At 68.1% G+C, this 57671-nt stretch carries 46 protein-coding genes and 1 tRNA gene (2 of these 47 cut by a window edge); 14 read left to right on the top strand and 33 right to left on the bottom strand.

Annotated elements, in window-relative coordinates:
• Positions 1-55, top strand: partial view of a polyprenyl synthetase family protein gene (locus H286_RS0106620; RefSeq protein WP_018186448.1) — the 3' portion only. 1043 nt of this gene lie to the left of the window's left edge; the window shows 55 of its 1098 coding nt (coding positions 1044-1098); its start codon lies beyond the left edge, outside the window; the stop codon is at positions 53-55.
• Positions 56-72: 17 nt separating this feature from the next.
• On the opposite strand, the gene H286_RS0106625 is transcribed toward H286_RS0106620, so the two are convergent.
• Positions 73-399, bottom strand: a complete 327-nt coding sequence (locus H286_RS0106625) for an Rv2175c family DNA-binding protein (RefSeq protein WP_020665428.1) — start codon at positions 397-399, stop codon at positions 73-75.
• Positions 400-610: 211 nt separating this feature from the next.
• On the opposite strand from H286_RS0106625, the gene H286_RS0106630 reads away from it, so the two are divergent.
• The gene (locus H286_RS0106630) at positions 611-1747 is read left to right on the top strand and encodes a LysM peptidoglycan-binding domain-containing protein (protein WP_020097547.1); all 1137 of its coding nucleotides are present in this window, start codon (positions 611-613) and stop codon (positions 1745-1747) included.
• Positions 1748-1818: 71 nt separating this feature from the next.
• Entirely contained in the window at positions 1819-3777 is a 1959-nt protein-coding gene (pknB, locus tag H286_RS0106635; RefSeq protein WP_020097548.1) for a Stk1 family PASTA domain-containing Ser/Thr kinase, read from the top strand.
• Positions 3778-3845: 68 nt separating this feature from the next.
• On the opposite strand, the gene H286_RS0106640 is transcribed toward pknB, so the two are convergent.
• The 3 genes from H286_RS0106640 to H286_RS0106650 form a co-directional block, all read right to left on the bottom strand.
• Positions 3846-5174, bottom strand: a complete 1329-nt coding sequence (locus H286_RS0106640) for a class II 3-deoxy-7-phosphoheptulonate synthase (RefSeq protein ID WP_018186444.1) — start codon at positions 5172-5174, stop codon at positions 3846-3848.
• A 62-nt stretch (positions 5175-5236) separates the two neighbouring features.
• Positions 5237-5923, bottom strand: a complete 687-nt coding sequence (locus H286_RS14480) for a lysophospholipid acyltransferase family protein (RefSeq protein ID WP_036324138.1) — start codon at positions 5921-5923, stop codon at positions 5237-5239.
• Between the two features lies 1 nt (position 5924).
• The gene (locus H286_RS0106650; protein ID WP_018186442.1) at positions 5925-6860 is read right to left on the bottom strand and encodes an ROK family glucokinase; all 936 of its coding nucleotides are present in this window, start codon (positions 6858-6860) and stop codon (positions 5925-5927) included.
• Positions 6861-7008: 148 nt separating this feature from the next.
• On the opposite strand from H286_RS0106650, the gene H286_RS0106655 reads away from it, so the two are divergent.
• On the top strand, positions 7009-8844 hold the full coding sequence (locus H286_RS0106655) for an AMP-dependent synthetase/ligase (RefSeq protein WP_018186441.1): 1836 nt from the start codon (positions 7009-7011) through the stop codon (positions 8842-8844).
• Positions 8845-8894: 50 nt separating this feature from the next.
• On the opposite strand, the gene H286_RS0106660 is transcribed toward H286_RS0106655, so the two are convergent.
• Genes H286_RS0106660 through H286_RS0106670 form a run of 3 tightly spaced genes read right to left on the bottom strand, consistent with a single transcriptional unit; the run spans position 8895 to position 14265 of the window.
• Positions 8895-9383 (bottom strand): peptide deformylase, encoded by a 489-nt coding sequence (locus H286_RS0106660; RefSeq protein WP_018186440.1) that lies wholly within the window; start codon positions 9381-9383, stop codon positions 8895-8897.
• Positions 9383-10816 carry a MinD/ParA family ATP-binding protein gene (locus H286_RS0106665; protein WP_371130030.1) on the bottom strand — a complete coding sequence of 478 codons (1434 nt, stop codon included), beginning with the start codon at positions 10814-10816 and terminating at the stop codon, positions 9383-9385. Before H286_RS0106665 ends, H286_RS0106660 begins: the two co-directional genes overlap by 1 nt.
• Before the next feature lie 41 nt (positions 10817-10857).
• The gene (locus tag H286_RS0106670) at positions 10858-14265 is read right to left on the bottom strand and encodes a pyruvate carboxylase (RefSeq protein ID WP_018186438.1); all 3408 of its coding nucleotides are present in this window, start codon (positions 14263-14265) and stop codon (positions 10858-10860) included.
• Between the two features lie 97 nt (positions 14266-14362).
• Between H286_RS0106670 and H286_RS0106675 the strand changes: the two genes are divergently transcribed.
• Complete coding sequence (locus H286_RS0106675) at positions 14363-15175, top strand: ParA family protein (RefSeq protein WP_018186437.1); 813 nt, start codon at positions 14363-14365, stop codon at positions 15173-15175.
• 55 nt (positions 15176-15230) lie between these two features.
• Here the strand turns inward: H286_RS0106675 and H286_RS0106680 are convergent, their stop codons facing one another.
• The 3 genes from H286_RS0106680 to H286_RS0106690 all read right to left on the bottom strand — a co-directional run bounded on the left by H286_RS0106680 (position 15231) and on the right by H286_RS0106690 (position 17042).
• Positions 15231-15776, bottom strand: coding sequence for a MerR family transcriptional regulator (locus H286_RS0106680; protein WP_018186436.1), 546 nt, complete (start codon positions 15774-15776; stop codon positions 15231-15233).
• 100 nt (positions 15777-15876) lie between these two features.
• On the bottom strand, positions 15877-16557 hold the full coding sequence (gene ftsR, locus H286_RS0106685) for a transcriptional regulator FtsR (RefSeq protein WP_028497418.1): 681 nt from the start codon (positions 16555-16557) through the stop codon (positions 15877-15879).
• On the bottom strand, positions 16554-17042 hold the full coding sequence (locus tag H286_RS0106690; RefSeq protein WP_018186434.1) for an FHA domain-containing protein: 489 nt from the start codon (positions 17040-17042) through the stop codon (positions 16554-16556). Before H286_RS0106690 ends, ftsR begins: the two co-directional genes overlap by 4 nt.
• 297 nt (positions 17043-17339) lie before the next feature.
• Here H286_RS0106690 and lpdA point away from each other — a divergent pair, with 297 nt between their 5' ends.
• On the top strand, positions 17340-18740 hold the full coding sequence (gene lpdA, locus H286_RS0106695; RefSeq protein ID WP_020097551.1) for a dihydrolipoyl dehydrogenase: 1401 nt from the start codon (positions 17340-17342) through the stop codon (positions 18738-18740).
• 114 nt (positions 18741-18854) lie between these two features.
• Here the strand turns inward: lpdA and H286_RS0106700 are convergent, their stop codons facing one another.
• From H286_RS0106700 to H286_RS0106735, 8 genes are all read right to left on the bottom strand, one after another.
• Positions 18855-19484, bottom strand: a complete 630-nt coding sequence (locus H286_RS0106700) for a CYTH domain-containing protein (protein ID WP_018186431.1) — start codon at positions 19482-19484, stop codon at positions 18855-18857.
• Positions 19474-19716: a hypothetical protein gene (locus H286_RS0106705; protein ID WP_018186430.1), complete on the bottom strand. Its 243-nt coding sequence runs from the start codon at positions 19714-19716 to the stop codon at positions 19474-19476. The genes H286_RS0106700 and H286_RS0106705 overlap by 11 nt, the downstream gene beginning before the upstream one ends.
• 88 nt (positions 19717-19804) lie before the next feature.
• Positions 19805-22288, bottom strand: a complete 2484-nt coding sequence (locus tag H286_RS0106710) for a glycogen/starch/alpha-glucan phosphorylase (RefSeq protein ID WP_196800623.1) — start codon at positions 22286-22288, stop codon at positions 19805-19807.
• 87 nt (positions 22289-22375) lie between these two features.
• Positions 22376-23389 carry a YihY/virulence factor BrkB family protein gene (locus tag H286_RS0106715; protein WP_018186428.1) on the bottom strand — a complete coding sequence of 338 codons (1014 nt, stop codon included), beginning with the start codon at positions 23387-23389 and terminating at the stop codon, positions 22376-22378.
• A gap of 77 nt (positions 23390-23466) precedes the next feature.
• On the bottom strand, positions 23467-23979 hold the full coding sequence (locus tag H286_RS0106720; protein WP_018186427.1) for a prepilin peptidase: 513 nt from the start codon (positions 23977-23979) through the stop codon (positions 23467-23469).
• 13 nt (positions 23980-23992) lie between these two features.
• Positions 23993-24289 (bottom strand): DUF1905 domain-containing protein, encoded by a 297-nt coding sequence (locus H286_RS0106725; RefSeq protein WP_018186426.1) that lies wholly within the window; start codon positions 24287-24289, stop codon positions 23993-23995.
• Between the two features lie 57 nt (positions 24290-24346).
• Complete coding sequence (locus H286_RS0106730; RefSeq protein WP_018186425.1) at positions 24347-25333, bottom strand: aldo/keto reductase; 987 nt, start codon at positions 25331-25333, stop codon at positions 24347-24349.
• 10 nt (positions 25334-25343) lie between these two features.
• Positions 25344-26306, bottom strand: a complete 963-nt coding sequence (locus tag H286_RS0106735; protein WP_018186424.1) for a LysR family transcriptional regulator — start codon at positions 26304-26306, stop codon at positions 25344-25346.
• Between the two features lie 80 nt (positions 26307-26386).
• Here H286_RS0106735 and H286_RS0106740 point away from each other — a divergent pair, with 80 nt between their 5' ends.
• Positions 26387-27427 carry an aminotransferase class V-fold PLP-dependent enzyme gene (locus H286_RS0106740; protein WP_020097553.1) on the top strand — a complete coding sequence of 347 codons (1041 nt, stop codon included), beginning with the start codon at positions 26387-26389 and terminating at the stop codon, positions 27425-27427.
• A 6-nt stretch (positions 27428-27433) separates the two neighbouring features.
• Here H286_RS0106740 and H286_RS0106745 read toward each other — a convergent pair whose 3' ends face one another.
• Entirely contained in the window at positions 27434-29101 is a 1668-nt protein-coding gene (locus H286_RS0106745; protein ID WP_020097554.1) for a cation:proton antiporter, read from the bottom strand.
• A gap of 78 nt (positions 29102-29179) precedes the next feature.
• On the opposite strand from H286_RS0106745, the gene H286_RS0106750 reads away from it, so the two are divergent.
• A complete protein-coding gene (locus H286_RS0106750) occupies positions 29180-30340 on the top strand; it encodes a hypothetical protein (protein WP_020097555.1) in 1161 nt (386 codons plus the stop codon).
• 6 nt (positions 30341-30346) lie between these two features.
• On the opposite strand, the gene H286_RS0106755 is transcribed toward H286_RS0106750, so the two are convergent.
• Positions 30347-30760 carry a hypothetical protein gene (locus H286_RS0106755; protein ID WP_020097556.1) on the bottom strand — a complete coding sequence of 138 codons (414 nt, stop codon included), beginning with the start codon at positions 30758-30760 and terminating at the stop codon, positions 30347-30349.
• A 118-nt stretch (positions 30761-30878) separates the two neighbouring features.
• Here H286_RS0106755 and H286_RS0106760 point away from each other — a divergent pair, with 118 nt between their 5' ends.
• Positions 30879-31901 (top strand): NADPH:quinone reductase, encoded by a 1023-nt coding sequence (locus H286_RS0106760; RefSeq protein WP_028497420.1) that lies wholly within the window; start codon positions 30879-30881, stop codon positions 31899-31901.
• Between the two features lie 79 nt (positions 31902-31980).
• Here the strand turns inward: H286_RS0106760 and H286_RS0106765 are convergent, their stop codons facing one another.
• The 8 genes from H286_RS0106765 to H286_RS0106805 form a co-directional block, all read right to left on the bottom strand.
• A complete protein-coding gene (locus H286_RS0106765; protein ID WP_028497421.1) occupies positions 31981-37221 on the bottom strand; it encodes a rhamnogalacturonan lyase family protein in 5241 nt (1746 codons plus the stop codon).
• A 384-nt stretch (positions 37222-37605) separates the two neighbouring features.
• A complete protein-coding gene (locus tag H286_RS0106770) occupies positions 37606-38769 on the bottom strand; it encodes an ice-binding family protein (protein WP_020097558.1) in 1164 nt (387 codons plus the stop codon).
• 293 nt (positions 38770-39062) lie between these two features.
• Positions 39063-40286 carry a sensor histidine kinase gene (locus H286_RS0106775; protein ID WP_020097559.1) on the bottom strand — a complete coding sequence of 408 codons (1224 nt, stop codon included), beginning with the start codon at positions 40284-40286 and terminating at the stop codon, positions 39063-39065.
• Positions 40287-40875: 589 nt separating this feature from the next.
• Entirely contained in the window at positions 40876-43086 is a 2211-nt protein-coding gene (locus tag H286_RS14790; protein WP_155900311.1) for a CHAT domain-containing protein, read from the bottom strand.
• Between the two features lie 164 nt (positions 43087-43250).
• Complete coding sequence (locus H286_RS0106790) at positions 43251-44261, bottom strand: PIN domain-containing protein (protein WP_020097562.1); 1011 nt, start codon at positions 44259-44261, stop codon at positions 43251-43253.
• A gap of 90 nt (positions 44262-44351) precedes the next feature.
• Positions 44352-45311 carry a hypothetical protein gene (locus H286_RS0106795; RefSeq protein WP_028497423.1) on the bottom strand — a complete coding sequence of 320 codons (960 nt, stop codon included), beginning with the start codon at positions 45309-45311 and terminating at the stop codon, positions 44352-44354.
• A complete protein-coding gene (locus H286_RS0106800) occupies positions 45295-46320 on the bottom strand; it encodes a ParB/RepB/Spo0J family partition protein (RefSeq protein ID WP_155900313.1) in 1026 nt (341 codons plus the stop codon). Before H286_RS0106800 ends, H286_RS0106795 begins: the two co-directional genes overlap by 17 nt.
• On the bottom strand, positions 46304-47230 hold the full coding sequence (locus H286_RS0106805; protein ID WP_196800624.1) for a DNA adenine methylase: 927 nt from the start codon (positions 47228-47230) through the stop codon (positions 46304-46306). The genes H286_RS0106800 and H286_RS0106805 overlap by 17 nt, the downstream gene beginning before the upstream one ends.
• Before the next feature lie 628 nt (positions 47231-47858).
• On the opposite strand from H286_RS0106805, the gene H286_RS0106810 reads away from it, so the two are divergent.
• Entirely contained in the window at positions 47859-49034 is a 1176-nt protein-coding gene (locus tag H286_RS0106810; protein WP_020097566.1) for a tyrosine-type recombinase/integrase, read from the top strand.
• Positions 49035-49165: 131 nt separating this feature from the next.
• Positions 49166-51208: an ATP-binding protein gene (locus H286_RS0106815; protein WP_028497426.1), complete on the top strand. Its 2043-nt coding sequence runs from the start codon at positions 49166-49168 to the stop codon at positions 51206-51208.
• Here H286_RS0106815 and H286_RS0106820 read toward each other — a convergent pair.
• Complete coding sequence (locus tag H286_RS0106820; RefSeq protein ID WP_196800625.1) at positions 51205-53790, bottom strand: helicase C-terminal domain-containing protein; 2586 nt, start codon at positions 53788-53790, stop codon at positions 51205-51207. The two genes, H286_RS0106815 and H286_RS0106820, sit on opposite strands and share 4 nt — an antisense overlap.
• 305 nt (positions 53791-54095) lie before the next feature.
• Positions 54096-54169, bottom strand: a tRNA-Pro gene (locus tag H286_RS0106825).
• Between the two features lie 184 nt (positions 54170-54353).
• Between H286_RS0106825 and H286_RS0106830 the strand changes: the two genes are divergently transcribed.
• Genes H286_RS0106830 through H286_RS0106840 form a run of 3 tightly spaced genes read left to right on the top strand, consistent with a single transcriptional unit; the run spans position 54354 to position 55829 of the window.
• Positions 54354-54932, top strand: coding sequence for a GNAT family N-acetyltransferase (locus H286_RS0106830; protein WP_020097569.1), 579 nt, complete (start codon positions 54354-54356; stop codon positions 54930-54932).
• Positions 54929-55432 (top strand): O-acetyl-ADP-ribose deacetylase, encoded by a 504-nt coding sequence (locus tag H286_RS0106835; RefSeq protein WP_020097570.1) that lies wholly within the window; start codon positions 54929-54931, stop codon positions 55430-55432. The genes H286_RS0106830 and H286_RS0106835 overlap by 4 nt, the downstream gene beginning before the upstream one ends.
• 40 nt (positions 55433-55472) lie before the next feature.
• Complete coding sequence (locus H286_RS0106840) at positions 55473-55829, top strand: RNA-binding S4 domain-containing protein (protein ID WP_020097571.1); 357 nt, start codon at positions 55473-55475, stop codon at positions 55827-55829.
• On the opposite strand, the gene H286_RS0106845 is transcribed toward H286_RS0106840, so the two are convergent.
• From H286_RS0106845 to der, 3 genes are all read right to left on the bottom strand, one after another.
• Positions 55815-56219 carry a ribosomal maturation YjgA family protein gene (locus H286_RS0106845; protein WP_020097572.1) on the bottom strand — a complete coding sequence of 135 codons (405 nt, stop codon included), beginning with the start codon at positions 56217-56219 and terminating at the stop codon, positions 55815-55817. The two genes, H286_RS0106840 and H286_RS0106845, sit on opposite strands and share 15 nt — an antisense overlap.
• On the bottom strand, positions 56216-57112 hold the full coding sequence (locus H286_RS0106850; RefSeq protein ID WP_020097573.1) for an NUDIX domain-containing protein: 897 nt from the start codon (positions 57110-57112) through the stop codon (positions 56216-56218). The genes H286_RS0106845 and H286_RS0106850 overlap by 4 nt, the downstream gene beginning before the upstream one ends.
• A 169-nt stretch (positions 57113-57281) precedes the next feature.
• Positions 57282-57671, bottom strand: the end of a protein-coding gene (gene der, locus H286_RS0106855; protein WP_018186410.1) for a ribosome biogenesis GTPase Der. The gene runs 1140 nt beyond the window's last position; 390 of the gene's 1530 nt are visible here — the last part of the coding sequence; its start codon lies off the right edge, out of view; the stop codon is at positions 57282-57284.

Here is a 57671-nt window from a genome sequence, read left to right on the forward strand (position 1 = left end):
CGCGGTCAGCGAACTGCGCGACCTCGCACGGGCGGCGACGGTGCGCGCGGCCTGAGCCGCGGCATCCGCTCGTCAGGCGAGCGACTGCGCGACGCGCCGGACCTCGCTCTTACGGCCCTGACGGAGTGCCTCGATCGGCGGGAAGCCGATGGACTCCTCGGGGGCGAGCAGCCAGTCGATCGCCTCGTCGTCCGAGAAACCGGCGTCCTGCAGCACGATGATCGTGCCGCGGAGCGACGAGAGGGGCGCGCCGTCGACGAGGAAGACGGACGGGACGCGCGGCGCCCCGAAGCGGCGGGACGCGACGAGCTGGTGCTCGTCGAGCATGCGACGGACGCGCCCGAGCGGCTCTCCCGTCAGCTCGACCAATTCGGGAAGGCTCAGCCAGTCAGTGGACACGGGCGACTCAGAACTCACCCCTCCACTATCGCATTCCCACCCCGTACTCGCTCATAACACCAGTCACATCCGTCTCATGGATTGACACCAGTCACATCGGCGTGTCACGGTTTCAGCGGGGGGATCCACCGATCTGGGACCGAACGAAGGAATGTCTGTGCGCCGGAACGACGTACTTCCCGCTGCTCTGATTCAGAGAAGCGCCCCGGCGGTGATCGGGTCCATCGCCCTCTCACTGTCTCTCCTCCCCCTCGATGCTGCGTCTGCCGACGAGCGGCGGGTCTCCGCTCCGGAACCGCTGACGGCTCGGGCCTACGCAAGCCCGACATCCGCGACCGCGAAGGTCGACGTCGTCGGGACCGCGGCAGCTGCGCGATCCGTCAAGACGCACGTCGTCGCGCGAGGCGACACCGTCAGCGCCATCGCCGCAGCGCACGGAGTCCGGACCGCCGACGTGCTCACGTGGAACGGGCTCAGCTGGCGTTCGGTGATCCATCCCGGCGACGTGCTGCGGCTCGGCCCCAAGGCCGCCCGGACGAATGCCGCGCCGCCAGCGAAGGCTCCTGCCGCGGCATCCACCTACACCGTGCGTCGCGGCGACACGCTCTGGTCCATCGCGGCTCGTCACGACGTCAGTGTGTCGACGCTGTCCCGCGCGAACGGTCTGGGGGGCTCGACGACCATCCACCCCGGGCAGAAGCTGATCGTCCGCGCCCTCGCCGCGCCGCGCGCCGCTGTGGTCGCTGCGCCGGCCGCCGGACCCGTGCACGAGGTGTCGGCCGGGGAGACGATGTGGGCGATCGCGACGCGGAGCGGTGTCAGCCTCGCGCGGCTCCTCGCGGCCAACGGCCTGGACGAGGGGTCCATCATCTACCCGGGGCAGAAGCTCCGCATCCCGACCGCGAAGCCGGCACCCGCGGCCGCCGGGAAGGCACGCGCCGCCCTCGACGGCGAGCAGATCGCGAACATCAAGACGATCATCTCCGTCGGGCGGGAACGCGGCGTCTCCCGGGACGGCATCGCGATCGCCCTCGCCACCGCGATGGTCGAGTCGTGGATCCGCAACCTCGACGGCGGAGACCGGGACTCGCTGGGACTGTTCCAGCAGCGTCCGAGCGCCGGCTGGGGAACGCAGACGCAGATCCGCGACCCCCGCCGATCCGCCGCCGCGTTCTTCGGCGGTCCGTCTGACCCGAACGGCGACCGCACGCGCGGCCTGCTGGACATCGACGGCTGGGAGGACATGGCGTTCGGGGACGCCGCGCAGGCGGTGCAGATCTCGGCCTACCCCGAGCGGTACGGTCCGTGGAAGGCCGAGGCGTACCGCTGGCTCGAACTGTATGGGTGAGTCCGGACCGGCACCCGAGCGAGGGTGCGCCGTTACCCGGGCTCGCAGGGTCGGCTCCGTAGACTTCTGACGTGAACGCCAACCCGCAGACCGACCCGCTGATCGGCCGCCTGGTCGACGGCCGGTACCGGGTCCGCGGGCGCATCGCGCGCGGCGGGATGGCGACGGTCTACGTCGCCACCGACCTGCGCCTCGAGCGGCGGGTCGCGCTCAAGGTCATGCACGGCCACCTGTCGGACGACACCGTCTTCCAGAACAGGTTCATCCAAGAGGCCCGATCGGCCGCACGACTCGCCGACCCGCACGTCGTCAACGTCTTCGACCAGGGCCAGGACGGCGAGATGGCCTATCTCGTCATGGAGTACCTGCCCGGGATCACTCTGCGAGAACTGCTGCGCGAGCAGAAGCGGCTGACGCTCCCCCAGACGATCACCATCATGGATGCGATCCTCTCGGGGCTCTCGGCCGCGCACCGCGCGGGCATCGTCCACCGCGATGTGAAGCCCGAGAACGTCCTGCTGGCCGAGGACGGTCGCATCAAGATCGGAGACTTCGGCCTGGCGCGCGCGACGAGCGCGAACACGGCGACCGGCCAGATGCTCCTCGGCACGATCGCCTACCTCGCGCCCGAGCTCGTCACGCGGGGGACGGCCGACGCCCGAAGCGACATCTACGCCCTCGGGATCATGCTCTACGAGATGCTCTCCGGCGAACAGCCCTACAAGGGCGAGCAGCCGATGCAGATCGCCTACCAGCACGCGACGCATTCGGTGCCACGCCCGAGCGTGAAGAACGCCGGTGTGCCGGAGCAGCTCGACGAACTCGTCCTCTGGGCGACCGAGCGCTCACCGGAGGATCGCCCCACGGACGCGCGGGAGATGCTCGAGCGTCTCCGTGAGATCGAGAAGGACCTCGGCGTGTTCCCGCAGGTCGTCCGCTCCACGCCCGCGGGAGCCACCGTCGTCGTCGATGATTCGCTCGACTCGGACGAGGTCACGCGTGTCATGCCGGGCACCTTCACGGCCCCCAGCGTCACCACCGAGATCGACAACGCGACCCGGCTCCGCCGTCGATCGCACCGCAACTCCGTCAAGGGGGGCTGGCTCCTCGCCGTGGTGCTGGTGCTCGCCGCCGCGGCAGGCGGACTGGGCTGGTGGTTCGGGTCGGGTCCGGGCTCGCTCGTCGCGGTCCCGGCCGTCGAGGGCATGAGCTTCGACAGCGCGCAGAGCCTGCTCGCCGACAGCGCCCTCGTCGCGCGTCGGAGCGACGTGCACAGCCTGGAGGTTCCCGCGGGCGAGGCGATCGGAACGAAGCCCGGCACCGGGACCTTCCTCGACCGCGACACCACGGTCACGGTGGAGATCTCCGCCGGGCCGGCGACGGCTGATCTCCCGAAGCTCCAGGATCGGACGAGCGCCGAGGTCGAGACGCTGCTGAAGGACAACAGCATCCAGGTCTCGACCACCAAGAAGTACTTCACGAGCTTCGCCGCCGACCGGATCGTGCGCGTGTACGTGACCCAAGCCGGATCGGCCGAGCCGGTGGAGTGCACCGACGGCTGCTCGGTTCCGCAGGGCTCGACCGCGGAGCTGCGCGTGTCGCTCGGCCCCCTCCCCGACGTCACCGGCAAGACCGGCGACGAGGCCACGGACATCCTCGAGAAAGCCGGCATGAGGGTCGAGGAGGACCGGGAGTACAGCAGCAGCGTCGCCGACGACCTCGTCATCCGGGTCGAGGACCGTCCCGGCGGGGGCTCGTGGCAGCAGGGCGAGACCCTGACCATCGTCGTCTCAAACGGTCCCCAGCCGGTCGAGGTGCCCAATGTGGTCGGCGAGACGGTGCGGACCGCCGTCGACCGCCTGCAGGCAGCCGGGTTCAAGGTCAACCCGAACATCGAGGATGCCGAGATCCCGCTGGGCGGTCGATACTGGGACGTCTACCGCGTGAGGTCCATGACGCCCGACGGCGGAAGCCTGCAGCGTCCGGGCACGACGATCAGTCTGACGCCGCAGTTCCAGCCGTTCGGCTGACGCCGGACCGTCGGCATCCGGAGACGACGAAGGCCCGACGGTGAGAACCGTCGGGCCTTCGTCGTGGATCAGCGGTTGCCGAGCTCCTCGGCGACGAGGAACGCCAGCTCGAGAGACTGCATGTGGTTCAGACGCGGGTCGCAGAGCGACTCGTACCGCGTCGCCAGCGTCGCCTCGTCGATCATCTCCGAGCCACCCAGGCACTCCGTCACGTCGTCGCCCGTGAGCTCGACGTGGATGCCGCCCGGGAAGGTGCCGACGGACCGGTGCGCCTCGAAGAAGCCGCGCACCTCGTCGACGACGTCGTCGAAGCGACGCGTCTTGTAGCCGGTCGGCGTCGTGATCCCGTTGCCGTGCATCGGGTCGGTGACCCAGAGCGGGGTGGCACCGGAATCCTTGACGGCCTGCAGGAGCGGGGGCAGGGCGTCGCGGATCTTGCCCGCTCCCATGCGCGTGATGAACGTGAGACGGCCGGGCTCGCGCTCAGGGTCCAGCTTGTCGATGAGCGCCAACGCGGTCTCGGGCGTCGTCGTCGGACCCAGCTTGACCCCGATGGGGTTGCGGATCTTCGAGAAGTAGTCGACGTGCGCGCCGTCGAGCTCGCGCGTGCGCTCCCCCACCCAGAGGAAGTGGGCGGACGTGTTGTACGGCGTGCCCGTCCGCGAGTCGATGCGGGTCATCGGGTGCTCGTAGTCCATGAGCAGGCCCTCGTGGCCCGTGTAGAACTCGACGCCGCGCAGCTCATCGAAGTTCGCTCCTGCGGCCTCCATGAACTTGATGGCGCGGTCGATCTCACCCGCGAGGCGCTCGTAGCGCTGGTTGGCCGGGTTCTTCGCGAAGCCCTGGTTCCAACTGTGCACCTCGCGAAGGTCGGCGAAGCCGCCCTGCGTGAAGGCCCGGATGAGGTTCAGGGTGGATGCCGCTGTGTGGTACCCCTTCAGCAGTCGCTGGGGGTCCGCCGTCCGCGACGCCTCGGTGAAGTCGTAGCCGTTGACGATGTCGCCGCGGTAGGCCGGGAGCGTGACGTCGCCGCGGGTCTCGGTGTCGCTCGACCGAGGCTTGGCGAACTGGCCGGCCATGCGACCCATCTTCACGACGGGCATCGATGCGCCATAGGTCAGCACGACCGCCATCTGCAGGACCGTCTTGATGCGGTCGCGGATCTGCTGAGCCGTCGCACCGGCGAACGTCTCGGCGCAGTCGCCGCCCTGAAGCAGGAACGCCTGACCGGATGCCGCCTTGGCCAGACGCGCGCGGAGGTTGTCGACCTCACCGGCGAAGACGAGCGGCGGGAGGGTCGCGATCTCGGCGGAGACGGCAGCGACCGCATCCGCGTCGGGCCACAGCGGCTGCTGCTTGATCGGGAGCGAGCGCCAGTGGTCGAGAGGAGTGGGCATCCGCACATTCTACCGACGAGGGAGGGGGCCGTCGGTCGTGTGACGCCGGCTCGATCGGCGCCTCAGGCTGCGGCGGGGCGGCGGTCCTTGACCGTGGACGCGTAGACGTCCTCGTACTCCTGCTCCCCCATCCGCTGGAGCGCGACCATGATCTCGTCGGTCACCGATCGCAGCACGAAGCGGTCGGACTCCATGCCGTAGAACCGGCTGAAGTCGAGCGGTTCGCCGATCACCATGCCGACGCGCCCGACACGCGGGATGGAACGTCCGATCGGCATGACGTCGTCGGTGCCGATCATGACCACGGGGATGACGGGGACGCGCGCCGTGAGCGCCATGCGCGCCAGACCGGTCCGGCCCCGGTACAGCTTGCCGTCGGGGCTCCGGGTCCCCTCGGGATAGATCCCCAGGATGTCGCCTCGTCCGAGCACCTGGAGTCCGGTGTTGAGGGATGCCTCCGAGGCCTTGCCGCCGGTGCGGTCGATCGGGATCTGGCCCGTCCCCTGCATGAAGACGCGGGTCGCCCACCCTTTGAGGCCCTTGCCCGTGAAGTAGTCGCTCTTGGCGAGGAAGGACATGGGCCGGTCGATCATCAGCGGCAGGAAGATCGAGTCGCTGACGGACAGGTGGTTGCTGGCGATGATCGCCGCGCCGGATGCCGGGATGTTGCTGCGTCCCACGATCCACGGACGGAAGATCGCCTTCACGATCGGCCCGATGATCAGGTATTTCAGGACCCAGTAGATCATGTCAGACCCGGCCGCCCGCGAGGTCGGCGACACCGATGAGACCGGCGTCGTTGCCCAGGGTGGCGATCGAGAACGAGGCGATGGGCCGCTCGCCGTAGCCGGGAAGCGCCGTCGCATACGCTTCGCGCACGGGATGCAGGAGACGTTCGCCGAGGTCGGCGACGCCGCCGCCGATGACGAAGAGCGCGGGGTCCAGAACCGCCTGGAACCCACCGCACGCCTCACCCAGTGCGGTCGCGACCCGGTGGACCGCCTCGAGCGCGCCCTCGTCACCCGCGGCGATGAGGGCCTCCATCGCCGCGGCGGGGACGATACCCTCGGCCGTCCGGGCGGCGGCGAGACCGGCTCCGAGTGCGCCGGATGCCGCGATGTCCGCGGCCTCCCGCTGCAGCGCCCGTCCCGAGGCGTACTGCTCGAGGCATCCGTTCTGACCGCATCCGCACGCGCGCCCGCCCCGTTCGAAGCGGATGTGGCCGAGCTCGGCCCCGATGCCGTTGCCGCCGACCAGGAGTTCGCCGTCGATGATCGCGGCTCCGCCGACACCCGTGCCGAGGGTGATCATCACCATGTCGCTGACGTCTCGCCCCGCACCGAAGCGGAACTCGCCCCACCCCGCGGCGTTCGCGTCGTTCTCGAGTGTGACGGGGCGGCCGATGCGCCGCTCGAGCTCGTCGCGGAGCGGTTCGTCCGCCCAATCGATGTTGGGAGCGTGCAGGATGACCGAGCGGCTGGCATCGATGAAGCCCGCGGCCGCCACACCGACGGCGTGGACGACGCGATCGGCGACCAGCTCGTCGACCATGGCCGCGACCGCGTCCGCAAGGGCATCGGGGTCCGTCGGCGTGGGCACGCGGCGCCGATCGACGATCGTCCCGTCCGGATCGACGACGCCGCCGGCGATCTTGGTCCCACCGATGTCGATGCCGACGTTGAGCACGCCACTCCCCTCCGCGCGTGCGCGGTCGCACGGCATCCGTGAGTCTAATGGGGCGGGCGAATCCGGACAGTCGCCACGGGACCGAGGATCACCATGCCCTAGACTCGGTCGCACCTGACGCCACCCGGTACCAAAGGAGTTGCCGCCCATGAGCGCCGTACAATTCGACGTCCCCGCCGTCGTCGCCGCGGATCCGACCGCGAACACCTCGGACATCCTCGTCGAGCGGGTGAAGGCGACTCCGTCGCTCGCCCTGTTCGCCGTCCCCGACGGAGGCGGCTGGCGCGACATCACCGCGGCGGAGTTCCACCGCGAAGTCCTGGCGCTGGCCAAGGGCCTCGCGGCCAGCGGCATCCAGCCCGGCGACAAGGTCGCCTTCCTGGCGCGAACGACCTACGACTGGACCCTCGTCGACTTCGCGCTCTTCTTCACCGGCGCCGTCATGGTGCCCGTGTACGAGACCAGCTCGCCGTCGCAGATCGAGTGGATCCTCAGCGACTCAGGCGCCGTCGCCATGATCGTCGAGAGCACCGTGCATGCGGAGCGCGTCGCCGAGATCCGTTCGGACGTCCCGCTCCTGCGGGAGGTGTGGACGATGCAGGCGGGTGACCTCGACGTGCTGCGCTCGCGCGGCACCGACGTCACCGACGACGAGATCGAACGCCGTCGCTCGCTCGCAGATGCGGACGACATCGCCACGCTCATCTACACGTCCGGCTCGACGGGCCGCCCCAAGGGGTGCGTCCTCACCCACAAGAACTTCGTCGAGCTGTCGCGGAACTCCGCCGTCGCGCTCAGCGAGGTCGTGCAGCAGCCGGGCGCCGCGACCCTCCTCTTCCTCCCCCTCGCGCACGTCTTCGCGCGTTTCATCTCGATCCTCAACATCCACGGCGGCGTGAAGACGGGGCACGAGCCCGACACGACGAAGCTCCTCGCGGGTCTGGGGTCGTTCAAGCCGACCTACCTGCTCGCCGTGCCGCGGGTGTTCGAGAAGGTCTACAACTCGGCCGAGCAGAAGGCGGAGGCAGGCGGGAAGGGCAAGATCTTCCGAGCGGCGGCCGCCGTCGCCGTCGAGCACTCGCGTCGACTGCAGGACGGGGAGAAGATCCCGCTCGCGATGAAGGTGAAATTCGCCCTCTTCGACCGTCTCGTGTACAGCAAGCTGCGCACCGCGATGGGGGGCCGGGTCGCCCACGCCGTCTCGGGGTCCGCCCCGCTCGGCTCGCGCCTCGGGCACTTCTTCCACAGCCTCGGCGTGCAGATCCTCGAGGGGTACGGCCTGACCGAGACCACGGCGCCCGCGACCGTGAACCTCGCGACGAAGTCCAAGATCGGCACGGTCGGACCCGCCCTCCCGGGCGTCGGCGTCCGCCTCGCCGACGACGGCGAGATTGAGGTGCGCGGCGTCAACGTCTTCAAGGAGTACTGGCGGAACCCCGAGGCCACCGCGGCCGCATTCGACGACGGGTGGTTCCGCACCGGCGACATCGGGTCCTTCGACTCGGAAGGCTATCTGACGATCACCGGTCGCAAGAAGGAGATCATCGTTACCGCCGGCGGCAAGAACGTCGCCCCCGCCGTCCTGGAAGACCCGATCCGCGCCAACCCGATCGTCGGTCAGGTCGTCGTCGTCGGCGACCAGAAGCCGTTCATCGGCGCCCTGGTCACCCTGGACCGCGAGATGCTTCCGACGTGGATGGGCAACAACGGGCTGGCGGCCGACATGCCGATGTCGCAGGTGATCACGCACCCGAAGGTCCTCGCCGAGGTCCAGACCGCCGTCGACCGCGCCAACTCGTCGGTTTCCCGAGCGGAGTCGATCCGCAAGTTCGTGATCCTCGACACCGAGTGGACCGAGGCATCCGGCCACCTCACGCCGAAGATGAGCATCAAGCGCAACGTCATCCTCTCGGACTTCGCCGCCGACATCGACGAGCTCTATCAGGCCAACGTGTCGACGACGAACATCTCGCTCGGCAACTGAGCACCACGACGAAAGGCCCCGGAGATCCGGGGCCTTTCGTCATCGGCGGGTCAGAACCAGTCCGACTCCCGCACCTCGCGCATCGCCTGCCGGCGGACATCCTTCGGCAGACGATCCAAGTAGAGGATGCCGTCGAGGTGATCGCATTCATGCTGCAGCGCCTGGGCGAGCAGGCCCTCGCCCTCGATGACGATCTCTGCGCCGTCGAGGCCGAGCCCCGTCACACGCGCCCACGGGTGCCGGAGGGCGTCGTGCCAGAGGCCCGGAACGGAGAGGCATCCCTCCCCCGTCGGCTCCGGATCACCGGACACCTCGAGCACGGGGTTGAGGACGTACCCGATCACTCCGTCGACGTTGTAGCTGAAGGCCCGGAGCGCGACTCCGATCTGCGGCGCCGCCACGCCGGCGCGGCCCGGCTCGGCGACCGAATCGACGAGATCGGTGACCAGACTCCGGACACCGTCGTCGATGTCGTCGATCGGTGCACATGTTCCTCGGAGCACGGGGTCGCCGAAGATGCGGATGGGACGGACGGCCATCAGCGGACCGTCCCCGCCGCACGGAGCCCTTCGACGACGACCGCAGCAAGCTCCCGCGCAGCGAGTCGCGTGGCGGGGTCGAGGTCGCGGAAGGTGATCGGTCCCCCCGTGGCGATGTGCGAGTCGTACGGGATCGTCACGACCGCGCGCACCCGCGACCGGAAGTGGGCTTCCAGCTCGCTGGGTCGGATGAGGCTCGCGCCGGGACGCGAGGTGTTCAGCACGACGACGGCATCGCGGGCGAGGTCGGCGTAGCCGTTGGACTCGAGCCACGACAGCGTCTCGGAGGCGAGCTTCGCCTCGTCGACGCTCCGCCCCGCGACGATGAGAAGCTGGTCCGCCAACTCGAGCGTGGCATCCATCACGGAGTGAACGATGCCGGTCCCGCTGTCGGTCAGGACGATGGAGTAGTAGTGAGCCGCGATGGCCGCCACATCGTGATAGTCCCGATCGCTGAACGCTTCGGAGAGGTGCGGGTCGGCGTCGGACGCGAGGATGTCGAGGCGGGTCTCGTCGCGGGCCACGAGGGCGGACAGGTCGTTGAAGCCGTGCACCTCGGCACGCGAGCGCACCAGGTCGCGCACCGTCTTGCCGCTGGAACGCTCGATCCGTTCGGCGAGCGTGCCGCGATCAGGGTTGGCGTCGATCGCGATCACCCGGTCCTCGCGGGCGTCTGCGAGGGCCATGCCGAGGAGGGTGGTGACGCTGGTCTTGCCCACACCGCCCTTCCGGGACAGGACGGGCACGAACTTCGCACCGCCGACGAGGGGAGCCGCGATACGACGGCCGAGTTCCTTCCGCGCGCGGACGCGAGGATTGTCCGCCAGGACGACCCGGCGGCCCGTGGCGGTGTAGACCAATCGCTGCCACAGGCCCTCGGGCTCGGACGGAGCGACGCGCGCGCGGTCGATGAGCCGGTCGGCGGTGAGGAGGTCCGGACTCTCGCGATCGGCACCGAGCTGGTCGAGGCGGCGCGACTGCAGCGGCTCCTCGTCGATGCGGGCACCGCGCACGCGTTCGAGGGCGTGCTTGTCCGTCGCGACTGCGTGGTGAGCCGCGCGGCGGGTGGTGCCCGTCTGCGTCGACACGGCGGTCGTCGTGGGGGGCACCACCTCGGCGTCGACCACGTCTTCGGTCACCTCGGCGGGCGATCCGTCGGCGGCGGGTTCTTCGACCGGGGCCGGCTCCTCGGGTGTCGTCTCCTGAGCCGTGAGGTCGCCCTGATCGGTGGACATCGTCGTGGTCGCGACATCCTCGTCGTCGACGTAGTCGTCGTCATCGTCGGAGAGCGGCGGCAGCGCGAGATCGATCTGCGCCGTCGCCCCCTCGACGATGCCGATGCCGGTGGTCTCGAGGTTGTCGGTGCGCTCGAGCACACCGTTGTCGACGTCGTCCGACGTTTCGTTGTCGTGCTCGCGCATCACGGGGGTCACTCCTGGTGGTTCTCGGGGCTCGAAAAGCCCGACGCACCAGGTTAGTCCGCGGGACGGACCACGAGCAAAAGGTCGCCGGCCTCGACCTGCGCCGTCGTCGCGATGACGATCCGCTCCACGACGCCGTCGACGGGGGCGGCGATCGCCGCCTCCATCTTCATGGCCTCGATGGATGCCACGGGCTCACCCGCCCGGACCTTCGTCCCCTCCTCGGCCTTGACGGTGACGACGCCCGAGAAGGGTGCTGCCACCTGGCCGGGCTTCGACGTGTCGGCCTTCTCGGCCTGCCGGGCCTCGACCGAGACGGCGCGATCGCGCACGGTGACCGGACGGAGCTGACCATTGAGGGTCGCCATCACCGTCCGCATCCCCTTGTCGTCGACCTCGCCGATCGCCTCGAGCCCCACGTAGAGCTGAACGCCGCGCTCGATCTCGACGACGTGCTCCTGGCCGGGCCGCATGCCGTAGAGGTAGTCGATCGTGTCGAGGACGCTGAGGTCGCCGAAGGTCTCCCGCACCTCGTGGTAGGCCTTCGTCGGCGCAGGGAACAACAGCCGGTTGAGCGTCTGACGTCGGGTCGCCGAGTCGGCGTTCAACGCCGCCGCGTTCTCTGCCGAGATCTCCGTCACGCCGACCCTCCTCGATCGACCGGCGAGAACCTTCGAACGGAACGGCTCCGGCCACCCGCCCGGCAGGTCACCGAGTTCGCCCGCCATGAACGCGACCACCGAATCGGGGACGTCGTATTTCTCGGGGTTCGCCTCGAAGTCCGCGGGGTCGGCCTTCACCGCCGTCAGGTGCAGCGCGAGGTCGCCCACGACCTTCGACGACGGCGTCACCTTGGGGATGCGGCCGAGCATGCGATCCGCCGCGGCGTACATGTCCTCGATCAGCTCGAAGTCCTCCGCCAGCCCCAGCGCGATGGCCTGCTGACGAAGGTTCGACAGCTGCCCGCCGGGGATCTCGTGGTGGTAGACGCGTCCGGTGGGGCCGGGCAGCCCGGACTCGAACGGTGCGTACAGATTGCGCACCGCCTCCCAGTACGGCTCCAGGTCCGCGACCGCCTGCAGGTCGAGGCCCGTGTCGCGCTCGGTGTCGGCCATCGCGGCGACGAGCGCCGAGAGGGAGGGCTGACTCGTCGTGCCCGACATCGGCGCGGCGGCGGCGTCGACGGCATCCGCCCCCGCCGCGCTGGCGGCCAGGAGCGTCGCCAGCTGTCCGCCGGCGGTGTCGTGCGTGTGGACATGGACCGGGAGGTCGAAGCGTTCGCGGAGCGCCGTCACGAGCTTCGTCGCGGCAGCGGGACGGAGGAGCCCCGCCATGTCCTTGATCGCGAGGATGTGGGCCCCGGCCTCGACCATCTGCTCGGCGAGACGGAGGTAGTAGTCGAGCGTGTAGAGGTCCTCCGCCGGGTCGAGCAGGTTTCCCGTGTAGCAGACGGCCGTCTCCGCGACCGCCGTCCCCGTCGCCAGCACGGCCTCGATCGCGGGGCGCATCTGACTGACGTCGTTCAGCGCGTCGAAGATGCGGAAGATGTCGACCCCGGATGCGGCGGCTTCGGCCACGAACGCGTCGGTCACGCTCGTCGGGTACGGCGTGTACCCCACCGTGTTGCGACCGCGTAGGAGCATCTGGATCGCGACGTTCGGGAGCGCGGTACGCAACGCGTCGAGCCGCTCCCACGGGTCCTCGCCGAGGAAGCGGAGTGCCACGTCGTACGTCGCGCCGCCCCATGCCTCCACCGACAGCAGTTGCGGCGTCAGCCGGGCGACGTGCGGCGCCACGCGGACGAGGTCCTTCGTCCGCACCCGGGTCGCCAGGAGCGACTGGTGTGCGTCGCGGAACGTCGTCTCTGTGACGGCGAGGCCGGGCTGCGCGCGGAGCGCCTCGGCGAACCGCTTCGGCCCCAGCTCGAGCAGACGCTGACGCGATCCCGGCGCCGGTTCCGCGTTCAGATCGACCGCGGGGAGCTTCGCGGCGGGATCGGTGTGGACCGGGCTGTCGCCGTTCGGCCGGTTCACCGTGACATCGGCCAGCCACGAGACGATCTTGGATCCCCGGTCCTTCGACTCGCGGCCGAGGACGAGCTCAGGACGCTCGTCGATGAAGGCCGTGCTGAGGTCGCCCGCGACGAAGGCGGGGTCGTCGAGGACACGCTGCAGGAAGGGGATGTTGGTCGAGACGCCGCGGATGCGGAACTCCGCCAGGGCGCGCCGGGACCGGATGACGGCCGCCTCGAAGTCGCGACCACGGCAGGTCAGCTTCGAGAGCATCGAATCGAAGTGCGGGCTGATCTGCGACCCGGCCGCGGTCGTACCTCCGTCGAGACGGATGCCGGCACCCCCCGGCGAGCGATAGGTCGTGATCTTGCCGGTGTCGGGGCGGAAGCCGTGCGCGGGATCCTCGGTCGTGATGCGGCACTGCAGCGCGGCTCCGCGCAGCTGGATCTGCTCCTGACGGAGACCCAGGTCGGCCAGCGTCTCCCCCGATGCGATGCGCATCTGAGATTGAACCAGATCGACATCCGTGACCTCCTCCGTCACGGTGTGCTCCACCTGGATGCGAGGGTTCATCTCGATGAAGACGACCTCGCCGGTGCGCGGGCCCGCCGTCTCGAGGAGGAACTCGACGGTGCCGGCGTTCTCATATGCGATCGATTCGGCGAAAGCGACGGCGTACGCGTGCAGGCTCCGGCGGATCTCGTCGTCGAGGTTGGGCGCCGGCGCGATCTCGACGACCTTCTGGTGGCGACGCTGCACCGAGCAGTCGCGCTCGAAGAGGTGGACGGTGGTGCCGGCCTTGTCGGCGAGGATCTGCACCTCGACGTGACGGGGTCGCTGGACGGCCTGCTCGAGGAAGACGCGGGCGTCGCCGAACGCGCTGCCCGCCTCACGCATCGCCTCGGACAGGGCGGGCGGGAGCGCATCCGGGTGCTCGACGCGACGCATCCCTCGCCCGCCGCCGCCGGCGACGGCCTTCACGAAGATGGGGAAGCCGATGTCGCCCGCCTGCGCGACCAGGTGATCGATGTCGTCGGATGCCTCGGTCGAGCGGAGGACGGGCACACCTGCCGCGATGGCGTGCTGCTTCGCCGTGACCTTGTTTCCGGCCATCTCGAGAACGGTCGAGGACGGGCCGATGAACGCGATGCCGTTGGCCGCGGCCTTCGCGGACAGCTCGGGATTCTCCGACAGGAACCCGTAACCGGGGTAGATCGCGTCCGCGCCGCTCTCGAGGGCGACGCGGATGATCTCGTCGACGTCGAGGTACGCGCGGACCGGATGCCCCACCTCGCCGATCTGGTAGGCCTCATCCGCTTTCAGCCGATGAAGCGAGTACCGATCCTCGTACGGGAAGACCGCCACCGTGCGGGCCCCCAGCTCATACGCCGCGCGGAATGCGCGGATCGCGATCTCTCCGCGGTTTGCGACCAGAATCTTCCGAAACATGCTCTTCCCCTCTACAGGGTGCGGGGCCGCTGCGTCGGGGCCGCCGAGGTACGGGCTGAGTACCCTCACAGCCTAGGGGACGGTAACGTGGTCGCTTGTGCACGTACTCTCCGTCAGCTCCCTCAAAGGTGGCGTCGGCAAGACGACCGTGACCCTGGGCCTCGCCTCCGCGGCGTTCGCGCGCGGGGTGCGGACCCTTGTCGTCGACCTGGACCCGCAGTCCGACGTGTCGACGGGGATGGACATCCAGGTGGCGGGGCGTCTCAACGTCGCCGACGTCCTCGCGAATCCCAAGGAGAAGGTCGTCCGACAGGCGATCACCTCGAGCGGCTGGGCGAAGGTCCACCCCGGGACGATCGACGTCATGATCGGCAGCCCCTCCGCCATCAACTTCGACGGACCGCACCCGAGCGTCCGCGACGTCTGGAAGCTCGAAGAAGCGCTCGCGACCATCGAGGCGGACTACGACCTGGTCCTCATCGACTGCGCGCCGTCGCTGAACGCCCTCACCCGCACGGCGTGGGCGGCATCCGATCGCGTCGTCGTCGTGACCGAACCGGGTCTCTTCTCGGTCGCCGCCGCCGACCGCGCGCTCCGCGCCATCGAGGAGATCCGTCGCGGCCTCTCGCCGCGCCTGCAGCCCCTCGGGATCGTCGTCAACCGTGTGCGCCCGCAGTCGATCGAGCACCAGTTCCGCATCAAGGAACTCCGCGACATGTTCGGTCCGCTCGTCCTCACCCCTCAGCTGCCCGAGCGCACCTCGCTGCAGCAGGCTCAGGGCGCGGCGAAGCCCCTGCACATCTGGCCGGGCGACTCCGCACAGGAGCTCGCCGCGGACTTCGACTCGCTGCTCGACCGGATCGTCCGCACCGGCAGGATCCCCGTCTCCGGAGCCGTCTCCCCCGCCTGACCTCCGGGCGCACGACAACGGGCGACGCGCGTCGTGCGCCGGCGTCGCCGAAGTGTCAGGCCGAGCGGGCTGAGCGACGAGCCGCGAGCTCGTCCATCTGCTCGGGCTGCTGAGCGTCGAAGTCGACCAGCGTGGTCTCGACCTCGCGGAGCACCTTTCCGACGGCGATGCCGAAGACGCCCTGGCCCCGACTGACCAGATCGATGACCTCGTCGTTCGAGGTGCACAGATACACAGAGGCTCCGTCGCTCATGAGCGTGGTCCCGGCGAGGTCGCGGATGCCGGCAGCGCGCAGCTGGTCGACGGCGATGCGGATCTGCTGCAGCGAGATACCGGTGTCGAGAAGACGCTTCACGAGCTTCAGGACGAGGATGTCGCGGAAGCCGTACAGTCGCTGCGATCCCGACCCGCTCGCCCCACGGACCGTGGGCTCCACCAGTTCGGTGCGCGCCCAGTAGTCCAGCTGGCGGTAGGTGATACCGGCTGCGCGAGCCGCTTGGGCACCGCGGTAACCGACTTCGTCGTCCATCTCGGGGAGGCCGTCGGTGAACAGGAGCTCTGTCGAGAACTTCTGCTCGCCCAGCGCGTCGTGCGCAGTCATCGAGGCCTCCTGCAGGTGATCGGTTCTTCAACGCTAGAGGAGGGAGGGGCCTCGGGCAATGACATCCGACTCCCGGGCCTCGGCGTGTCGCGGAAGGGACTCACGGCGTCAAGCGCTCGAGCGCGGCGCTGACGAACACCTGCCGGATCTCTTCGAGACGCCGTGCCAGCTCGGGCGCCACCTCACTGGCCTGCGCGCGGGAACCGGCATCCGTCCGGCGCAGCAGCGGGGCGATGGCGCTCTCGATCAACGAGACCTCGCGCTCGGCGCTCTGACGGATGGTGCGGATGTGGCGAGGCTGGATGCCGTGAGCGTTCAGCGCGACAAGCGACCGCAGGACTCCCAGTGCCCGCTCGTCGAAGGTGTCGGCTGGAGCGATGATCCCCGCGGAGACTGCTTCGTTGAGCAGTGTCGTGGAGGCGCCGGCCGTGCTGAGGAGCTCGTCGCGACGGTAGCGTCGCGACGTCTGAACGATGGAGGCGGGAGGAGCGGGAGCGACGTCGTCGCCGTGTTCTTCGAGGTACTCGCGGATGCGGGCGAGCGGGATGCCGAAGTCACGCTGCATCGTGAGAGCCGTCCGCAGCCGCTCGACGTCAGCCGGGGAGAACTTCCGGTACCCCGAGTCGGTGCGCACGGGAGTCACGATGCCCTGGACTTCGAGGAAGCGGAGCTTGCTCGCCGTGAGCGCGGGGAATTCGGGACTCAACCGAGCGAGGACCTGACCGATGCTCAAGGAGCCCGAGGACGCTGCTCGTCCCCGGGTCGCGGCGGCCGGGCTCACGCGCTGATCGCCCGCTCGGCAGGAGCCACGAAGAAGTTGAGACGGAACTTGCCCACACGGACCTCCGCGCCGTCCGTCAGGGTTGCGCGATCGACGCGCTCACCGTTGACGTAGGTGCCGTTCAGCGACCGCTGGTCGATGAGCTCGAACGTCGCACCCGTGCGGGTGATCTCGGCGTGACGACGCGACACCGTCACGTCGTCGAAGAAGATGTCGGCCTCGGGGTGACGACCCACGGTCGTGACGTCGGTGTCGAGCAGGTAGCGGGCACCCGCAGTCGGGCCCGAACGCACGATCAGGAGCGCGGCACGCGCCGGAAGGGCGTTGATCGCCTCGACCTCCGCCGCCGTCAACTCCGCGCCGAAGGGCACGAAGGAAAGGTCCGAGTCGTGCCCGAACGTCTGCGTCGAGTCCACGAGACGCGGGTGCGCCGAGGTCTCGGCACCACGATGGATGTCGCCGCCCGGTCGCTGATTGTCGTCCACGATGTCCTCCTTCTTCCACAGTAACCGATCGGTCACGCTCCCGGTTGCCGGGCACCCCGGATCGGGGCGCGCGGAGGGGCGTTGTCCTGGATGTCGTCGGGCACGACGAGCCGCTCCCCGCCTGGGTAGCCTGACGCACATCGTCCCCTTCTCACAAGGAGCAGATCGCGTACCTCCCCCGCCGTGCGACCCGATCATCTTCGCGGCAGTCGGAGTCGTCCTCGCCGTCGCGATCGTGCGCGGACGACGGGGCGCCGCGAAGGAGTGACGGCACCCGCAGCGGGCTAGGCTTGTCGCATGCCTCACTACGACGTCGTCATCCTCGGTGCCGGCCCCGGCGGCTATGTCGCGGCCGTCCGCTCAGCACAGCTCGGACTGTCCACCGCCATCATCGAAGAGAAGTACTGGGGCGGTGTCTGCCTCAACGTGGGCTGCATCCCTTCGAAGGCTCTTCTGAAGAACGCCGACCTCGCGCACACCTTCACCCACAAGGCCGACCTGTTCGGCATCAGCGGTGACGTGAGCTTCGACTTCGGCGTCGCGTGGGACCGCAGCCGCAAGGTCGCCGACACCCACGTCAAGGGCATCCACTTCCTGATGAAGAAGAACAAGGTGACCGAGTACGACGGTCGCGGCACGTTCCTCGACGCGAAGACCATCGAGGTCGCGAAGTCCGACGGCTCCACCGAGACCGTCACCGCCGACAACGTCATCATCTCGACCGGCTCGACCGTGCGCCTCCTACCCGGCGTCACCCTGAGTGAGAACGTCGTCACCTACGAGGAGCAGATCCTCACCCGTGAGCTGCCGAACTCGATCGTCATCGTGGGCGCCGGCGCCATCGGCATGGAGTTCGCGTTCTTCATGAGCAACTACGGCGTGAAGGTGACGATCATCGAGTTCCTCGATCGCGCGCTGCCCAATGAAGACGTCGAGATCTCGAAGGAGATCCAGCGCCAGTACAAGAAGTACGGCATCGACATCCTCACCTCGACCAAGGTCGAGTCCGTCGTCGACTCCGGAGACAAGGTCACCGTGTCGTACTCGGCGAACGCCGACGGCGCGAAGGGTCAGATCGAAGCCGACAAGGTGCTCATGTCCATCGGCTTCGCTCCGCGTGTCGAGGGCTTCGGTCTCGACAAGACCGGCGTGAAGCTCACCGAGCGCGGTGCGATCGAGATCGACGACTACATGCGCACGAACGTCGACGGCGTCTACGCCATCGGCGACGTCACCGCCAAGCTGCAGCTCGCGCACGTGGCCGAGGCGCAGGGCGTCGTCGCCGCCGAGACGATCGGCAAGGCCGAGACCCAGACGCTGGGCGACTACCGCAACATGCCCCGCGCCACCTTCTGCTCGCCGCAGGTCGCCTCGTTCGGGCTCACCGAGCAGCAGGCCCGCGACGCCGGCTACGACATCAAGGTCGCGAAATTCCCCTTCTCGGCCAACGGCAAGGCCAACGGCCTGGGAGAGCCGGTCGGCTTCGTGAAGCTGATCGCGGATGCCGAGCACCTCGAGCTGCTCGGCGGCCACCTCATCGGTCCGGACGTGTCCGAGCTCCTCCCCGAGCTCACGCTCGCCCAGAAGTGGGACCTCACCGCCCTCGAGGCCGCGCGCAACGTGCACACGCACCCGACCCTCTCGGAGGGCCTGCAGGAGGCGTTCCACGGCCTCGCGGGCCACATGATCAACCTCTGATCGCAGCGGGAAGACCTATCGGATCGATGGGGTCTTCAGTAACCTGACGATCACGACTGACGCCGCCCCGAACGAAGCCGGGGGCGGCGTCAGTGCGTTAACGGGTGCGGCGGCTCAGAGACCGAGTGCGCGTTCGAGCTTGGAGCCCGACGCCGACACGTCTCCGCCGGCGGCACGGACCAGCTCGTCGGCCGCATCGAAGAGCGCGTCGCGGGCGGCGGCATCCGCGGGCGCCGCAGGCCCGAGCTCGAGTTCCCACTCGCGCCAGGCCGTCTCGACGCCCCGGCGGACATCCGTCGCGGTGACGCGGTCGTCGACGAATTCGGCGAGGAGGCCTCCCCCGGCGTCGAGGAGGGCGTAAGCGGTGCGCGAGTTCCGGATGCGAGCGAGGGGCGCGAACGGGGGCGCTGCGATCTCGGCGAGGACGCTCTCGATCTCTGCCGGGACGACGATGTGCTCCGGGTCGCCGTCGTCGAGCGGCCAGCGCGACTCGGCCTTACCCTCGGGGGTCACGCGCTTGATGTGCCACCCCTCGTCGGGGCCGCCGCTCCGGCGACGCAGGGCGACGCGCGCGCGGCCGAGCGCTCCGTCCACCGTGTCGAGATAGTGCGCGTCGAGTTCGCGGGGCTCGGGCGCGCCGACGACGGCGACGCCGGGAAGCCGTGCCCAATCGGGCAGCGGCGTCCCGGCGTCGACGTCGTAGGTCCGCTCGATCTCGAGCGAGTGCTCCGGCTCAGTCGTCAAGGGTCGAACGGTCGTCGCGCTCGTCCGCGGACGGGTCGATGTCGTCTTGAGCGGCGATGAAATGGAAGTCGGCGGACGTGGGTCCGTCGTCTTCTCCCGTGTTCTCGTCGGCGCCCGAGCGCTCGTACGTGATCTGCGTCTCGCTGTAGGGCAGGATCAGCCGATCCGTGTCCTCTTCGAGCGGGATGACCTGTCCGTCGAGCGGACCGCCGTGAAGTCGTGCAATAGCCATGATGAACCTCCGCTACCGACTCTAATCGGGCGGATGCAGCTCGACCCGATGCCTTGTCAGCGGGCCGAGGCGGTGATATCCCGGCGACTCAGAGGATCGGCGGGGTGTGCCAGATGCGGTCGATGTAATCGCGCATCGACCGATCCGACGAGAAGAAGCCGCACCGTGCGACGTTGAGGATCGCGGCGCGGGTCCACGCATCCTGGTCGGCGTACAGGGCGTCGACGCGCTTCTGCGCGGCGATGTAGTCGGTGTAGTCCGCGAGCGCCATGAAGGGATCGTGGTGCGTCAGGTTAGACACGACCGGCTCGAACACCGAGGCGTCCCCGCCGGAGAACGCACCGGAGGAGATCAGCTCGAGAGCGCGCGACAGGTTCTCGTCGGCGCGGACGAAGTCGATGGGGTGGTAGCCCCGCGCCTGCAGGTCGGCGACCTCGGGCTCGGCCATGCCGAAGAGGAAGAAGTTGTCGTCGCCGACGAGCTCGCGGATCTCGACGTTCGCACCGTCGTCCGTGCCGATCGTGAGGGCACCGTTGAGGGCGAACTTCATGTTGCCGGTGCCGGAGGCCTCTTTGCCTGCGAGCGAGATCTGCTCGGACAGGTCGGCGGCCGGGACTATGCGCTCCGCGAGGGTCACGTTGTAGTTCGGCGGGAACAGCACCTTCAGTCGACCCTCGGCGCGCGGGTCGTCGTTGACGACGGATCCCACAGCGTTGATGAGGTGGATGATGCGCTTGGCCATCGCGTAGCCGGGCGCCGCCTTCGCGCCGAACACGAAGGTCCGCGGAGTCACCTGGTCGGGCGTCACGCGGCCCGAGACGATGGCGTCGTACTCCGTGATGATGTGGAGGAGCTTGAGCGTCTGACGCTTGTACTCGTGGAGCCTCTTCACCATCACGTCGAGCAGGTGGTCGTCGGCGACCGTGAGCCCGTCGCGCTCGGCGAGCGTGCGGGCGAGCACCCGCTTGTTCGCCGCCTTCACCGCGCGGAAGGCGGAACGGAACTCGGCATCGTCGGCGTACTCCTCGAGCTCGCGCAACCGATCCAGGTCGGTGAGCCACCCCGCGCCGATCGTGTCGGTGATCAGACGCGACAATCCCGGGTTGGCGAGCTTGACGAACCGACGCGGCGTCACCCCGTTCGTGACGTTCGTGAACTTGTCGGGGTAGAACTCGTCGAAGTCCGGCAGGACCTTCTCGCGGAGCAGCTGGGAGTGCAGCTCCGCGACGCCGTTGACCTTCGACCCGGCGACGGTGGCGAGGTAGGCCATCCGGATCGCCCCGTCGGGCGAGACGATCGACATGCGGCGGATCCGCTCCGAATCGTCACCGAACCGCTCGCGGACCGCCTCGAGGAACTCGTCGTTGATCCGGTAGATGATCTCCAGATGCCGCGGAAGCAGGCGACCGAGCAGGTCAGCCGGCCACACCTCGAGCGCCTCGGGCAGCAGGGTGTGGCACGTGTAGGCGAAGCACTGCTGGGTGATCTGCCACGCGGCATCCCACTCGAGCCCCTTCTCGTCGACGAGCACGCGCATGAGCTCGGGGACACCGATGACGGGATGCGTGTCGTTGAGCTGGAAGATGACCCGGTCGGGAAGATTCGCGAGGTCGAAATCCGTCGGCAGGATGAGATTGACGAAGTCGCTGATGGATGCCGCGACGAAGAAGTACTGCTGCTGCAGACGCAGTTCCTTGCCCTGCGGCGTGGAGTCCTCGGGGTAGAGCACCTTGGAGATGTTCTCGGCGTAGGTCTGCGCCCGCACCGCCTCCTGGTAGTCGCCGGCGTTGAAGACGCGGAGGTCGAAGCCCTGCGTCGCCTGCGCACTCCAGAGCCGGAGCGTGTTGACGCGGCCGTTGTGGTAGCCGGGGACCATGTAGTTGTAAGGCACGGCGAGGACGTTCCACGCGGGGACCCAGCGCGTCCGCGTCACTCCCCCGTCGTCGTAGGTCTCGGTGTGGCCGCCGAAGGAGACGGTCCGCGCCGCCTCGGGGTGCGGGAACTCCCAGGGCGAGCCGAGCGCGAGCCAGGAGTCGGCCTGCTCGACCTGCTGCCCGTCGACGAAGGTCTGCCGGAAGATGCCGTACTCGTATCGGATGCCGTACCCGACGCTCGGGACACCGAGGGTCGCCAGAGAGTCGATGAAGCACGCCGCGAGCCGTCCCAGTCCGCCGTTGCCGAGACCCGGCTCGACCTCCATCGCGCGGACGTCGTCGAGGTCGAGGCCGCACGCCACGAGCGCCTCGTCGGCGATGTCGGTGAGGCCAGTGGCGAGCAGGTTGTTGTCGAGCTGCCGACCGAGCAGGTACTCGGCCGAGAGGTACGCGACACCCTTCGACTGGATCGTGCGCTGACGCCGGACATCCTCGAGCCACCGTGCCATGAGGTAGTCGCGCACCGTCGCGGCGAGCGCGAAGTACCGATCGTTGGCCGTCGACGTCGACAGCGCGACGCCGCGCCCGTTGTTGAGGTTCCGGAGGAACTGGGTCACGAAGCCGTCGACGGTGGGCTCGGGTGCCTGCACGGGCGCAAGGGCGATCGGGTGAGTCGGTTGAAGGCGCGGGTTCTTCACGGTTCGACGGTACACACCCTCGCCCGGCAGCGCCGAGCGGATGCGTCAGAGTTCACACGGCGGTGATCAGGATGTGACGGATGCCGCTCAGTCGGCGCGTTCCTCGGCGAGCGCCGCGCGAGCGGCGTGGAGTTCGTCGGCCGCCGCCTTCACCTGGTCTTCCGCGGTCTGCACCCGTCGCTCGATCAGGGTCCTCGCGCCGTGGACGCGGCGGACGCGATCCTCGCTCTCGAGCGTGGCCGCCACGATGTAGGACGAGGCGATGAGGATCACCTGGCACGAGAGGTTGATCCACAGGAGCAGGGCGATCAGCGACGCGAACGATGCGAGCAGCGGGTTGGACCCGGCACCGCCGACGAAGAGGCTCGACAGCTGCTGCAGCACGGTGAGTCCGACGCCGCCGATGAGCGCCCCGGTCCACAGTGCCCGTGCCGGAGCGCGGACACCCGAGAGGGTGCGGAACAGCAGGGCGACGACGGCGGTGTCGAGGAGGAACGTGACGAGGATGCCGACCGTGGCGCTCACGCCGACCGTGAGCGGGTTCTCGGGCGAGACGCCGACGAAGCCGGCCACGAGGCCGACTCCCGCCGTGCCGAGCACCGTCGCCACCGCCGCAGCCGCCAGTCCGACGCCGATGACGATGGCGAGGAGCAGGTTCCGCGCGAGGACGATGATGAAGAGCGTGTCGTCGTGCACCTTGTCCGCGACGATCCGCAGGGCCGTGCGGAGCGATCCGATGGCCCCGATCGCGGCCATGATCAGACCGATGAGGGACAGCACGCCAGCGAGAGAGAAGGCGACCGGCTGGCTAAGGTTCTCGGTGTCGATGAGGCCGCCCTCGCCGACGAGTCCCGGGATCACGCGGTCGACCGCGTCGAGGAGTCCCTGCCACGCCTGCGGGTTGCCCGACAGCCAGAGCGCGGCGACCGAGAACCCCAGGAGGACTCCCGCGAACACGCTGAAGAGGGTGCGGTAGGTCACGCTGTCGGCGAGCATCGGCCCCCGCCGCTCGCTGTACCGCAGGTAGGCACGGACGATCCGCAGGGACAGTGCCCGCGCGATGAGGCGCGGGATCAGCGGGGTCTTCGTACTATCGGCCATCCCCTCACGCTACCGAGGCACCCGCGCTGGCCGACCTCCCCTTGCGTACGGGGCAAGGATCTGCCAGCGGCGACGCGTCACAGACCGAGGCGGTCGACGAGCGACGCGCCCCACACGATGCCCGCCCACGCGCCCAGCAGCATCCACGGGCCGAAGGCGACGGCGGTGCGTCGGCCGGCGCGGCGCGTCGCGAGCAGGAGCATGCCGTAGAGCCCGCCGAAGACGAAGCCCGCGACGGCGCCGACGGCGAGCGCGGACCAGCCCACCCATCCCAGCGCGATGCCGAGCACCCCGGCGAGCTTGACGTCCCCACCGCCCATGCCGCCGCCGGCCGCGCGCAGGAGGAGGTAGAACACGAACAGTGCCGCGCCGCCGATCGCCGCGCGCAGGAGTGACGCCCACGGCGCTCCGGCGAGGCACGCGAGGAGCATCAGGCCGCCGACGATGGGATAACCCGGGACAACCCACGCATTGGGGAGCCGGTGCGTCCTGACGTCGATGACGGTGAGTGCGACGGATGCCACGGCCACCCAGAGGTACGCGAGGGTGATCAGGGTGACAGCGAGTGGATCCGTGGTGCCTGCGAACACGGCGGACGCGCTCTCAGCCGTCGAGAACGTCGAGCCGGACGCGGACGGTGTCGCCGTCGGAGATCCCCTCGCGCTCACGCACCGACCGCTTGAGCGGAAGGACGTAGACCCCGCGGCCGGCGTCCGGGAAGATCGACGTCCGCCAGCTCGTCGCGCCGACCGTGGCCCTCACCGGCACGGAACCGAAACCGCGCCCGGGACGCGGGACCTCGCGGATGTCGGCGCTCACCTCTTCGGGCAACGGCACGAAGTACCAGTCGTCCCTCCGCGATTCCCAGCGGAACAGGACCCCAGCGACATCGACGATCATGCGCTCACGGTAGCGAGTGCAGCGGGGCGGCGGCGGGCGGCATCCCCACCCCCGGTGTCACCACTGCGGGTGGATGTCCGCCCGGAGACGGCGGTCGTAGACGTCGACGACCGCCGCGGCGAAGGTGTCGAGGACTGCGGGGTCGATGAGTCCCGCCGCGGCGTTGGATGTCGCCTGAGCGGTCGTCCGTGCTCCGGGGATCACGGAGGTGACACCGGTCTGCGATGAGATCCAGGCGAGGGATGCCGCGGGCAGCGAGACACCGTCGGGCAGGGCCGCGCCGAGTTCTTCGGCCGCGACGAGACCGGTCTCGTAATCGACCCCCGAGAACGTCTCGCCCCGGTCGAACGCCTCGCCGTTGCGGTTGTACGACCGGTGGTCGTCGCCGGCGAAGGACGTGGACGTCGTGTACCGGCCGCTGAGGAGGCCGGACGCGAGAGGGACCCGAGCGAACACGGCGACGCCCGCGGCGGCGGCGGCGGGCAGGACCTCGTCGAGCGGCTTGAGGCGGAACGGGTTGAAGATGATCTGCACGTTCGTCACGCCGGGTCGCGAGATGGCCGAGAGCGCCTGCGCGCAGGTCTCCACCGAGACGCCGTAGGCGGCGATCGCCCCGTCGGCGACGAGCGCATCGAGGGCGTCGTACGTCTCATCGGCGTCGATGACCGCAGACGGCGGACAGTGCAGCTGAACGAGATCGAGGGTGTCGACGCGGAGGTTCCGGCGCGACCGATCGGTCCAGGCGCGGAAGTTCTCGGCCGTGTAGTTGCCGGGCTCCTGCGGCAGTCGGCGCCCCATCTTGGTCGCGACCGTCACGCCGTGGCCGGGATGCTCCGCCAGGAAGCGCCCGATCATCGTCTCACTCCGCCCGTCGCCGTAGACGTCTGCGGTATCGAAGAGGGTGACCCCGGCCTCGACGGACGTCGCGAGCACGCCGAGGGCGTCGGCCTCGGACACATCGCCCCAGTCCGCCCCCAATTGCCAGGTACCGAGGCCGATGGCGGAGACGGAACGACCGGTGGCGGCGAGGGGACGCTGATGCATGGGGCTCACCCTACTTCGCCCGCGAGGCGGCGCGGGGAGCCGATGTCATCTCGGCGACAGCGGCTTCGAGGTGGCCGAGCACCGTGGCGACCGCGGGGACCCGTGCGGCGCCGCGCGCCGACACCGCGTGGAGCTCCCGCCGGTCGCCCGAGGCGAGAGGGCGCGTGCGGACGCCGGCCACGAGCGGGAAGGAGGCCACCGCCAACCGCGGAAGGGTCGCGACGCCGACCTGCTGCGCGACGAGCTGCTCGACGGCCGCGACGTTGTCCGTCTCGAACCGGATGCGGGGAAGGAACCCCGCCCGCGCGCACGAGTCGAGCAGATGGCTGCGGCAGCGCGGACAGCCGGCGATCCAGTCGTCGCCCGCGAGCGCTTCGAGCTCGACGACGTCGTCGGAGGCCTGCCGATGCCCTTCGGGGAGGATCAGCAGCAGGTCCTCTGCGCCGATGCGACGAGCGTCGAGCCCGCGGATGCTGTCGCCGTGGGCATCCGTACCGTCGCCGGGGTGGCTGAAGGTGAGGGCGATGTCCGCACGATCGGCGCGGACGGCGGCGACCGCTTCGGGGGGCTCGGCCTCGACGTAGGTCAGGGAGACACCGGGATCGGTCTCGGCGAGGCGCCGCATGAGGCGGGGAAGGACGGTCGGGGATGCGGAGGGGAAGCCGACCAGGCGCACCGTCCCGCTCCGTCCACCGCTGAGGTCGGCGAGCTCCCCCGCCACCGCGCCCAGGGCGGTGGTGATCGAGGCGGCGTGCCGGGCGAGGATGCGCCCGGCCTCGGTCAACCGCATCCGTCTGCCGACCCGCTCCACCACGGGCATGCCGAGGCGGGATTCGAGGCGGCGGATCTGCTGGCTGACGGCGGGTTGGCTGTAGCCGAGAGCGACGGCGGCCGCGGTCACCGACCCTGCGTCTCCGATGGCTTTCACGATCCGGAGTTCGGCGACGGAGAGGTCGGGAAGAGAGGTGGGCACGAAGACATATAACGCGACGTCATGTCCACGATGCAATACCTGCCGTGGTGCAATCCTCCGGTGGCCGGGACCATGGATGCATGGCCCTCTCCCCCGCTGCCGTCCGGGCGTCCTTCCCCGACGCCCGCGGCTACGTTGCGGCGTGCACCTCCGGCATCCCCTCCCTCGCGACGCGGGACGCCGTCCGCGCCGACCTCGACGTCCTGCCCGACCCGATCCGCTACGCCGCGGTCGCCGAACGGTGCCGTGCCGCCTTCGCTCGTCTGGTGGGCGTCGATCCCGGGGCCGTCGCACTCGGCGCGCAGACCTCGGCGATGGTCAGCCTCATCGCGGCAGCCCTGCCCGACGGAGCGGTCGTCGTCTGCCCCGACGGCGAGTTCTCCTCGCTCGTCCTGCCCTTCGTCCACGCCGGTCGCGGCATCACCGTGCGCACCGTCCCTCTGACGGCGCTCGCCGAGTCGCTCCGGGACGGCGACGCGCTGGTCGCTTTCTCGATCGTCCAGTCCGCGACGGGAGCCGTGGCCGACGCCGACGCCATCGTCGCAGCGGCTCGGGACCACGGTATCCGGACGCTCTGCGACGCGACGCAGGCCGTCGGATGGATGCCGGTGGCCGCCGGCTCGTTCGATGCTCTCGTCTGCCACGCCTACAAGTGGTTGTGCGCCCCTCGCGGCGTGGCCTTCCTCACGCTCGACGAGGACTTCGCCGCCTCGATCGCACCCCGCCAGGCGGGCTGGTACGCCGGATCGGACCCGTGGGCCTCGTGCTACGGCCCGGATGCGGCACTGGCGGCATCCGCTCGACGGTTCGACGTGTCACCGGCGTGGCAGGCGTTCGTCGGCGCGGAGCCCGCGCTCGCCCTGTTCGCCGACGCCGACGCCGACGCATTGCGCGATGAGGTGACGGGGCTGGCGGCCGCGCTCCGGGAGCGTCTCGACCTGCCGACCCCCGATCGCGCGACGCCCATCGTCACCTGGCCGGATGTGGACGGGGACGACGTCGACCGCCTGCGGGCGGCGGGGATCGTGGCATCCCGCCGCGCCGGCAACGCCCGGGTCGCCCTGCACATCTTCAACGACCTGCGGGATGTCGACGACATCGCCCGCGCGCTCGGCCGCTGACCCGGGTCACCCCCGATCGGAGCGGAGTTCGATCGCGATCTGCGACGCGTCGATGACGGCGAGCTCGTGCGCGAGGACGTCGGCGTCGAAGGTCCCGCTGTCGCGCGCATCGAGGAGCACCCGCCGTTGCACCGCCAGCACCTCGAGTCGTCGGGCGCTCTCGATCTCGAAGATCCGGGAGCGGTCCGCGTCCGCCGGCCGCTCGGCGGCCGGAACGGTCGCTGCGCTGTCGCGGAGGAGGTCGAGGATGTGCCGGCGCTCCTCCCGTTCGCGCTGACGGGTCTCCTCCTCGGAATCTGCGGCGGTCAGGGCGGTGACCATGGGGGCGACGGTGGAGCCCTGCCCGACGAGGGAGAGGACGGCCACCCCGAAGGCCACGAGGATGAGGACCGAGCGCTGCGGTGTGTCCTCGGGCAGCGTCTGCGCGGCGGCGAGAGTGATCGCGCCCCGCATACCCGCCCACACCACGAGCGCGCCCTCCCGCCATCCGAGGGGAGCCTCCTGGAAGTAGCGGATGTCCGCGAGCCCACGGGTCACGCGCGGGCCGAAGCGGCGGACCGTGTCACGCGAGACCGTTCTGCCCCGGCGCGCGAAGGCGTCGACGAGCTTCTTCTCGCCCTCTTCGCTCTCGAGCCGCTGGGCGATGGTCTCGAGTCGTGGCTGCAGCCGGCGCACGCGACGCGCGCTCGCGGACAGGAGCGCCAGGAGCGGTGCGACGTAAGCCGCGCGGACGACGACGGTGAGCAGCCACGCCCCCACCGCGATGAGGAGAGCGGGTGCCACGCCGGCGTGCACGGCTTGCACGTCCGAGATGATCGTCGTGAGCTGCAGTCCCATGAACAGGAACACGAGGCCTTCGAGGACGAGCTCGATCGTGCGCCAGTTCTGCGCGTCCGAGAGCCGATTGCGCGCCGAGAACACGCGCGGACCCCCGACACCCGTGATGATGCCCGCGACGACGGCGGCGACGAGCCCCGACGCCCCGAGGAGCTCGGCGGGGATGGCGGCGAGGAACGGGACGGTGAACGACAGGACGGTGTTGACGGTCGGATCCGTCGCGCGGCGACGGACGGTCAGGTTCAGCCAGCCGACGAACGCGCCGATGAGTACGGCGACGACGACGGCGTAGGCGAACGTTCCCACCGCTCCCCAGAACGAGAAGGATGCCGCGGCCGCCGCGATGGCCGTCCGCAGCAGCACGAGCGCCGTGGCGTCGTTGAGCAGGCTCTCGCCCTCGAGGATCGCGACGACGCGTTTGGAGACCGGGGTGCGTTTGATGATCGACGTCGCGACCGCGTCGGTCGGGCTGACGATCGCGCCGAGCGCGACGCCCCACGCGAAACCGAGGTCGGGGAGCACGATCATGAAGAACAGTCCGAGGGCGAGCGCGGTCCCGATGACGAGGAAGACCGACAGCCCGGCGATCGCGCCGAACTCGCGGCGGAAGTGCATCGCCGGCATCGACACCGCCGCCGAGTAGAGCAAGGGCGGCAGGATGCCGAGGAGGATCCACTCCGGGTCGAGGACGAAGTCGTCGAACACCGGCAGGAAGCTCCCCCCGACCCCGACGGCCACCATGAGGATCGGCGCCGCGATCCCCGCCCACCGGCCGACGACCGTGGTGAGGGCGACGACGAGGAGCGCGACCACGAGGCCCAGGAGTGTCTCGATCACACCGAAAGCCTGTCAGAGCATCCCCGTCGATGCGGCCGATTTCGGGCAGTTCGTCACCTGCCGATAGGCTCCCGGATCGTGCTTCGCCTGATCTTCTCCGCAGCTGTGGGCGCTCTCGTCGGCGGTGCCGTCGCCGCGGTGGTCGGTCCTCCCGGAGCCGGCATCTGGGTCCTCGCGGTCGCGCTGCCCATCGGCATCCTCAGCGTCGTCTTCCTCCGGCTGGGTGCGTCGGGACTCGCCTCGACATCGGTCTCTCAGGAGGATCTGACCCGCGCGCGGGCCGAGGATCGCCTGGGCGTGGCACGCATCGACGCCGTCCGTCAGACGGGAACGCAGATCAACGACCAGCCCGTGTGCGAGATCGACGTCACGGTGCAGCCGCGCCGGGGCGCCGCCTACGCCACCACCCTCCGCAGTGTCGTCCCGCTGATCGAGCTCGGAGCCCTCAGGCCTGACACGACCCGGCCGGTCGCGATCCTGATCGAGGGCGGCCCCGAGTTCGGCTTCGTCGACGGCCAGGTCTCGCCGCAGGAGATCGACGGTCTCGTGGTCCCACCGCCGGGGTCGGTCCCGACGATCGCCTGGCCGAAGGCGCAGCGCGTGGTGAACGGCGCGCGGCGCGGCCCGCTCCTCGGCATCGGTCCGCGCGGGAGGGTGCTCCGCGGCATCCTCTTCGTCGTCATCGCGCTCGCCGTGGCGGCCGCCGTCGTCGCTCCATACGGCCGCGCCGTCGTGATGACCGCGCAGGCGGCGCAGGAGGGGCGCATCGGCGTGGACCTGCGGCGGCCCGACGAACTGGCCGTCGCGGTGCGGGCCCTCGAGGACGAGATCGGGCACGACCGGGTCAGCACCGTCCTCGTCACGTCTGATTTCATCCGGGTCGAGGCACCCCTCACCCCGGGCAGGACCGAGACCGATGTGTGGATGTACCGGGGCGGTGTCGTCGATCACGAGGGCCCGGCGCCGTCACAGCCCGACCTCGCGGCGGAGCAGTTCTCCTGGAAGGACATCGCCCTCTCGACCGTGTGGGCGCTGATGGAGAAGGCGTCGGCGGAGTCGGGCATCCCCGTCGGCGACGCGAGCGCCGTCGTCTCGCGGGGCACCGACAGCGACATCGACAGCGAGACCTTCGGAGCGTCCGTCGAGAACCCCGAGATGTTCATCTCGCTCCGGACCGAATACAAGAGCGTCTCGTTCCGGGTGAACGCCGACGGATCGGGCGACGTCGTCGCCCAGTGACGCGCGTCAGGCCGCGGCGAGCTCCGTCGTCGCGCGGAGCGACCGCATCGCGTCCGCGCTGGGGAGATCGACGCGCAGACGAGTGGTCCCGGGACGGGGACCGGCCCCGTTGACGATCGCCGCGCCGCCCAGACCCGCCAACGGGGCGGCGAGCGCGGCCGAGGCTGCCGCCGGCAGGTAGCCGACGACGCGTCCGTTCGAGTGGACGGAGATGTCCGCGGCGCGACGGGTGCGCCCGCGCCCCATCCGCAGCACGTACAGCCGATCGTCCCGGGTGCGGCGTTCGGGGTCGTCGACGAGGTAGTAGGTCCGTTCGACGTCCACACGCGACGTCGGGAGGTCACGGAGGTCCGGGAGATCGTCGTGCGATCGCGTCCGGCCGACGAGAGCGTGACAGAGATGTTCGAGCCAGGTGGGCACGAGGCCCCCTTCCTGCACGCGGCATGAAACTCATGCCGCTGCATCGAGCCTCCCACAGTGCGCCTGGCAATCCCCCGGTCTCGGAATGCTCGCGCGCTACGGTCGGTTCATGCTCCACATGAAGGCCATCGTCTACCGCACCCCGGGCGCCTCCGACGTCCTGTCCCTCGTCGAGCCAGAAATCGCCGACCCCGGCGCCGGCGAGGTGCGCGTGCGCATCGCCGTGTCGGGCGTGAACCCGACCGATTGGAAGTCCCGCGCCGGCGGCACGGCGCGCGCGACTTTCGCCGAGACCGTCCCGAACCAGGACGGCAGCGGAATCGTCGACGCGCTCGGCGACGATGTGGAGGGACTCGCCGTCGGCGACCGCGTGTGGGTGCACCTCGCGCAGCACCAGCGCCCCACGGGCACCGCGCAGGAGTACACGGTGGTGCCGGCATCCCGCGCCATCCGACTCCCCGAGGGCATCGACTTCGCGACCGCTGCGAGCCTCGGCGTTCCCGCCGTGACAGCGCACCGCGCCCTCACCGTCCACGAGGACGGGCCCGCTCGCCTGGCCCCTGGAGCGCTCGCCGGACGCACCGTGCTCGTCGCGGGAGGCGCCGGAGCCGTCGGTCATGCCGCGATCCAGCTGGCCCGCTGGGCCGGTGCGACGGTCATCACGACCGTCAGCTCCGACGCCAAGGCGGACCTCGCACGGGCGGCCGGTGCGCATCACGTCATCGACTACACGCAGGGCGACCTCGTCGAGAACATCCGCGAGATAGCGCCCGACGGCGTCGACCAGATCGTCGAGGTGTCGCTCGCCACGAACGCCGCCGTCGACGCGGAGGTCGCGGCGGGACACGCGGTCATCGCGTTCTACGCCGACGACAACGGCGACACGTTCAGCATGCCGATCCGGCCCACCTTCGCGAAGAACATCCGTGTGCAGGGCGTCCTGCTCTACACGGTCGGAGAACCGGCTCTGGATGCGGCGGTCGCCGACATCACGCGCGCACTCGAAGACGGTGCGCTGCCGGTCGGCGAGGACGCCGGGCTCCCGCTGACCTGGTTCCCGCTGGCGGAGACCGCGGCCGCGCACGACGCGGTCGAAGCGGCGACGGTCGGCAAGGTACTCATCCGCGTCGCGGAGCTCTGAGTCCGCACGCCACCGCCTGACAGTGGCGAAGGGATGCCGCGGGTCGCACCTTCTGCGAGGGCGACCCGCGGCATCCGTCTCAGCGGACGACGACCGTCAGCGGAGTCGAGCGGGTCGCGCCCGCCTCGTTGCGGTACTCGACGACGTACTCGTACGTGCCCGGGGCACGGCCCGTGACCGCGGTGCGGGTGCGCTGCGCATTCGGCGACGCGGCGGCGAGCTGCTGCTCGTCGATGACCCTCCCGTTCTCGTACAGCGCGTACGAGGTCGCGTTGGTCCCCCACCACAGGTTCGACGTGACCGTGTAGGCGCCGTCCCGATCGTGGTTGTCGTGCGAGAGCACGGGCGTTCCGGGAGCGGCATCCGTCACGGTGACGGTGATCGACGTCGTCTCGGTGACACCGGCCGCATTGATCAGCTCGCCCGTGTAGACGTACGTGCCGTTCGAGCGGCCGGCGATCGGCACCGCGACCTGCTGCGCCCGCGGCGATTGCGGGGTCAGAAGGCGGGTGTCGAGGAGTTCGCCGTTCTCGTACAGCCGGAACACGGAGCCGTTGACGCCCCACCACAGGTTCATGGTGACCGTGAACGATCCGTCGCGCAGGCCGTCACCCCACCCGCTGTCGCTCGTGAGCGCACCCCGGCCGGGCCGGGCGGTCGCCCCTTCGTCGGCGTATACCGAGAACCGGGACTCCGTCGTCGCGACGAGGCCGTCGTGGTTGACGGCCCGGACCGTCAGCACGTGGTCCCCGGCCTTGTCCGACAGATCGATGACGGCGTCGGCCGCGATCGGCTCCCCGTCGAGGGCGACGTCGAGGTTCCGCACGCCGGACTCGGGGTCTGCCGCTGACACCCCGAGCGCGAGCTCGCCGCTGTCAGGCAGGAGCGCACCGTTCTTCGGGAGACCCGAGATCACCGGAGCGGTCTCGTCGGCACCGCCCGAGGGACCACCCGTCACGGCGATGCGCGGCATCGGAGCCGGTTCCATGCCGTCGCCGATGAAGAAGCTCGGGTGCGGCGGCTGGTTGTAGCCGGTGTTCTGCCAGGCGACCGCGACCCGGTACTGCATGTCGTGCATAAGCGTCGGGATGCGGATGTCGGTCTCGTCGGAGGTCGAGTAGATGCGCAGCTCCGACGAGTCCGCCGAGCGCCACACGATCTCTTCGCGCCAGTCGCCGAACAGGTCGGCCTGGAGGTTGGGCGTACCCTTCGTGCCGTTGTTCGACCGGGCCCCGGCATCCGAGAGGATCGTCTTCTGCTCCCCGGCCGCCCAGTCCCACTTCGCGACGACGGGCGTGCCCTGCGATGTCGTGGCATCCCAGTCGTGGTCGACGATCTCGCGCAGCGGGTCGCCGTCGAACCATGCGAGGAAGTTCGCCGCCGGGATGCGGTCCCCGATGACCTCGCCGTCGGCGGCGACGAGAGTCCCGGTCCGGGAGTTCCACGCGGCGTCGCCGCCGACGGCCCAGCCTTCGGCGCCGGGATGCCGCGGGTCGATGTCGCCCATGGCGGCACGGCCCGTGTCGACGGTGGCGGGAATGCTCCAGAGCACCTCTCCGGTCTTCGCGTCGCGGTACGTCGCGCCGCGGTTGCCCGATGCCGCCATGTTCTCGTGGGCGGCGAAGGCCTCGAGGCCCGGTCGCGACGGGTCGAAATCGCTGACGTGCAGCGCGTCGCCGTGGCCGAGCCCCGTCGAATAGAGGAGCTCCCCGTCGTCGTCGATCGTGGCCGAGCCGAAAATGATCTCGTCCTTCGCGTCACCGTCGACGTCGGCGACCGACATGGAGTGGTTACCCTGCCCGTACAGGGCTTCGGCACCGTCCTCGTCCGAATCGGCGACCCACCGCGTCGTCAGCTTCTCGCCGTCGAAGTCGACGGCTGCGACGACGGCACGCGTGTAGTACCCGCGGCTGAAGATCGCGCTCGGGTGCTCGCCGTCGAGGTACGCGACGGACGCGAGGAACCGGTCGACCCGGTTGCCGTAGGTGTCGCCCCACGATCCGACGTCGCCGCGCTGCGGGATGTAGTCGATCGTGTCGACCGCCGCGCCCGTCAGGCCGTTGAAGACCGTCAGGAACTCCGGGCCCTGCAGGACGTACCCCGAACTGTTGCGGTGGTCCGCGCTGGCATCGCCGATGACGCGCCCGGCGCCGTCGACCGTGCCGTCCGCGGTCCGCGTGATCAGCTCGGCACGGCCGTCGCCGTCGAAGTCGTAGACCATGAGATCCGTGTAGTGGGCGCCCGCTCGGACGTTCACGCCCAGGTCGATCCGCCAGAGGCGCTCGCCGTCGAGCCGGTAGGCATCGACGTAGACGTTGCCGGTGTAGCCGCCCTGCGAGTTGTCCTTCGCGTTGGACGGGTACCACTTCACGATGAGCTCGTACTGTCCGTCACCGTCGACGTCGCCGACGGTGGTGTCGTTGGCCGAGTAGGAGTAGGGCTGACCGTCCTTCGTGTAGGCGTCCGCCGGCTTCTGGAGCGCAACCGTTCGGTACGCCGCGGTCTGCACACGCACCGGATCGGACTCGGTCGTCTCGACGGTCTCGTCGCCCGACCCGCTCAACCGGGTGACGAAGTACTCCGAAGCATCCGTCCCATCGGGGTCGAGCAGGTTGGTCGACGCGGTGATCGGCGCCGTGGCGATGCGCCGACCGTCACGGTACACGTGGAAACCCGCGTCGGCCGGGTCGGTGCCCAGCAGTCGCCACGACACGAGCACGCCGTCATCGGTCCGGACCGCGGCGACGCCACGATCGAGGTACTCCGCCTGGCGCTGCAGCACCGTCGGCGCCGCCGTCTCGTACGGGTCGGATGCCGCACCGGCACCGCCCACGCCGACCGGGACGACCGTGTAGAAGTACGGCACCGTGGTCAGCACACCGTCGTCGTCGATGAAGCGCGGGACGTCAGTCGTGCCGACGAGGGTGCCACGCTCGCCCTCGACCTCTGAGCGGAATACGAGGAAGTAGAGGCTGTCATCGGCGGCCGCCCAGGCGAGCTCGACCTCGCGCGGGTCGATGCGGACGGCGTCGATGCCCGTGGGCTTGCCGGGGGCGTCGACGTCAGGGTCGATCAGGCTCGTCTCGACCTTGGCCGACGGCACGGATTCGAGGCCCGTCCGGTCCACGGCGGTCACGTGGTAGCTGTAGTCCAGTCCGACGCGCGCCGTCCGGTCGGTGTACGCCGGCTCGGTGCTGCTGCCCACGAGCGCCGGGGCGGTGTCGAAGGCGGACGATCGGTAGATGTTCCAGGTGAGGCCGGATTCGGCATCCCATGCCAGGTCGATCTCGGGAGCGGCGGGGTCCGCCTCGACGCCCGTCACCTTCAGCCCCGTCGGGCCGAGGAGGATGGGCGTGATCTCGAGTCCGTTCAGACGCGTGCCGGCAGCGGCGCCGTAGGCCTCGATGTTCAGCTGACCGTCGGTGACGAGGAAGGGTCCGCGGAGGACGGCCGCGACCGAGCCTCGGCCGGCGTTGCCCGTTCCCGCTTCCTTCCCCTCGACGCGGAAGCTCGTGCGGGTCGACCCGATCCAGTCGCCCGAGAACGTCTTGACCGAGTAGGTGCCGTTCGGGACGTCGAGCGCGAAGGTCGAGCTGTCGCCCGGGAGGACGAAGTCGCGGATCAGGTCGTTCGACCCCTCGGAGGCGCCGCGGTCACGCCCCGCGTTGGCGGGCAGCGTGTTCGTGAAGCCGTACCCGCGGTCTCTCGTGTACCCGAGGTTCGGCGTGATCTCGGTGTACCCGGCGGCGAGCGGGTTGCCGGCGAGCTGGAAGTCGAACCGGTAGGCGGCCTGCTTGGTGGTGAACTCCACCGGCGCCGACGGTTCGGATTCGCCGCGACCGTTGACCGCGACGACGCGGTAGCGGACAGTCGCACCTTCGCTGAGACCCTGCACGATCGTCGTGGGCTGGGTCACGGTGCCGACCAGAGTCCAGGTGTCCTCACCGGCCGCCTGACGGAACACCTTGTAGATGTCCGCGGTCGGCACGGCGTCCCACTTCAGGGTGGCCCCGGCGTTGCTGATGGCGCCGGCGACGAGCTTCTGCGGGGCGGCTGGCGCATCGGCCGGGGGCTCCGTGTCGGTGATCTCGTCGGCGAGGGGGATGTCGAGGGTGCTGATGCCCTGGGCCACCAGGCGAGCCATCTGGATGGCGCCGTACTCCTGGAAGTGCGTGTCGTCGACCGTTCCGGCGGGCCGGTTGGGGAACACTCCCGGGTCGACGTGCAGGAAGACGGCCTTGGCCGCTTCGGGGCCGATCTCGTCGAGGTAGGCGCGGCTGGATGCCGAGAGGTCGACCAGCGACACGTCCTCCTCCGCGGCGAGCTCGGTCATCTTCTCGACGTACTCGGGGAAGCTCACGCGGAAGAGCCCGGTCTCGGGGTCGAAGTTCCGGCGGGAGACGGGCGTCACGAGGACCGGGGTCGCACCGCGCTGGCGCGCGCCCTCGACGTACGTGCGGAGGTACTCCTTGTAGTCGGCCGGCGAGGCGTAGCGGTCGTCCACTCCCTGCGTCGCGTCGTTGTGGCCGAACTGCGCGAACAGGTAGTCGCCGGGGCGGATCGCGCGCAGCACCTCGTCGAGGCGGCCCTGCGTGAGGAAGTTCTTGGACGAGCGCCCGCCGATCGCGTGGTTCTTGACCGCGACGTCGTCGGAGAGGAAGCGCTCGAGCATCTGGCCCCACCCCGCCTGCGGCGCGTACGCCGTCGCGTCGTAGGTCTGGACGGTCGAATCGCCCGTCAGATAGGTGGTGGGCACGGCGCCGGCGGTGCGCTCGGGCAGCCGCGTGATCGTGAGCGCGTTGAGGGATGCCGCTCCGCCCGCGATCTGCATAGTCAGGCGCCCGTCGACGAGGGCGATGGGGAACGCCATCTCGAGGTACTCCCCTGCCGCCTTCGCGGTCGGCTGCACCTTGGCCATCGATTCAGCCGTGATCGCGATGTCCGTTGCGCCCTCCGCATCGCCGGCGACGAGCGACACCGAGTAGTCACCCGGCGCGAGGTCGACCTCGAAGGTGCCGCCCTGCGCCGCGACGAAGTCGGACCGCACGGCGTCGTCGCCGCCGCGATCGACATCAGGGTCTGCGGATGTGGGCGCCGTGGAGAAGCCGTACCCCCACTCTGAGTCGAACGCCGTCGCGGACGTCACGCCGAGCGCGCCGGAGGCGACGGCGCCAGGCCCGAAGTCGAACGCGACGACGTCGCCGTCGGGGAGCGGCGCGGGCGTGTCTGCAGCGGCCGCGGGCGCCGCAGCGATGAGCGACGCGGTGAGTGCGGCCGCGGACGCGAGAGCGAGCGCGGAGCGGGGACGGCGGATGGGCATGGGTCCTCCTGGACGTCGTCGGCGAGAAGGCGCGCCGGACGACCCGCACCGGAGGGGCGCTGGACGATCCGACAACCTCGAGACATGGGGGCTTACGTCATGTCGTGAGCCCACGCACCACCATCATTGGAAAGCGCATTCCGGCTCAATGCGACCGATCCTGGCACGGCTGACAGAGCTTGCGCAAGGCATCCATCCGAAAGAATGAATCGTGTCAATCGGCTGGAGCGAGGGCATTCCGTTTTCGGTCCGAGCGCCTGCATCATCGTCGCGCCACGCCCGCGTCGGAGATCGGAGGGTCGGACGCCCCTGCACGGGCACAGATTCGGGCCCGCACACCCGAAGGTGCGCGAGCCCGAATTCATGCTGACGGATGCCGCCGGATCAGCGGCGTGCGGCGCGGCGTCTCGCTGCGAGGACGATGGCCAACGCGCCACCGGCGAGCAGGACACCGGAAGCCGGAAGAAGCAGCCAGGGATAGCCGGTCGCCCCGGTCTCGGCCAGGCTTCCCGACCCTCGGTTCGCGGACTCGTCGACCGCAGGGCGATCACCCGTCGTTCCGGATCCGGTGCCGTCGCCGGGCGTCCCGGGTCCTTGCGGAGTTCCCGGCGTTCCCGGTGTTCCGGGCTGGGTCGGCGATCCAGGGGTGCCGGGCTGCGACGGGGTTCCCGGACTTCCGGGCGTTCCGGGCTGGGTCGGGGTCGGCCCAGCGGTCGGGGTCGGGGTCGGGGTGGGGCTCGGAGATGCTGACGGTGACGGTGACGGAGCCGGTGTCGGAGTCGGAGTCGGTGTCGGTGTCGGAGTCGGGGTGGCCGTCGGCGTCGGAGTCGGGGTGGGGGTGACCGGCCCGTCGGTGTCGCAGCCCGGTGCGGTGAAGACGTTGTTGTTCAGCGTGACCGCGCCCGTGCGAGCCAGCGCGCGCCCTTCCACCGTCGTCCCGAAATCGACGGTGATGGAGGTGAGGGCCATGACGGTGCCGACGAAGTCGGTGCCCGTGCCGAGGGTCGCGGAGCTGCCGACCTGCCAGAAGACGTTGCACGCCTGCGCACCACCGGTCAAGGCGACTCTCGCGCCCGAGCCCGTGATCAGGGTTTCGGGGACTTGGAAGATCCAGACGGCGTCAGGACCGCCTCGGAGGGTGACCGTGCCGGTCAGGCCTGCAGTCGAGGAGAAGCTGTACACGCCCTCGGTCAGCTCGCGACCTCCGAGTTCGGTCGGCAGAGTCGCATCGGATGCTTGCCCTGCGGCGTTGTTGTATGCCGTCTTGAGGTCGATCTTCGCCTGCCGTGCTTGTGCGTCGGCCGCGTGGGTCTCGCCTCCGATGACAAGGCCCGGGGGGAAGCCCGTGATGGCTGAACCCGGGGCGACACCGAGGTCGCCGTTGACGACGGTGGGGGTCGCGGTGTTGGTCACGGTCGACCCACCCAGGACGAGGTACGAGTCGGCGGTGCCGAGTCCGATGGATGTCGCGGCGTACGCGCGAGGAACGCCGGCAGCGAAAGACAGGCCGGCTACCGTGACGACGGCCGCGGCCGAGAGTGCGATCACCCGATTCCGCGTGCGGCGCGAGGGGTGAGGATGACGAGAGGTCTGGGTTCCCATGGGAACCGCCATTTCTTCCCCGCAGATGGAGGGGAGCACGGCCCGAAATGGGCCAATGCCAACCTACGCCGCCTTCCTCGAAACGCCTATTGATCTGGGGATATTCGCCCTGTGAAGGGTACGAGACTGGGAATGTGTCTCGCGTCAGCCTCGTATCCGTCTGGCACTCTCACGCCGACACCGTCGGTGGGCTAGCCTTCATCGCCCGTGACGCGACTCGCGGTGAGAACCTGGGGGGATCAGGCGACGGCAGGGCCGGCAGCAGGCAACGAGAATGTGAAGGTCGCGCCCTCACCCTTCCGCCCATCCGCGTAGATGCCGCCGCCGTGGAGTTCGACGATGCGGGCGACGGACGCGAGCCCGAGACCCGTGCCCGGGAACTCCTCCGCGGAGTGCAGTCGCGTGAGCGGTTCGAAGATCCGGGACGCGTCGGACGGGTCGAAACCGTCGCCGTCGTCCGTCAGCTCCAACACGACCCGTTCGGGACCGGCGTCGACCTGTCGCAAGACGATGTGCGCCGACGCCTTCTTGCCGGTGTATTTGACCGCATTGCCGAGGAGGTTCTCCAGCGCGAGGTGCGCGAGCGCGGGATCCGCACTCACGACGATGGCCTCCTCGACCCGGATGTCGAGGTCGCGACCGCGGTTCTGCGCGAGGAGCTCGTCCGCGATCCCCCGCGCTATCTCGCTGAGGTCGAGTCGTTCAGGCGCGGGCGGCGCCGCGGTGATGCGGTAGATCGACAGCATCCGTTCGATCTGCGCCGACATCCGCTCGCCCGCTCGCACCACCGCGTGCGCATAAGTGGCGCTGGTCTGATCGGTCGCATCGTCTGCGATGAGTTCGGCGAAGCCCATCATCGCCCCCAGGGGGCCGCGCAGGTCGTGCACGAGCGAGTGCATGGTCGCGTCGAGTTCGTCCGCCCGTGCGGCCATCTGATCGCGCTCCGCACTGCGCCGGCTGATCGCCCCGCGGAGCTCGAGGTTCTCCAGGGTGACCGCCGCGGTGTTGGCGAGCACCTCGAGCTGCCGCACGTGCTCGGGGTCGGGCACGTGCCGCTCCGCCCAGTACGCCCCGATCGCGCCGATCGGATCGGACGAGCGCACCGGTGCCATGCACATGCTCGCCACGAACGTCGGCCGGTAGGCGTCGATCGGCACGCGCTCGTCGTCGTAGATGTCGGGGATGATGACCGTTTCGCGGTGCAGCATCGACCACCCGCTCACGCAGGCGGTCAACGGGAAGCGACTACCCTTCCACAGGCGTCCGATGGCATCCTCGTCGACGTAGAAGCACTGGTCGTCCTCACGGAGGACGAAGGTCGCGCCGTCGGCACCCGTCAGTTCACGCACGGCATGAGCGACGACGGAGGTCACCTCCAACAAGCCGGTCGCCGTCGAGAGCGCATCCACCGTGCGCGCGAGGACGTCGGGGGCAGCGACGTGATCAGCTGGCTTCCCGCCCATGTCGACCTCAATGCAACTCGAAGAAGCGGATGTCTGGGGTTCCCGACGTGGGACCTCCCCCAGGGTACTGCGTTCCGACGGGCAGCGGCGAGAAAGCAGAAGGCCGGAATCCTCATGGATTCCGGCCTTTCCCGAACCGTCGGGATGACAGGATTTGAACCTGCGACCCCTTGACCCCCAGGTAGACGGTTCAGGCTGATTCCTCAATTTCCCGGGTCGTTCTGCTCCGCAGAAGGCCCGACCTCACGTCATGCGTTGCATGGTTTGCATGCATTAGGTCCCGGCGCTTGATGGTCGCAGGGCCGCACACCGAGGGTCCTTGTCGGGTTTACGTTGACGTCGCGCAGATCCGCGATTCCCCGACATCTAGGGCCTCGCAAGTGATGGGTGTGTCACGTTCGGCAGGGGTCCGACACCCTCCACGTCCTTGGTGTCCATTCAAGAACGACGCACATCCGATTCGCGATGTTCAGGTACGGCGCTCGGATCGATACCCTCCACCCACCGAAGAGACTGCGAGGGGAATCAACCCTGCTCCTGTGCCGGCTACACCAATGAGCGACGTCAGACACGGAACTGTGCGATGAGGTCATTGCTCGGCCTCGGTGTGTTGCTGTTGCATTGACGTGAGCCGAGACGCTCGGAAGCGAATCGCGGATGGGTCGCCGACGATCGTGTACATCATCGATTCAGGGACGTATCCGGGGGCTCGAAGCCATCCCTCGACGGCGCTCTTCTCCCCTCTCTCCTCAGCGATGTCGAGAAGGACTGCTTCCGCATCCTGATAAAGGTGCCAGGGACGCAGCCTTCCAGAGGATCGGCCGCTCATGAACTCCACGATCGGAGAGGTGCCGTTGACGTCCGAATGGCCCCACTCCAGAAGTTTCGGGTTCCCATAGAGGATGTCCATGACAACGGAGTTGGTTTGGACACGGTGCCACAGATCCATGAGGGTTGTGTGTGCCTCAGCACCGCCGATCGACTCACTCATGTAGACGAGCAGACGTGTCATGAACGTGGAGTTGTGGTGCACGCCGACGGGGACAAGGGTGCTGAGGACGGCGCGTGCTCCGGCTCGGAGGAGCAGGTCGGCTACAGCGACCGGACCCGCTCCACGTGGTCCGGAGTGGCATGCGCTGAGGATCACAACCGGGGGCATCGGTCCGAGGTCGTCTCCCATACTCACCTCGTCGCCGATGGCAAGCCCAGCCATGTTGGCGTCGGCGTCGTACACGCCGTGCGCGCTGAGGATCACGAGGTCCGGCCGGTGACTTGCCAGAGCGTCCGCGACTTCTGCCTTGTCGGACGCATCGACGATGTCGACGAACACGGCGCGAGTCGGATCGGTGAGCTCTCGAGCTGCGAACGCCCACGCCCTTCGGGAGACGACGCCAACCGGGTCTGTTTCAGGAATGCACTCGACGACCAGCACCCGCATCCCACCGCTGAAATCAATGCCGTGGTCTGGGGCGAACTCGAGCTGAAATGCACGGGTGAGGGGATTGATCGGACGGTAGGCAATCGGGAGCAGTGCGGCGAGCGGTGCCGTGTGACCGGGTAGTCGCAGAAGACCGATTGGGAAGTTGGTGAACGCGTCGATTTGAGAGGCCGTGCGAACGACGGAGATCATCCTGTCTGTCCAGAAAGGCCGCATGGTCTCGTCGAGCCTGGCTCGTAATCGTGCCTCTGTGTCTGGCTTGATCCCGGTGCGCGACCGCGTGCTGTCCACCCAGTAGCGTTCGAGGTCAGCCAAGGCCACGAACGCGGCGTCGGGGACGAGGTCAGCGGAGACAATTCCGACCGAGTTGTCGCCTGCCGCGTTGTGGGAGACCATAAGACGGAGTACTTCCGGCGGGTCGCTCTGTTCAGTGCGAGGCAGCGTCCGCGTCGGTTGGACCGCGCGTCGTTCGCCCCGGGTTGGTGAATTTGCCCCTTGTGCGAGGTGCCTGACGAGACGCCGATAGCGTGGAGCAACCCCGGGCAGTCCCAGCGTCATCGGCACCTTCAGTCGGCGTCCCGCTTCGATCAGTTCGGCGTCTGCCACCCGCTCGGCTTCAGCCATGGTGAGACCTTGTTCCTCCATGGCGGAAAAGGCGTCGAGATATGCGCGCCATTGCAGCAGGTCTATGGCTCCGTCGTACGGCTCCTGATCGCGGTTACGGACGGTGGCGTCGCCCCGTCCAATTGCTTTCAGGAGGCGACGTAGCGGCACGGCTGAACCATTCGAGGCGATCGTCGGAGACCAGTCTGGAGGCAGCACATCAAGTTCGACTCCCTCCAGGAAGTCCGCGTCCCAGTGATCGCTAATCATCTGCCAGTGTCGTCGGAGCAAGGTGTCGTTCAGATCTCGCACCCGAACCGGAGGGAGCACGAACCTGCCGTCTCGGGATGCTGACGCTGCGGCGTCAAAATGGTCATCATCACTGATGATCAGCATGGGTTCACCGTGCTGGGTGAGCACAGCCAGCATGAGCGGGTGCTGGAGCGTAAATGCGGGTACCGGAAGGATCAGATGCCGGCGCTTCTCCAGAAGTTGTTCCCGGATGCCGGTCATGACAGGAACATCGACTGCATCAATGCGGGTCGCCGGAAGATGGAGCGCGTACCAGACCGCCGGCAGAATCGGCACGAGTTCAGAATCGAAACTGGTTGCCGGATCGTCCACCCCAAGCATGAACTGGTGGGATATGGGTTCGTAGACGTCATCCGCAGCGCCGCTTACCGGACAGACGACGAGGTAAATGGGCCTTGGGAATCGCATCTGAATCCCGCTCTGCTCGGAGTGTGCATCATCGTTCAAGAGGAGCTCCTCTACATGGGCGAAAGACAATCATTGTGCGTTTCGACGGCGCCCAATCGTGGGAGCTGTCGACCTGACTTCTTGGACAGACTCAACGAGCATTAGTGTCCTGCAACTATCGCGGGCCGCGCAGTTGGGCTAAAGCAAATTTCTGAGTGTCGGCGCTACACGACTAGCTCTTGGATTTCTGACTCCGATGTCTCCAGATCCGCCTCTAGGCGCACGAGCACCTTGACCGTGCACGAGATGCGCCCGGCGACCTCCGCGTAGTGGCTGTTCCAGTCAGCGTCGCTCACGGTGAGGGTGTCATCGAGGCCCGGGAGATCCGCCTTATAGACGTACCCGTTCACGCCAAGTTCGGCAGGAATGTCCACCGTCCAAAGTTGCGTATCGCCGACGAAGGTGTCGACGAGCTGAGCATCTCCGTCGTCGGCGGATACCTCGCTTACAGTCACCTCCTCAACGGCGGTATCCCAGGAGGTGAGATCGCCATCGAGTATTTCGTGAAGTAGGGCCGTTTCGATGAATTTGAGCGCGTGCTCGGTCACGATGGTCGCGACGCTTGGCGCCGTTCCGAGCTCGACGCGTGACGCCAGATCTTGAGGCCGCTGCAGGATCTCAACGTGCACGCCCGGTGGCAACTCTGCGAGCAGTTCTCGCTTGAGGTCGCCCTTGGGTGAACAGAAGTCTTGGCTGTTGGCTGTGACGAAAAAGACGTTCGCGACGAGTTCAGGTAGATCTCGTATCCAGGCCAGCAAAGTCAGCCAGATGAGCGTGTCTCGATAGCCCTTTCCGGATCGGGCGAATGGCGCCCGCACGTTTACATCACGGGCTACTACTTCCGCGTGAGGCGCGTCAGGCATGGGAAGGATCGCGACGCCGTTTGCGTCGAGCCAGTCCGGTAGGAGGCGCTGGACTTGGTGGGGCGTCGGGATCTCCGGCGGGAGGAAGTCGATCCCGAATGTGGCAAGTACAGTCCTCGCCTCTGATACTTGCTTAGCTTTCGCCTCGATCGTCTCGCTCGCTTGCCGACCTGATTCCAGCACGGTGACTTGGCTGGTCGCGGCTTGGAGAACGCCTTCTTTGATCGCTGCCGTGATCTTCCGCCAGCTCGTGGTTTCCAGGTCTCGGGCGCCCGTGAACGCGGTCGTGTCGAAGAACGCATAGTCAGGCATCCACTTACGCTACGTCGAGTCCGCACGTGGTGTCGATCTGCCAGGAGAGCGGGGCTCACTCCCCCAGCGGGAGGGGGCTCTCGTGCGCGATCACCGAAGCAACGCGCGCCTGACGAGCGACTCAAGCGCGTCGTCGAGGTCCTCGGCTTCGATCAGCGAAGCGAGTTCCTCGCGACCGACCATCACGACGCAGATGTCCTGGGTAGAGAATCTCAGCTCCTGCAACTTCGCGTCCTCTGTGAAGCCCGCCAGAGACACGAGGAATGCTATCCGTGAAGTCCCACGTTTCGTTTGCAACTTCGTGAGGAGGACAGACATGACTTGCTGCGATGCCTTGTCCACCCTGTTCTTGGCTTCGACCAGAATGAACGGAATCCCCGGGCGCTGCCAAACGCGCGGACTGAAGTTATCGACCTGAAGAACGAGGTCGATCTCCTCTGTCTCCGTACGATAGTTGCGCTCGATGACTTTCAGATCGCGAACCTGTGAGAACAAGAAGGCCAGTAGCGCTTCGAGACGGCGGCCTTTCTCCTGCGAGGTCCCGTCCTCAATTCGTGACCACACGCTGCGGCAGATCACCTGCCGAGACTCAGGGGGAACGGGGACTTCTACCTCAGCGAGGGCGATGAGTACGGGACGAGAGACCAGGCGACGAGCCGTCACGTAGTCGTCAACGATCAAGACATCTGCATCGAGGTCCACAAGAAGCGCGATGACCTCAGGCTTGAACAGAGAAGCTATCGGAAGAGCCATTGTGATGCCGATGTCCCTTGAGGCGGCCAGCTGAAGGCGGTCGCGCACGAATCGGGGAAGCTCGTCCTGAAGGTACACATAGAGCAGACGCTGCCGGTCCGCCGAAACGGCGGAGGGACGCCACCTCTTCGTCTCGAGGTTCAGTTCGACATCGCGTTCCCAACCCGCTCCCCCGGCCGACGCGCAGATCTGATCGGTGAGATCCGCTATGTCCTCCGAACTGATGAAACGTCCGGCACTCGGGTCATCGACGATCTCGTCAACGATGGCCCCTTCGAGCTCAGGCTGATCGCTCATCGGCATTGAGCAGCGCTTCGAGTTGAGTGATGAGCTGGTGCCCAAGGCGCTTCACTTCGTCGTTGTCGGGCGTATCGGCCGTCTGCGTAAGTAACCGGCTGAAGACAGCGATCATCGACGACGTGCGACGACCGAGCTTGTCCACCTCAACCATCATCTGGACAGTGTCTTCGAAGGCGTCCTCGATGGTGGCGTCCGGCTTCTCGATGAGATCGCGGATCGAGCTGTCGATCGTGGATTCACCCGTGCCGTTCTCCGCGGCATCCTGGGCGGCGAACTTGATAATCGGCGACACCTTGCGGAGGCTGACCGTGTCAGTGATGACCTGATCAAGGCGCTTTTGCACGAACGCTGCGCTGACGCGATCCTCGCCGAACTCGTCGAGGATGACGGGGCGGTTCTTGCGTAGCGCGTCGATGACGTTCTTCTTGAGCTCCCAGAAGAAGTTGAGCGGGATCGTCTCCTCGCGGATGTAGTCCTGCCACTCGTCGGGCAAGGTGACGACGTAGCGCAGCTGCCGAACTCGTTCCATCGACAGACCGGTGAGGTCGCGCAACTCGGCGTCGTTGGGCTCGCGACCCTCGCTCTCCTCAATTTCCTGCGCGAGGCGTTGCAATGCCTTCGCAGTGGGAATGTCGCGCCACGGCTCCCGGATGAGGTGGATATTGAACATCTGCTGCAAAACTTCACGTTCGCTACGTTCCGTCGTGATGAGTGCCGGGATCTTGGAGTGTCCGAGGTCACGAGCGCAGCGGTACCGTCGCTCACCGTCCACCAGGACGAACTTGTCGCCGCGCGGATACACCACGATCGGGACAAGCACACCCTCCAGATCAATGGATCCGGTCAATCGGTCGAGTTCATCTTGAGGGAAATCGAGGCGCGGATTGGCGTCGTTCGGCACAACGTCTGAGACGTTGAGCTCGCGAAGCTCGGCAGTCGCGTTGTGCGCCCCAGAGTCCGACGTTTCTTCGGGTTGCGGCGACGCTTCCTCAGATGGTGCAGACATATAGGTTCTCCGTTGCTGTCTTCTTCGACGTACCTGTCGACCCGCCCATGGTGGAGTGATTTGCTTCGAACGACAGTGTCTCCACGTCGTTGAAGTACTGAGACGCTACGTCCGCGACTGTCAGATCGAGCTCGGTGAGCAGGCCGGACGACGGGTAGCTGACGACCAGAGGCACACGCATGCGGGCCACGTTGCGACAGAGATCGTGAAATGAGGCGACGACCGCGCTCTTCAATGAGAACCCAGTAGTGAACCGGTCCGACCTGTTGCGACCGGCTCCGCTCGAGTCGGGATAGTCGTACCGGTACAGGGTTTCGTAGACGTGGTAATAGCGGCTGTACTGGTCCTTCGTGTACGGGGGGTCTGCGTAGATGGTTCCCACGTCGCGAAGTTGGCCTGTACTGATCAAATCGAGAGCGTCACCCACGAACACGGAGTTGTTCGAACGCCACTTCTCGGTGCCCACCAGTGCGACTGAATCCAGAGCGATGATGAACTCGTCCCACACCGATCTCCCCCATGTGCGCACGATACGGGCGTGCGCGGATGCAGAGTTCGGCCGCAGGAACTGAGCGGTGTGGCCGGGAGCATTCACCAGAACGGATGTGGCGGTGATCCATGCACCCAGAAGCCAGTCGCGGTCATTGAGTTGGGTGTCCCCGTCTATCGCGGATCGGATCGAGTCAACCTCGATCGCTTGCTGCAGGCTGAGATAGCCGGCGGAGAAGTACAGACTGGCGAGTTCGTAGTGCTCGCTCGTGCTAGCTACTGCGGCTGCGCGGGCGGCCCGTCTATGCGCAGCCGAGTTCCCCACGTGCGCGGCGCGCTGCATGTACTCGACGAGATCTAGACGCGTGCCTGTCAGCGCACGGTGTTCGGAGGCAAGCTGCGTGGAGTACTTCTGCGTCAATTCTCGAAGTCGAGCGTCGTACGCCGGACGCAAGCGAACGAGAGTTGAGGGGGCCTCTGCCGAGCGTTGGAGCGCTGTGAACCGGGCCCTCGATAAGGCGGCCGTGAAGCTTAGCGCGTCATTCGTCACTACTGAGGCGGTGTTCTGAAGGCTCTCTGCAACACTGCCCATGCCCGAGAAAAGGTCGACTACCCTTCCCGCGTGCGTGAGGTCACCAATTGTGTCACGGACGTGATCCGCCATGTGACGCTTGGTTCCCATGTAGCGCACTACCACGCGATAGCTCTCCATCCTCTTTGGCGGGCCGACACATCGTCGTCGCTCACTGCGATGTTATCGAGATTGAGCGCGTCTGGCGTCGTGCCGCGCCGAAGGCGTGTATCCTCTGCGGACATCCGTAACCAAAAACAAGTTGCAGGCCCAGGCGCTCGTCGCCCCCTGGAGCTAGCAGTGTGGCTCTCGCTTCGTCAGGCGGGTGAAAGTGCTGAAGAAGACTGCGCTCATCGCATAGCGGCGCAGATGCCCCTCTGCTCGCGCTCGGAGCTTCATGCCGTCGATGCGTGGCTCTCATCGCTCCTCGTCGATGAGCAGCGCTGAGAATGCACCGCCGCCGGTCCCGCCATTCGGGGTGAAAGTCACCACGGACCTCGAGTACCGGGCCTCCGGCATCCGCGCCCGCGCACGGTGGATCGACCCGCAGACGAAGCGACGTGTCGTTCGAGCACTCGTCGTGCCGAACGAAGAAGCCGCCGACGCCTTCTTCAACGACCTGCGGCGCTCCTCAGAGATCGGCATCGACCGGCGCATCACCCTCGCCGACTACCTCGCCACGATCGGCGACCGCTGGACACGCGGCCTAGACCCGACCTCGACGGCCGACGGATACAAGGTCGGGCTGCGGCTGCGCGTCATCCCCGCGCTCGGGCACGTGCCGCTCTCCCAGATCACCGCAGGCATGATCGACCGCACCATCGACGACTGGGAAAAGACGCACTCCCCCTCCACGATCAAGAACACCATCGCCCCGCTCGTGCGAGTCCTCGACGAAGCCGTGCGCGACGACGTGCTCGCCAGCAACCCCGCCCGCAACCGCTCCCGACGAAGCCTCGGCAAATCGGCGCTGATCGTCCCCGTCGAACAAGCCTCGCCCCGCGCGCACGCGCTCCCGGATCTCGCAACACTCAACCGGCTCGCCCGGGCGTGCGGCCGCGTGCACCAGAGCTACTCGGACTTCGTCATGCTCAGCGCGCTGCTCGCCTCCCGCGGGTCGGAGATCGCCGGCCTCCGCGTCGGCGACGTCAACTGGGACACGAACATCGTCACCATCGAGCGGCAAACCTACCCCGGCTCCGGCGGACTGGTCACCAAGCAGGCGAAAGGACGAGCCGCGCGCCCGGTGCCCATCCTCAACGCACTCAAGCCGGTCCTGGAACGCCTCACAGAGGATCGCGAGCCAGATGAACGCCTGCTGCGCGGCCCCCGCGGCGGCGTCCTGACCACAGCGAGCGTGCGCGACGCGACCAAATGGGACGACCTCGTCACCGGCTTGGGCCTGCCCTCACTCACCCGGCACGGGCTCCGCCACACCGGAGCGACCTGGATGGCCGACGCGGGCATCCCGCTGCACGTGCTGCAACGCATCCTCGGGCACAAATCCATCGAGACCACCCGCGGCTACCTTCACCCCGACACCCGGCACCTCGCCTCCGCCGCCAAGCAGGCCAACGCATTCCTCGAGGCCCAAGAACAGCGACAGGCGCCCTCGCGGACCTCTGGCGCGACTCGGCCCTCACCGCACCGTTGATGCATGCCACGGCCCGCGAAAGGGACGTCGGTGTCCCCGGCCGTGGTCCACGACACGTCGCAATCGCGCGGCTGCCGGCCCTGTCCGTGGGCGGCGATAAAGTTGCAATGACGTCACCAGCGAGGAGGACCATGGCACTCACTACCTCCTTGGCAGGCCGAGTTCGCAACACCAGCCTCCCGAAAAGCCACCCGCTGCTCCCTCTGCAGGAAGCCGTCATCAATAGCCTCCAGTCCATCGACGAGCGCTTCGGTGACGACGACATCGGCAGCGGGAATCTGCGCATCCGAATCCTGCGCGACGGACAGCAGGAGTTCGACTATGGGCCGGCTGGCACGGGACGCGTAGCGCTCCCGCCCATCATCGGGTTCTCCGTAGAAGACAACGGCGTCGGGTTCACCCCGGAGAACATGAGCTCGTTCGAGACCCTAGACAGCGATTTCAAGGCAGACCTCGGGTCACGCGGCGTCGGCCGTCTTCTCTGGCTCAAGGCCTTCGACCGCGTAGCCATCGACAGCGCGTACCTCGACGGCAACCACCAGCTGCAGAAGCGCAGCTTCAAGTTCTCCGTAGAGCGCGAGGTCGAGCACGGAGCGGACAGCGCCTCTCTCACGGAGACAGGCGCCGTAGTCCTGCTCGACGGCTTCAAGAGCCAGTACCAGAAGAGCGCGCCGAAGACGGCAGATGCCATAGCCCGTGAGATCTTCGAGCACTGCATCTGGTACTTCTTGCGGCCGGGCGGAGCACCCGAGGTCACGGTCGTCGACGAAGAAGTCATCTCCCTGAACAAACTCATGGAGGACTTCGTGTACTCCGAGCTGCCGCCGACAACCATCACAGCTAAGGGGCAGAAGTTCGACATGGTGAACCTTTGCCTCAAGTCGATGACGCGGAACACCACTCCCAGGCTCTATTGGTGCGCTGCAAGTCGCGTCGTCATCGAGGAGAACCTCTCGGGCAAGCTCGCCGGCCTATACGGCCGACTGCGTGACTCGACGTCGGCGGAGTTCACCTACGTCTGTTACCTCTCCTCCGACTTCCTCGACACGAACGTGCGCGCCGACCGGACCGCGTTCGACATCGAGGAGCGACTGCCCGGAGCCGCGCTCGGCGACGACCTCACCCTCGATGATGTTCGTGCCGCGGTCCTCGACGAAGTCGAGCGTCTACTCGAGGAGCCACTGAACGCGGCACGCGAGGAGGGCCGCAACCGCGTCAATGAGTTCGTGAGCAACCGGGCACCCCGCTACCGCCCCGTTCTGGCCCGGCTCACCAATCTCGGGGTCACCGTCGACCCCGCGATGAAGGACTCTGAGCTCGAGCTGCTGCTCCACCGCAACCTGCAGAAGCTCGAAGCCGATGCGATGGTCGAGGGCCAGGCCGTGTTCGCCGAAGCAGGGGCTGCCCCGCTCAAGGACTACAAGGAGCGCCTCGACAGCTATCTCGAGACCATCAAGGAGATCAACCAATCCGACCTCGCCGCGTATGTCTCGCGTCGGAGGGTGATTCTCGATATCCTCACCAAGCTCATCCGTTCGAATGACGCTGGCGGCTACAGCCGCGAGGACGCCGTCCACTCGTTGCTCATTCCGATGCGCACTGACTCCAACGAGATCGGCCCGGACGCGTCGAACCTCTGGATCCTCGACGAACGGCTCGCGTTCCACGACTACTTGGCCTCTGACAAGACCTTGAAGAGCATGCCGATTACGGCCTCGGACTCCACCCGGGAGCCCGACATCATCGCGACGCGACTCGTTGACGGTCCGCTGCTCGCGTCCGAAGGCGAGACGCTCCCGTTGCCGTCCATCGTGGTCGTGGAGATCAAGCGGCCGATGCGCAACGATGCCTCCGAGGACAGGGACCCCATTGCCCAGTGCCTCGACTACGTCGCGAAGGTGAGGAGCGGTGGCGTCCTCACCGCGTCCGGGCGACCCATCCCCGCATCGCAGGAGTCGCCTGCGTTCTGCTATATCGTGGCCGATCTCACGCCGTCCATGGTCAACCGGTGCAATTATGCAAACTTGCGCCGTACGCCTGATGGCATGGGCTATTTCGGCTTCAACGAGCCAGCGAAGGCCTATATCGAGGTGATGTCGTTTGACCGTCTCATAAACTCCGCGACCGAACGCAACCGTGCGTTCTTCGACAAGCTCGGGCTGCCCTCGAGCTAGCTGCGTGGCTCTCGCTTTGTCTGGCGGGTGAAGGTGCTGAAGAATGTGTCGCGGGTGAGACCGAGCGCGACGATTTGGGCCTCGACGGCGGTGACGTCCTGAAATGCGTTGTCGTTGGCAAGAGCGCGAGCGAACTGCTTTAGCGCCTTCTTCAGCGCCTTCATGTCAGCACGGTTGATCGATCGGCAGCCTTGCGGCGGCGTTCCACTACGTTGGACGAGGTGACTCGGGTGGACCATGAGCGGAGTAATCTGCGCGTCCACCCCGTACTCCCCTTCACACCAGTTGACGGAGCCAGCGAGCTGGTTGATGTCCTTCTTCCAGATGGCCGTTGACTCCGCCCCGGTCTTCGCTTCGATGACCACGTACTGGTGGTCACCGAGAGACCACATGACGTCGCTTCCGATCTTGAAGTCACGTTCGGGTTGCTGCGCGAGAAATCCGAGGTGGCGTCCGAGGGAGGCGAGAGCGTCCTCCGCCTGGTCGGTGCGTAGCGGGTCCCACGCGAGGTCGGTGATGAGGGCGCCGATGCCGACAACAAGCTCGTCACCCGTCGCGTAGGTGTCAGTCAGGAGGTTCCGCGCCTCCTGCGCCTGGTTGGACGCTTGCCCGAGGTGCACATAGGCGATGCCACCGAGTGGTGCGAGTACCGCGGGATTGTTCCTTGAAGCCTGGTCAAGCGTCTGCTGCGCAGCCACCTTATCGACGCGCTCCAGATAGCTGGCGTGAGTTTCGCCCAGCCACCCCGCGAGTCTTGTGTCGCCCTCTGCGATCGCCGAGTCGACAGCGCTCCCCGCGTGGGAGGCCGCGTCTTCGAACCGACCGACTCGTGCCGCGTTATACGCCGCCCTGAGCTCTCGGGCTGAGTCGGAGACGACACCGGGCTCGTACTTTACGCCCAGCAGAGCTTCGCGGGATGCGGTGCGGAAGTCGGCGTCTCCGTCGATGACTTGCCGGATGACTCCCTCGATGTCCTCGGCGGACGCACCGTCGAGGTCTGATGCGACGTCCCTCGAAAGTTGCATCTGCGCGCGAGTTGCCGGCGAGAGCTTGCTTGCGGTATCTGCGCGAGCGACGAGCTGGGTGAGTCGGGATCCGATGAGGATGACCGCGCAGCGGTCGTCTCGGCTTCGGACTCCGCGCCCGATGCCCTGCTCGAGTCGTTGCAACTGTCGGGCGACCATTGCTTCGCTGTCCCGCAGCGCGACGGCTTCACGCCGTTCGGCCGCGGTGTACGCGAACGGCAAGCTGTCGATGACCAGAAGTCGGCAGGCCTCGTCGGGGAGGTCGATGCCGTCGTACTTGCTCACGATGACGACGAGTCCGACATGACCGCCGTTAAGACCTTTGACCACATCGCTGATCTCGTCGGCCTTGCTGACGACGTGTGCAGCCAACGGCTCCCACTGCTTCGCGATACGCCAGCTGGGTACGAGCACAACGACGTTGTGGTCCGCCGAGACGGAGGCGGCGAGCTCTCGGATTTCGCTCACCGAGATGGTGGAGTTCAGTTCTTGGGGTGCGAGGACGAGACGGTCGCCGAGATCAGCCGCGGTCTCCGGGACGATGGAGCTCGCGACGCTGTCGGGGTCCGCATCGAAGTGCGTCACGAGGAGACTGTCGTCGGCGAGCGTCGCAGTCATATAGATACGCCGCTTGGCCTCGGCGAACGACGGAAACTTCTCAATCGGCGGACAGGGTGGGTTGATCTCAATCGCCTCTGCCGAGACGGTCACCTCGCAGATAGCCATGAGATCGGACATGATGGGCCAGGCCCACTCGAAGTCCTTCGACGCCCGAAAGGGACGAAGCAGCGTGAGCACCTGCTCCTGGCGTTCAACCCATGCCCAGAAGGGCACGCGAAGCACCGCACTACGGTCCCCCTCGCGGATGTCCATGTAAGCGTTTAGTCCCTGCTCTTTAAGGTCGTCCTCGAACAGGTCGAGGAACGGGTCAAACGCCTTGTGTCCAGAAGGGATGACAAGTCGAGACGACTCCTCTGCGAGCGCAATTCCTGCGTGTGCGTCGTCGATGATGACAGCGCCTACGGGAATCGGCTGCCGCGTCGCCGAACCTTCGATTCCGAATCGGGTCTTGCCGTTGATGAGTGTCTTCATCGTCGTTACGCAGATCGCGTCACCACTGGTGAACCTGTGGTGCTCGGGGTCGTCAGCAACCTCGATACCCAAGGCCTTGGCCTCGGCGATGACTCGTTCCGCGAGGTGGGGGTCCGGCGCTATGTACAGCGCCGGCCCAACGCCCTCATGCAATGAGGTCTGCAGCATGAGCAGACCCACAATGGTCTTCCCTCCGCCAGTGTTGGTCTTGATGACCAGGTCCTTCTCATCACGGCGCGGCGACCATGCGTCCAGGACCGCCCCCTGGACCGCCCTGAGGTAGCCATACCCGGGCGCCTTGTTCGGCAACGCGTCGAAGAGCTCCGAAGGCTCGGTGATCGCGCGGATAGCGGTACCGGCGGCTAGCTTGCCAAAATTGAATGGCGGCTTCTTGATCACATCTGAGTATCTCAGAGCAGATCCACAAGACTGAGAACACTTCGCGCGGACCTGCTCGAAGGTCACTGGGTCCTAGGGTTCGGGCGGCTCATCCTGACTGCCGCCGAGCAGGCGAACGCCCTTCTCGGCACCCAAGTACGGCAACATGGTCCCGGCCCGAACCCAGGGCCTACGCGTCCGCCACGTGCTCGATGACTGGCTCCACAGGAGCGATCACGGCATCCGTGTCCCGGCAGTGTCCCGGCGCTTCGCAACAGGGCACTTCGAGAGCATCGCGACGGCAGGCGCGTAAGCGGTACACGGTCCGCGTAAACCCTCCGGCACGAACGACGAAGCCCCGATGAGAATGGCTTCTCATCGGGGCTTTTCTGTCGGGATGACAGGATTTGAACCTGCGACCCCCTGACCCCCAGTCAGGTGCGCTACCAAGCTGCGCCACATCCCGTTGTTCACTTTTCGAGCTGAATCCGCCGCTACCGCACTTGACCCCCAGTCAAGTGCGCTACCAAGCTGCGCCACATCCCGGTCCGTTGCCCTCGCGGACAACTCCACTATCCTAACCGGTCCGGAGGCCGCCCGCGAACCGCCACGGGGTTCCGCGTGTCCGATGCCGCCACTAACCTGCCCGCATGAGCCAGATCTCGATCGAACCGGCCCGTGCCGATCGCTTCACCGACGCGGAACGCGCGCTGACCGGTGGTGGCGACGGCGCCGACTGCTGGTGCCAGTGGTGGATGCTCGCGCCGAAGGACTTCGAGGCGACCAGCGTCGACGAACGGCGTGAGCGACTGCGTCAGGACCTCTCGGCTCCGGTCCCGTCAGCGCTGATCGCGTACGTCGACGGCAACGCCGCCGGCTGGGTCAAGGTCTCCCCCCGCCCCGATCAACCCCGCCTCGCGCGTACCCGCAACATCCAGACGTCACCGGAGCCGATGGACGACCCGACAGTCTGGGCGATCACCTGCTTCGTCGTCCGTAAAGAGCACCGATCCCAGGGCATCGCGAGCCGCCTCTTGGACGCCGCCGTCGACCACGCGCGCGGGAACGGCGCACGCATCGTCGAGGGGTACCCGCTCGACACCGACGTGAAGCGGTTCTCGACGAACGACCTCTACCACGGCACGCTCTCGAGCTTCCTCGCCGCCGGCTTCACGGAGACCGCGCGCCCCGGCGCGGCCCGCCCTATCGTCGCGAAGGATCTGTCATGAGCCGCGTCACCGTCGTCCGCGGCGACATCACCCGTCAGAAGGTCGACGCGGTCGTCAACGCCGCCAACCGCGCCATGCGCGGCGGCGGGGGCGTCGACGGGGCCATCCACCGCGCCGGCGGACCCGAGATCCTCGGCGACTGCATCGCCCGCTTCCCGCACGGCCTCGCGACCGGGGATGCCGGGTGGACGACCGCGGGGAACCTCGCCGCGCGCTGGGTCATCCACGTCGTCGGACCGAACCACACGGCGGGCGAACGCGACCGCAGCCTTCTCACCTCGTGCTACCGACGCGCGCTCGAGGTCGCCGACGAGCTCGGCGCCACGACCGTCGCGTTCCCCCTGATCAGTGCCGGCATCTACGGCTGGCCGCTCGACGACGCGGTAGACGCCGCCGTCACGACGCTCGCCGAGACCCCCTCGACCGTGACCGAGGCGCGCATCGTCGCTTTCGACGACGCCATGTTCACCCGCGTCGAACGGCGACTCGCGGCATCCTGACCCGTCCTACGATGGACCCACCGGACGGGAGGAGGATCACATGGCGGATGCCGTGCGTGTCGACTCCTGGCTGTGGGCCGTCCGCGTCTACAAGACCCGATCGGCTGCGACCACCGCATGCCGCGCGGGGCACGTCCGGGTCAACGGCGACAAGGCGAAAGCCGCCCAGCAGATCAAGCCGGGAGACGAGCTGCGGGTGCGGATCGCCGGATTCGACCGCATCCTCGTCGTGCGCCAGACGCTCACCAAGCGTGTCGGCGCTCCGCTGGCCGCCGTCGCCGCCGAGGATCGCACGCCCGAGCGCGAACCGGTCGCCCTGGTCGCCGTCCGCGACCGCGGCGCCGGGCGGCCCACCAAGCGCGAACGCCGCGACATCGAACGGCTACGCGGCCGCTGACACCGCCGCACGGCGACGCCCGACCGCGATGCGGACGGCGGCATCCGTCACGGCGAGCACCAAACCCGTCACCGCATAGACCAGCAGGTCGCGGGCGTCGAAGACGGTCCCGAACACGAGGACGATGGGCGGCCACTCCCCCGCCCACGCGACCGGCAGCCCCGTGAGCTGGAACAGTTCGACGCCGACCGACCAGGCGACCACGATCGCGCCGATCAGCCACGACGACGCCCGAGGGAACAGCGCCACGAGCCCGCCCCACACCGCGACGACGTAGAGCGCATCACCGGCGATGTCGGATGCCGCAGTGTCCGCCGCTCCGAGATGCACGGCGAGTCCGCAGATCACCGCCGCCAGAGCGACGGCGACGCCGAGAAGCCGTCGCTTCACACCCGATCCCGGAGCCACGACGGCCCACGGACCTCCGCGCCCACCGCGACCGCCCGCTCGCCGAGCGCGCGGTCGCTGGTCACGAGCAGGACCCGCTCTCCGTCGCCGACGCGCCGTCGCGCCTCGGCGACGAGCGTGTCGTCACCCGCGGCATCCGCTCGCACCACCTCGACGGCGTCCGCCGGGTCCGCGGCGTCGCGCGCCTCGCCCTCGAGTACAGCGACGACGTGGGGGTACCACGTGTCACCGGGAAGCGACAGCTCGGAAGCCGCCACGCCCAGGAGCGACAGACCCTGAAGCCGCTCGAGCAGCCTCGAGGCGGCACCGGCGCGGTCGCGCCACCACCCGTCGGGAACCGATCCGACGACGTTCGCGGCATCGACGAGCACGGTGGGGCGGACGGCGAGCAGCGCGCGCAACGGCTCCCAGGAGTCCGCGAAGCCGGGGTGCAGGGGCAGCGCATCGACCTCGTCGAGCGGTACCCACTCGAGGGCGTAGCTCTCGGGGTCGGCGATCACCGGCTCGAACGGGTCGACGACATCGGCGACGAGGGTCGTGTACGTCCAGACCTCGAGATCGAGCACGCTCGTGAACCGCGGTCGGAGAGCTGCGGCGGGGACGCCCGCTTCCTCCTGCGATTCGCGGATCGCGGCATCCGTTGCGCTCTCGCCTTCGTGCCGCGCACCTCCCGGGATCCCCCACGTGCCGCCGTGGTGACTCCACGAGACGCGGTGCTGCAGCAGGACCCCGCGCGCGGGGTCGTGCGCCAGCAAGCCGGCGGCACCGAATCGGCCCCAGTACCGGTCGCCGGCATCGGTCACCACCCAGGCATCGCCCGGATCGCGAGGACCGGAGGGGCGCGGCGGCCCGCTCGACGGTTCCTCGATCCTCATGCGATCAGCCTCTCACGCGCTCGGCGGCGAGGCGCGGCATACGTCATGTCCCGGAACAGATCCCCAGCGTGCAGCAGACAACGAAGGAGATGACGGTTCGCGAGGACCGGATGACCCGGATGCCTCCTCGCGAACCGTCATCTCCTCTCGAAGCGACGGTGGACGGGCGTCAGCGCTGGCGACGCTCGCGCACGCGCATGTTCGTGACGATCGGCGTGCCCTCGAAGCCGAAGATCTCGCGCAGGCGCCGCTGGATGAACCGGCGGTAGCCCGGGTCGAGGAACCCGGTCGTGAACAGCACGAATGTCGGCGGACGCGTCGACGCCTGCGTGCCGAACAGGATGCGGGGCTGCTTGCCGCCGCGGAGCGGGTGCGGGTGCTCGGCGATGAGTTCGGCGAGGAACGCGTTGAACTTGCCGGTCGGGATGCGCTGGTCCCACGACTCGAGCGCGGTCTCGAGAGCCGGGACGAGCTTGTCGAGGTGACGGCCGGTGCGTGCCGACAGGTTCACGCGCGGCGCCCACGTGACGTGCGCGAGGTCCTGCTCGATCTCGCGCTC

This window comes from Microbacterium sp. 11MF, from assembly GCF_000383475.1.
GTDB lineage: Bacteria > Actinomycetota > Actinomycetes > Actinomycetales > Microbacteriaceae > Microbacterium > Microbacterium aquilitoris.

Bases quoted from the DNA above. Each gene is read 5' to 3' on its own strand.
- H286_RS0106790 (WP_020097562.1), bottom strand. From the start codon at position 44,261: ATGCCTGACTATGCGTTCTTCGACACGACCGCGTTCACGGGCGCCCGA.
- H286_RS0106725 (WP_018186426.1), bottom strand. From the start codon at position 24,289: ATGATCGTCGATGTCGCTGGGGTCCTGTTCCGCTGGGAATCGCGGAGG.
- H286_RS0106760 (WP_028497420.1), top strand. From the start codon at position 30,879: ATGAAGGCCATCGTCTACCGCACCCCGGGCGCCTCCGACGTCCTGTCC.
- H286_RS0106765 (WP_028497421.1), bottom strand. From the start codon at position 37,221: ATGCCCATCCGCCGTCCCCGCTCCGCGCTCGCTCTCGCGTCCGCGGCC.
- H286_RS0106740 (WP_020097553.1), top strand. From the start codon at position 26,387: ATGGCCCTCTCCCCCGCTGCCGTCCGGGCGTCCTTCCCCGACGCCCGC.
- H286_RS0106775 (WP_020097559.1), bottom strand. From the start codon at position 40,286: ATGGGCGGGAAGCCAGCTGATCACGTCGCTGCCCCCGACGTCCTCGCG.
- H286_RS0106640 (WP_018186444.1), bottom strand. From the start codon at position 5,174: ATGCCCACTCCTCTCGACCACTGGCGCTCGCTCCCGATCAAGCAGCAG.
- H286_RS0106705 (WP_018186430.1), bottom strand. From the start codon at position 19,716: ATGGCTATTGCACGACTTCACGGCGGTCCGCTCGACGGACAGGTCATC.
- H286_RS0106850 (WP_020097573.1), bottom strand. From the start codon at position 57,112: ATGAGGATCGAGGAACCGTCGAGCGGGCCGCCGCGCCCCTCCGGTCCT.
- H286_RS14480 (WP_036324138.1), bottom strand. From the start codon at position 5,923: ATGATCTACTGGGTCCTGAAATACCTGATCATCGGGCCGATCGTGAAG.
- H286_RS0106715 (WP_018186428.1), bottom strand. From the start codon at position 23,389: ATGGCCGATAGTACGAAGACCCCGCTGATCCCGCGCCTCATCGCGCGG.
- H286_RS0106840 (WP_020097571.1), top strand. From the start codon at position 55,473: ATGGCGGATGCCGTGCGTGTCGACTCCTGGCTGTGGGCCGTCCGCGTC.
- H286_RS0106835 (WP_020097570.1), top strand. From the start codon at position 54,929: ATGAGCCGCGTCACCGTCGTCCGCGGCGACATCACCCGTCAGAAGGTC.
- H286_RS0106800 (WP_155900313.1), bottom strand. From the start codon at position 46,320: ATGTCTGCACCATCTGAGGAAGCGTCGCCGCAACCCGAAGAAACGTCG.
- H286_RS0106670 (WP_018186438.1), bottom strand. From the start codon at position 14,265: ATGTTTCGGAAGATTCTGGTCGCAAACCGCGGAGAGATCGCGATCCGC.
- H286_RS0106815 (WP_028497426.1), top strand. From the start codon at position 49,166: ATGGCACTCACTACCTCCTTGGCAGGCCGAGTTCGCAACACCAGCCTC.
- H286_RS0106660 (WP_018186440.1), bottom strand. From the start codon at position 9,383: ATGGCCGTCCGTCCCATCCGCATCTTCGGCGACCCCGTGCTCCGAGGA.
- H286_RS0106730 (WP_018186425.1), bottom strand. From the start codon at position 25,333: ATGCATCAGCGTCCCCTCGCCGCCACCGGTCGTTCCGTCTCCGCCATC.
- H286_RS0106830 (WP_020097569.1), top strand. From the start codon at position 54,354: ATGAGCCAGATCTCGATCGAACCGGCCCGTGCCGATCGCTTCACCGAC.
- H286_RS0106680 (WP_018186436.1), bottom strand. From the start codon at position 15,776: ATGACTGCGCACGACGCGCTGGGCGAGCAGAAGTTCTCGACAGAGCTC.
- H286_RS0106655 (WP_018186441.1), top strand. From the start codon at position 7,009: ATGAGCGCCGTACAATTCGACGTCCCCGCCGTCGTCGCCGCGGATCCG.
- H286_RS0106795 (WP_028497423.1), bottom strand. From the start codon at position 45,311: ATGAGCGATCAGCCTGAGCTCGAAGGGGCCATCGTTGACGAGATCGTC.
- lpdA (WP_020097551.1), top strand. From the start codon at position 17,340: ATGCCTCACTACGACGTCGTCATCCTCGGTGCCGGCCCCGGCGGCTAT.